The 57,671-nt window shown below is 54.5% G+C and carries 53 protein-coding genes and 3 pseudogenes (1 of these 56 running past the window's edge); 19 read left to right on the top strand and 37 right to left on the bottom strand.

Features of this window, described 5'->3' with window-relative positions:
* The 4 genes from QN359_RS10735 to QN359_RS10720 all read left to right on the top strand — a co-directional run.
* A protein-coding gene (locus QN359_RS10735) for a TonB-dependent receptor (protein ID WP_322248400.1) crosses the window boundary here: on the top strand, positions 1-972 show its 3' portion. 1,104 nt of this gene lie to the left of the window's left edge; only the last 972 of its 2,076 coding nucleotides appear in the window; its start codon lies off the left edge, out of view; its stop codon occupies positions 970-972.
* Between the two features lie 59 nt (positions 973-1,031).
* Positions 1,032-2,342 (top strand): PepSY domain-containing protein, encoded by a 1,311-nt coding sequence (locus QN359_RS10730; protein ID WP_322248399.1) that lies wholly within the window; start codon positions 1,032-1,034, stop codon positions 2,340-2,342.
* A 243-nt stretch (positions 2,343-2,585) separates the two neighbouring features.
* Positions 2,586-2,867 (top strand): DUF1778 domain-containing protein, encoded by a 282-nt coding sequence (locus QN359_RS10725; RefSeq protein ID WP_322248398.1) that lies wholly within the window; start codon positions 2,586-2,588, stop codon positions 2,865-2,867.
* On the top strand, positions 2,864-3,361 hold the full coding sequence (locus QN359_RS10720; protein ID WP_322248397.1) for a GNAT family N-acetyltransferase: 498 nt from the start codon (positions 2,864-2,866) through the stop codon (positions 3,359-3,361). The genes QN359_RS10725 and QN359_RS10720 overlap by 4 nt, the downstream gene beginning before the upstream one ends.
* Here the strand turns inward: QN359_RS10720 and QN359_RS10715 are convergent.
* From QN359_RS10715 to QN359_RS10675, 9 genes and pseudogenes are all read right to left on the bottom strand, one after another.
* Positions 3,338-3,667, bottom strand: a complete 330-nt coding sequence (locus QN359_RS10715) for a hypothetical protein (protein WP_323493267.1) — start codon at positions 3,665-3,667, stop codon at positions 3,338-3,340. The genes QN359_RS10720 and QN359_RS10715 overlap by 24 nt on opposite strands.
* A 443-nt stretch (positions 3,668-4,110) precedes the next feature.
* Complete coding sequence (locus QN359_RS10710) at positions 4,111-5,664, bottom strand: DHA2 family efflux MFS transporter permease subunit (RefSeq protein WP_322248395.1); 1,554 nt, start codon at positions 5,662-5,664, stop codon at positions 4,111-4,113.
* Positions 5,664-6,866 carry an efflux RND transporter periplasmic adaptor subunit gene (locus QN359_RS10705; protein ID WP_322248394.1) on the bottom strand — a complete coding sequence of 401 codons (1,203 nt, stop codon included), beginning with the start codon at positions 6,864-6,866 and terminating at the stop codon, positions 5,664-5,666. Before QN359_RS10705 ends, QN359_RS10710 begins: the two co-directional genes overlap by 1 nt.
* Positions 6,863-8,413, bottom strand: a complete 1,551-nt coding sequence (locus QN359_RS10700; RefSeq protein WP_322248393.1) for an efflux transporter outer membrane subunit — start codon at positions 8,411-8,413, stop codon at positions 6,863-6,865. Before QN359_RS10700 ends, QN359_RS10705 begins: the two co-directional genes overlap by 4 nt.
* Positions 8,400-8,888 (bottom strand): MarR family transcriptional regulator, encoded by a 489-nt coding sequence (locus QN359_RS10695; RefSeq protein ID WP_322248392.1) that lies wholly within the window; start codon positions 8,886-8,888, stop codon positions 8,400-8,402. The genes QN359_RS10700 and QN359_RS10695 overlap by 14 nt, the downstream gene beginning before the upstream one ends.
* Before the next feature lie 103 nt (positions 8,889-8,991).
* Positions 8,992-9,543 (bottom strand): annotated as a pseudogene (locus QN359_RS10690) (MFS transporter); the annotation flags it as partial.
* Positions 9,544-9,624: 81 nt separating this feature from the next.
* A complete protein-coding gene (locus QN359_RS10685) occupies positions 9,625-10,908 on the bottom strand; it encodes an ATP-binding cassette domain-containing protein (RefSeq protein WP_322248391.1) in 1,284 nt (427 codons plus the stop codon).
* Complete coding sequence (locus QN359_RS10680) at positions 10,856-11,194, bottom strand: ATP-binding cassette domain-containing protein (RefSeq protein WP_322248390.1); 339 nt, start codon at positions 11,192-11,194, stop codon at positions 10,856-10,858. Before QN359_RS10680 ends, QN359_RS10685 begins: the two co-directional genes overlap by 53 nt.
* A gap of 98 nt (positions 11,195-11,292) precedes the next feature.
* A complete protein-coding gene (locus tag QN359_RS10675; protein WP_322248389.1) occupies positions 11,293-11,460 on the bottom strand; it encodes a hypothetical protein in 168 nt (55 codons plus the stop codon).
* A 162-nt stretch (positions 11,461-11,622) separates the two neighbouring features.
* Here QN359_RS10675 and rhuM point away from each other — a divergent pair, with 162 nt between their 5' ends.
* The 3 genes and pseudogenes from rhuM to QN359_RS10660 all read left to right on the top strand — a co-directional run.
* Complete coding sequence (gene rhuM / locus QN359_RS10670) at positions 11,623-12,603, top strand: RhuM family protein (RefSeq protein ID WP_322248388.1); 981 nt, start codon at positions 11,623-11,625, stop codon at positions 12,601-12,603.
* A 5-nt stretch (positions 12,604-12,608) separates the two neighbouring features.
* A complete protein-coding gene (locus tag QN359_RS10665; RefSeq protein WP_322248387.1) occupies positions 12,609-13,169 on the top strand; it encodes a recombinase family protein in 561 nt (186 codons plus the stop codon).
* A gap of 3 nt (positions 13,170-13,172) precedes the next feature.
* Positions 13,173-13,943: pseudogene (locus tag QN359_RS10660) on the top strand (DUF4158 domain-containing protein); the annotation flags it as partial.
* 190 nt (positions 13,944-14,133) lie between these two features.
* Here QN359_RS10660 and QN359_RS10655 read toward each other — a convergent pair.
* Positions 14,134-15,339 carry an MFS transporter gene (locus QN359_RS10655; RefSeq protein WP_322248386.1) on the bottom strand — a complete coding sequence of 402 codons (1,206 nt, stop codon included), beginning with the start codon at positions 15,337-15,339 and terminating at the stop codon, positions 14,134-14,136.
* 104 nt (positions 15,340-15,443) lie between these two features.
* Between QN359_RS10655 and QN359_RS10650 the strand changes: the two genes are divergently transcribed.
* A complete protein-coding gene (locus tag QN359_RS10650) occupies positions 15,444-16,340 on the top strand; it encodes a LysR family transcriptional regulator (RefSeq protein ID WP_322248385.1) in 897 nt (298 codons plus the stop codon).
* A gap of 115 nt (positions 16,341-16,455) precedes the next feature.
* Here QN359_RS10650 and QN359_RS10645 read toward each other — a convergent pair whose 3' ends face one another.
* The 10 genes from QN359_RS10645 to QN359_RS10600 all read right to left on the bottom strand — a co-directional run bounded on the left by QN359_RS10645 (position 16,456) and on the right by QN359_RS10600 (position 26,420).
* Positions 16,456-18,159, bottom strand: a complete 1,704-nt coding sequence (locus QN359_RS10645; protein ID WP_322248384.1) for a PhoH family protein — start codon at positions 18,157-18,159, stop codon at positions 16,456-16,458.
* Between the two features lie 111 nt (positions 18,160-18,270).
* Positions 18,271-18,786, bottom strand: a complete 516-nt coding sequence (locus tag QN359_RS10640) for a peroxiredoxin (protein WP_322251116.1) — start codon at positions 18,784-18,786, stop codon at positions 18,271-18,273.
* Between the two features lie 36 nt (positions 18,787-18,822).
* Positions 18,823-19,758, bottom strand: coding sequence for a polysaccharide deacetylase family protein (locus tag QN359_RS10635; protein WP_322248383.1), 936 nt, complete (start codon positions 19,756-19,758; stop codon positions 18,823-18,825).
* Between the two features lie 11 nt (positions 19,759-19,769).
* Positions 19,770-20,810 (bottom strand): bifunctional UDP-4-keto-pentose/UDP-xylose synthase, encoded by a 1,041-nt coding sequence (locus QN359_RS10630; RefSeq protein WP_322248382.1) that lies wholly within the window; start codon positions 20,808-20,810, stop codon positions 19,770-19,772.
* 61 nt (positions 20,811-20,871) lie between these two features.
* On the bottom strand, positions 20,872-21,798 hold the full coding sequence (locus QN359_RS10625) for a formyltransferase (RefSeq protein ID WP_322248381.1): 927 nt from the start codon (positions 21,796-21,798) through the stop codon (positions 20,872-20,874).
* Positions 21,779-22,744 carry a glycosyltransferase gene (locus QN359_RS10620; protein WP_322248380.1) on the bottom strand — a complete coding sequence of 322 codons (966 nt, stop codon included), beginning with the start codon at positions 22,742-22,744 and terminating at the stop codon, positions 21,779-21,781. Before QN359_RS10620 ends, QN359_RS10625 begins: the two co-directional genes overlap by 20 nt.
* Before the next feature lie 17 nt (positions 22,745-22,761).
* Entirely contained in the window at positions 22,762-23,889 is a 1,128-nt protein-coding gene (locus QN359_RS10615) for a DegT/DnrJ/EryC1/StrS aminotransferase family protein (RefSeq protein ID WP_322248379.1), read from the bottom strand.
* 71 nt (positions 23,890-23,960) lie between these two features.
* Positions 23,961-24,332: an EamA family transporter gene (locus QN359_RS10610; RefSeq protein ID WP_322248378.1), complete on the bottom strand. Its 372-nt coding sequence runs from the start codon at positions 24,330-24,332 to the stop codon at positions 23,961-23,963.
* Position 24,333: 1 nt separating this feature from the next.
* The gene (locus QN359_RS10605; RefSeq protein ID WP_322248377.1) at positions 24,334-26,046 is read right to left on the bottom strand and encodes a glycosyltransferase family 39 protein; all 1,713 of its coding nucleotides are present in this window, start codon (positions 26,044-26,046) and stop codon (positions 24,334-24,336) included.
* Positions 26,043-26,420 (bottom strand): Mth938-like domain-containing protein, encoded by a 378-nt coding sequence (locus tag QN359_RS10600; protein ID WP_322248376.1) that lies wholly within the window; start codon positions 26,418-26,420, stop codon positions 26,043-26,045. The genes QN359_RS10605 and QN359_RS10600 overlap by 4 nt, the downstream gene beginning before the upstream one ends.
* Positions 26,421-26,712: 292 nt before the next feature.
* Here QN359_RS10600 and QN359_RS10595 point away from each other — a divergent pair, with 292 nt between their 5' ends.
* Both QN359_RS10595 and QN359_RS10590 read left to right on the top strand, forming a co-directional pair.
* Positions 26,713-27,942, top strand: a complete 1,230-nt coding sequence (locus QN359_RS10595; RefSeq protein WP_322248375.1) for a pyridoxal phosphate-dependent aminotransferase — start codon at positions 26,713-26,715, stop codon at positions 27,940-27,942.
* A gap of 27 nt (positions 27,943-27,969) precedes the next feature.
* A complete protein-coding gene (locus QN359_RS10590) occupies positions 27,970-29,280 on the top strand; it encodes a homoserine dehydrogenase (RefSeq protein WP_322248374.1) in 1,311 nt (436 codons plus the stop codon).
* Here the strand turns inward: QN359_RS10590 and QN359_RS10585 are convergent.
* The 9 genes from QN359_RS10585 to QN359_RS10545 form a co-directional block, all read right to left on the bottom strand.
* Positions 29,224-29,868, bottom strand: a complete 645-nt coding sequence (locus QN359_RS10585) for a 4'-phosphopantetheinyl transferase family protein (RefSeq protein ID WP_322248373.1) — start codon at positions 29,866-29,868, stop codon at positions 29,224-29,226. The genes QN359_RS10590 and QN359_RS10585 overlap by 57 nt on opposite strands.
* Positions 29,868-33,899, bottom strand: coding sequence for a Pls/PosA family non-ribosomal peptide synthetase (locus QN359_RS10580; protein ID WP_322248372.1), 4,032 nt, complete (start codon positions 33,897-33,899; stop codon positions 29,868-29,870). Before QN359_RS10580 ends, QN359_RS10585 begins: the two co-directional genes overlap by 1 nt.
* 803 nt (positions 33,900-34,702) lie before the next feature.
* Positions 34,703-34,966, bottom strand: a complete 264-nt coding sequence (locus QN359_RS10575) for a DUF3955 domain-containing protein (protein ID WP_322248371.1) — start codon at positions 34,964-34,966, stop codon at positions 34,703-34,705.
* Positions 34,967-35,043: 77 nt separating this feature from the next.
* Complete coding sequence (locus QN359_RS10570) at positions 35,044-38,190, bottom strand: CusA/CzcA family heavy metal efflux RND transporter (RefSeq protein WP_322248370.1); 3,147 nt, start codon at positions 38,188-38,190, stop codon at positions 35,044-35,046.
* An 8-nt stretch (positions 38,191-38,198) separates the two neighbouring features.
* Entirely contained in the window at positions 38,199-39,452 is a 1,254-nt protein-coding gene (locus QN359_RS10565; protein WP_322248369.1) for an efflux RND transporter periplasmic adaptor subunit, read from the bottom strand.
* On the bottom strand, positions 39,449-40,750 hold the full coding sequence (locus tag QN359_RS10560; RefSeq protein WP_322248368.1) for a TolC family protein: 1,302 nt from the start codon (positions 40,748-40,750) through the stop codon (positions 39,449-39,451). Before QN359_RS10560 ends, QN359_RS10565 begins: the two co-directional genes overlap by 4 nt.
* Positions 40,751-40,855: 105 nt before the next feature.
* On the bottom strand, positions 40,856-41,224 hold the full coding sequence (locus QN359_RS10555) for a hypothetical protein (protein ID WP_322248367.1): 369 nt from the start codon (positions 41,222-41,224) through the stop codon (positions 40,856-40,858).
* 35 nt (positions 41,225-41,259) lie between these two features.
* Complete coding sequence (gene bla, locus QN359_RS10550; protein WP_322248366.1) at positions 41,260-42,162, bottom strand: class A beta-lactamase; 903 nt, start codon at positions 42,160-42,162, stop codon at positions 41,260-41,262.
* Positions 42,163-42,220: 58 nt separating this feature from the next.
* Positions 42,221-43,339, bottom strand: coding sequence for a hypothetical protein (locus QN359_RS10545; RefSeq protein WP_322248365.1), 1,119 nt, complete (start codon positions 43,337-43,339; stop codon positions 42,221-42,223).
* Positions 43,340-44,015: 676 nt separating this feature from the next.
* Between QN359_RS10545 and QN359_RS10540 the strand changes: the two genes are divergently transcribed.
* Positions 44,016-46,037, top strand: a complete 2,022-nt coding sequence (locus QN359_RS10540) for an ATP-dependent helicase (RefSeq protein ID WP_322248364.1) — start codon at positions 44,016-44,018, stop codon at positions 46,035-46,037.
* Positions 46,038-46,049: 12 nt separating this feature from the next.
* Here the strand turns inward: QN359_RS10540 and QN359_RS10535 are convergent, their stop codons facing one another.
* Complete coding sequence (locus tag QN359_RS10535; protein ID WP_322248363.1) at positions 46,050-46,478, bottom strand: carboxymuconolactone decarboxylase family protein; 429 nt, start codon at positions 46,476-46,478, stop codon at positions 46,050-46,052.
* Positions 46,479-46,566: 88 nt separating this feature from the next.
* Between QN359_RS10535 and QN359_RS10530 the strand changes: the two genes are divergently transcribed.
* From QN359_RS10530 to arsH, 5 genes are all read left to right on the top strand, one after another.
* Positions 46,567-47,472, top strand: coding sequence for a LysR family transcriptional regulator (locus QN359_RS10530; RefSeq protein ID WP_322248362.1), 906 nt, complete (start codon positions 46,567-46,569; stop codon positions 47,470-47,472).
* Between the two features lie 61 nt (positions 47,473-47,533).
* Positions 47,534-47,893 (top strand): metalloregulator ArsR/SmtB family transcription factor, encoded by a 360-nt coding sequence (locus QN359_RS10525; protein WP_322248361.1) that lies wholly within the window; start codon positions 47,534-47,536, stop codon positions 47,891-47,893.
* The gene (locus QN359_RS10520) at positions 47,890-48,576 is read left to right on the top strand and encodes an MIP/aquaporin family protein (protein ID WP_322248360.1); all 687 of its coding nucleotides are present in this window, start codon (positions 47,890-47,892) and stop codon (positions 48,574-48,576) included. The genes QN359_RS10525 and QN359_RS10520 overlap by 4 nt, the downstream gene beginning before the upstream one ends.
* A 15-nt stretch (positions 48,577-48,591) precedes the next feature.
* Positions 48,592-49,023, top strand: coding sequence for an arsenate reductase (glutaredoxin) (gene arsC / locus QN359_RS10515; RefSeq protein ID WP_322248359.1), 432 nt, complete (start codon positions 48,592-48,594; stop codon positions 49,021-49,023).
* Entirely contained in the window at positions 49,004-49,726 is a 723-nt protein-coding gene (gene arsH / locus QN359_RS10510; RefSeq protein WP_322248358.1) for an arsenical resistance protein ArsH, read from the top strand. The genes arsC and arsH overlap by 20 nt, the downstream gene beginning before the upstream one ends.
* A 165-nt stretch (positions 49,727-49,891) precedes the next feature.
* Here arsH and QN359_RS10505 read toward each other — a convergent pair whose 3' ends face one another.
* The 7 genes and pseudogenes from QN359_RS10505 to QN359_RS10475 form a co-directional block, all read right to left on the bottom strand.
* Positions 49,892-51,253, bottom strand: coding sequence for an ATP-binding protein (locus QN359_RS10505; protein ID WP_322248357.1), 1,362 nt, complete (start codon positions 51,251-51,253; stop codon positions 49,892-49,894).
* The gene (locus QN359_RS10500) at positions 51,229-51,894 is read right to left on the bottom strand and encodes a response regulator transcription factor (protein ID WP_322248356.1); all 666 of its coding nucleotides are present in this window, start codon (positions 51,892-51,894) and stop codon (positions 51,229-51,231) included. The genes QN359_RS10505 and QN359_RS10500 overlap by 25 nt, the downstream gene beginning before the upstream one ends.
* 51 nt (positions 51,895-51,945) lie before the next feature.
* Positions 51,946-52,500: a cytochrome b gene (locus QN359_RS10495; protein WP_322248355.1), complete on the bottom strand. Its 555-nt coding sequence runs from the start codon at positions 52,498-52,500 to the stop codon at positions 51,946-51,948.
* Positions 52,501-52,547: 47 nt separating this feature from the next.
* The gene (locus QN359_RS10490) at positions 52,548-53,306 is read right to left on the bottom strand and encodes a hypothetical protein (RefSeq protein ID WP_322248354.1); all 759 of its coding nucleotides are present in this window, start codon (positions 53,304-53,306) and stop codon (positions 52,548-52,550) included.
* A gap of 19 nt (positions 53,307-53,325) precedes the next feature.
* Positions 53,326-53,778 (bottom strand): hypothetical protein, encoded by a 453-nt coding sequence (locus QN359_RS10485; protein WP_322248353.1) that lies wholly within the window; start codon positions 53,776-53,778, stop codon positions 53,326-53,328.
* A gap of 28 nt (positions 53,779-53,806) precedes the next feature.
* Positions 53,807-54,589: a hypothetical protein gene (locus QN359_RS10480; RefSeq protein ID WP_322248352.1), complete on the bottom strand. Its 783-nt coding sequence runs from the start codon at positions 54,587-54,589 to the stop codon at positions 53,807-53,809.
* 413 nt (positions 54,590-55,002) lie between these two features.
* Positions 55,003-55,233: pseudogene (locus QN359_RS10475) on the bottom strand (helix-turn-helix transcriptional regulator); the annotation flags it as partial.
* A 244-nt stretch (positions 55,234-55,477) separates the two neighbouring features.
* Here QN359_RS10475 and QN359_RS10470 point away from each other — a divergent pair.
* The 3 genes from QN359_RS10470 (at position 55,478) to QN359_RS10460 (ending at position 57,600) form a co-directional block, all read left to right on the top strand.
* Positions 55,478-56,098, top strand: coding sequence for a DUF6088 family protein (locus QN359_RS10470; protein WP_322248351.1), 621 nt, complete (start codon positions 55,478-55,480; stop codon positions 56,096-56,098).
* Positions 56,091-57,137, top strand: a complete 1,047-nt coding sequence (locus QN359_RS10465) for a nucleotidyl transferase AbiEii/AbiGii toxin family protein (RefSeq protein WP_322248350.1) — start codon at positions 56,091-56,093, stop codon at positions 57,135-57,137. Before QN359_RS10470 ends, QN359_RS10465 begins: the two co-directional genes overlap by 8 nt.
* Before the next feature lie 61 nt (positions 57,138-57,198).
* Positions 57,199-57,600: a Hachiman antiphage defense system protein HamA gene (locus QN359_RS10460; protein ID WP_322248349.1), complete on the top strand. Its 402-nt coding sequence runs from the start codon at positions 57,199-57,201 to the stop codon at positions 57,598-57,600.
* Positions 57,601-57,671: the final 71 nt, after the last annotated feature.

The raw sequence follows: 57,671 nt of genomic DNA, 5'->3' as shown, positions 1-57,671 counted from the left end.
CAAGGCGGTGTCAGTGCTGAGCACCAAAATGATTTCAGTCCACGCTATAACACTGTCAAGCAAGTCGCCGTCAGCACCACGCGTGATCATCACTTCACATTCGATACCGTTGGGACATATTTACAGGCCGTGATCAAGCCGCTAGACTCGCTGAAAATTATCCCGGGCTTTCGAGTCGACAAAATCAGTGGCAGTTTTTCTGATCCGTCAAAAGGTGTGTTTTATCCGATTCAGGATTATGGTTTGATCAAACAGCCGAAGTTCAGTATCGTCTACGCCGCTTCGCCGCTCGCCAGCCTTTATGCCAATTGGGGCCGCAGCTTCCAAGTCGGCGCTGGCGCAGCTGCGTACCAATCCACTGCCAACCCCCTCCGTCCGTCCATCAATGATGGCTGGGAGACCGGTCTCAAGCTGACGCCGGCTGAGTGGATCGATGCTCGCCTTGCAGTGTGGGAGCAGCGCGCCTCGGACGAAGTCAAGCGTCGCCTCAATGACCCCACCGGCAGTTCGGAAAACGTTGGCAAAACACTACGCCAGGGTGTCGATCTGCAAGTCAATCTGCGTCCAGATAAACGCGCCAACATCTGGTTGGCTTATTCGCTGCAACGCTCGAAAATTGTCCAACCTGATCCAAGCGCACCGGCCACGATTAACAAGGAAATCGATCATGTGCCGCATCGCGTCTTTACGGCTGGTGCCGATTTCCAAGCCACGCCAGACTTGAAACTGTCGGCCTGGGGCAATGGCCAGGACGGCTACTACCTGACTACCGCGAATACCGGCAGCAAGTTTGGCGGCTACGTATTGCTCAATGCCAGCGCAAGCTATCAAATTTCGCCTGCCGTCGCTTTGGAACTGCAACTGAAAAACCTGGCCAATCGGTATTATGAATACGTTTGGATCAATGATCAGACGCGTCACTCACCAGGTGATGGTCGCGCCGTCTACCTGTCGGCCAACGTGACATTCTAGGAATCTGCCGGAGCGGGCCTGTTCATGGTCCGCTTCTTTTATACTCAACCGGATATTTTATGAGCATAAGCGTAAGGGCACCTCGCCCGGCCGACTGGTATCGCGCCGTCTGGCGCTGGCATTTCTATGCCGGCCTGCTGGTTCTACCTTTTTTGATCCTGCTGGCCGTCACCGGCGCGATCTATCTGTTTCGCAGCGAAATCGAGCAGATTATTTATCGCGATTTGAAAAGCGTCGCGGTCAGTACGCAGGCAGCGCTACCGCACCAGCGCCTTGCGACCATTGCGCTGGCTGCGTATCCGGGCACCCTGTTCAAATACGTACCGCCTGCACTTGCCAGCAACGCCGCCGAAGCCACGATCAAAACCGTAGCTGGCGAGAATCTGGCAATCTATATCGATCCATATCGCGGCACAATACTGGGGTGCCTACCCGAAAAAGGCGGCGTGCTCTGGACCCTGCGGCACCTGCATAGCCTGGCTTATTTTGGCCCGGTGGCCAACGCGCTCATTGAAGTCGCCGCTGGCTGGAGCATCTTATTGGTACTCAGCGGAATTTTCCTCTGGTGGCCACGTGGCCGGCGTGGCGGCGTCGTGACAGTGCGCAGACGCACCCTCTGGCGCGACCTGCATGCCGTTACCGGTATCTTCGTGGCGTTCTTCATCGTCTTCCTTGCCGTCACTGGGATGCCATGGTCGCTGGTCTGGGGCAAGACGGTCAATCAATGGGCTAATGGCAACAACTTCGGTTACCCAGAGGGTGTGCGTGTCAGTGTGCCGATGTCCGATGAGCACCTCGACCACCTGGCACCTACCAGTTGGTCGCTCAAACAAGCGCAAGTGCCATTCCAGCCGCCCCATCATGTGGCTAAGGCGATGACGCTGGACCAAGCCGTCGTCCGCTTCGATGCGCTTGGCCTTAGTCGCGGTTACGCCATCAATCCGCCGCTTAGCGCATCGGCGGTCTACACCGGCTCGGTGTATCCGAATGATCTGTTGCGCCAACGCGTGATTCATCTCGACCAGTATTCCGGCAAGGCTCTGCTTGACATGCGTTATGCCGATTACGGACCTCTGGGTAAAGCGCTGGAATGGGGTATCAATGTGCATCTAGGCCAGCAATTTGGGCTTGCCAACCAGTTGGTGCTACTGGTGGCGTGCATCGCGATCGTTATTTTGTGTGTGTCGGCCGCACTGATGTGGTGGCAACGACGACCAGTCCTCGGTCCACCGCCGCTACCGCTCAACCTCGCGGCACAAGGCCTCGTCGTCGCACTGATGGCTATCGGGGGTCTCATTTTTCCGCTGACAGGATTATCGATGCTGGTGATTTGGCTGTTCGATATGCTGCTTGTCAGGAGGCGACGATAGGCTTGAGTCGCGTTATCGATGCAAGAGGGTGTAAATAATTTTGCATAAGCACGATTTAGCCAGTGAAACCGTTGCTTGAATAGGTTGTTGATGATGGAGCGCTTATTGTTCAGCTTGGGCTACTGGCTGTCCATTTTGCGCAGCCACGGCCAGTTCTCGCAGGGCGTATCACAGGCCTATGTACGGGTTGCACCTTGACGTGTACGGCAATTTGCCGTATTGTTTCATCAGGAGGACAAAACCATGCCCACAGCCATCACTACCGCCCGTCTCGAAGCCCGGATCAGTACCGATCTGCATTCGATGCTCAAGCGCGCCGCCGAGCTTCAAGGCCGCACCATGACTGATTTCGTTGTGTCTGCGGTTCAGGACGCCGCGCAGCGCGCCATCGAGCAGGCCGAAGTCATCCGCTTGTCGCTGGCCGATCAGGAGTGCTTTGCACAGGCGCTGCTATCACCGCCGCAACCGGCACCGGCTCTGCAACGCGCCTTCGCTCGGCGCAGCAAGCTCCTGCGCACTAAATGAGCGATGCACCGTTCCGTCTCGCGCCGCTCGATGCCGCACATGACCGCACTGCTTTTCGCAGTGATTCGGAGCAGCTGAATCGTTACCTGAGTGAGCAAGTCACCCAGGACATTCGCCGCCGCGTGGCCGCCTGCTTCGTTGCCGTGGCGGACGGGCAGCGCATTGCGGGCTACTACACCTTGGCGTCGGCAAGCCTGCTGCTGGCCGATCTTCCAGTCAATACCGGCAAGAAGCTGCCGCGCTATCCGACCGTGCCTGCCGTCCGCATGGGCCGTCTGGCCGTCGATCAGGCATTCAAGGGGCAAGGTCTCGGCGGTGCGCTGCTGGCCGATGCGCTTGACCGTGCTGCCAGTTCAGAGATTGCCGCCTTTGCCCTGTTGGTGGATGCCAAGGACGCGGCGGCAGCGGCGTTCTACCGGCATCACGGCTTCATCGTCTTGCCAGACTCACCGCTGACCTTGTTCTTGCCACTAGCAACGGTCCAGCGTTCTTGAAACTCGCCTTTCCTTGAACGACAGGCAATAACCTAGCCAGGACGGAAATTTCTGGGGTTCCGGCTTACACCCCCTGTTACAGACACTCAGAATTTCCTCCTGCTCATCTTGGCTAAGCTTGTTGGCCGGTACAGGACGCTCCGCCAAAGGGCGCGCATCATCAACCACAGCCCCATTCTTCTGCCAGCGATACCAATCATTGAGCGAAATTTCTGCGACCTCGCAAGCTTTAAACAAGCGCGCCCCTTGGTCGCACGCGAGCCGAATCGGCACGATCAATTCCTGCCGGTCGCTCAACGCAGTCATTCGTTCTCGCCCTCGTCCCACAGGGCGCGCAGCTTTTTTTGCAGCACCAATAACGCTGCTGCTTCTGCCAGCGCCTTATTTTTACGGTCTACTTCTCGTTGCAATTCTTTAATTTTTTTCTGATAGGAGTTGGCACAGGGCGTCCTTGCTGACTAGTTTTGTACGCCAGTTATAAAGTGTGGCTTCAGAAATACCTTCCTGCTTCGACATGCTGACAATGGAAGGGGCATCCGGGGCCAACAGCATGATTTTGGCGGGAATCCGGTGTCGCTTTCAGATAATTTCGGGTATTTTCAGTTAAGCACGAACGCCGCTGGATTCCTGCCAAAAGCGCGCAGGAATGACGTGTCTGCCGCTTGGGGTCATGGGGCATCGACAGGTCCGAAGTCCTGTCGATGCCCATCATTGTTCTCTACCTGTTCGATTCACTGCAGTCGGCCTACTCAGTGCGCTCCACCCGCATCGACAGGCATCGCCGATTTTTTCGGTTTGGTCAGCCATACCATACCGATGAGACCAAGGAACATGAAGGCGGCCATGTAAAAAATATCGGTGGCGGCCATGGTGCTGGCTTGTACGCTGATCGTGCGCTCGATCACGCCATAGGCAGCGCTGTCGGGCAGGCCGAGTTGGCCCAGATTGCGCACACTCTCGAGAAAAGCCGGGTAGGCGCTGCCGGTATGTTCGGTCATTTGTGCATGGTGCAGGGTGCTGCGACTGTCCCATAAGGTGGTCATGATCGAGGCACCCATGCCACCGCACATGATACGCACGAAGTTGGACAAGCCCGATGCGGCTGGGATTTTATCCGGGCGCAAGCCCGATAAAATGATCGAGGTCAAAGGGATGAAGAACATCGACATGGCCGCGCCTTGAATCAAGGTCGGTATCAAGAGGCTGATGGTATCGACATCGGTGGTAAAGCGCGCGCGCATGAAAAACACGACAGAAAATAATAAGAAGGCTACCGAAGCAACTTTCCGTGCATCAACTTTGGGTAACAGCTTGCCAATCACCGGCGAGAGCAAAATCGCAAAAATACCGACTGGTGCCATGACTTTACCGGCTTCGGTGGCCGTGTACGATAATTGTGTTTGCAACCACAGTGGCATGATCACCAAACTGCCGAAAAACAAGCCATAACCGATGGAAATCGCTAATACGCCAGCCGAGAAGTTACGCCCTTTGAACAGCGATAAATCGACCACCGGATGCTTGTGACCATTTTCCCAGACGATGAAATACAGCAAGCCTACCGCGGCAATCACGGTCAGTAACACGATTTCACCGGAATTGAACCAATCGAGTTCCTTGCCCTTGTCGAGCATGATCTGTAAGGCACCGACCCACACTACCAGCAAGAACAAACCGACCTTATCGATGGGGACAACTTTGATGACCGATTCGCGGGTGTGATAAATCGACCAAGTGGCCCAGGCCGTAAATAAACCAACCGGGATATTGATGTAAAAAATCCACGGCCACGAGTAATTATCGGAAATCCAGCCGCCCAATAAGGGGCCCATGATCGGCGCGACTAAGGTAGTCATCCCCCATAGTGCCAGCGCCATCGAGCTTTTTGAGGATGGGTAACTGCCTAATAACAGTGACTGCGACAGCGGTATCATCGGTCCGGCTACCGCACCTTGTAAGATGCGGGCGGCGATCAGGGTTTCGATGTTCGGTGCCATGCCGCATAGCCATGAAGAAAACACGAACAACAAAATCGAGCTCATGAACAGCTTGACCTGGCCGAACCGGCTGGTTAACCAACCGGTCAGCGGCACCGAAATCGCATTGGCCACGGCAAACGAGGTGATTACCCAAGTTCCTTGCTGCGGCGAGACACCCAGATTGCCCGAGATGGCAGGAATCGAGACATTGGCAATCGACGAGTCGAGCACGTTCATGAACGTCGCCAGCGATAAGACCAAGGTCCCGATCGCCAGTTGCGTTCCTTTCAGCGGTGCGTGGGGTGCGTGTGCAGCGGTGCTCATTATTTTGTCCGGGTGGCCGGTGCCATATTGGCAGCGATGATCGCGGCGATCTTTTGATCCGCTGCCAAGCTGCTCTGCTCAAATACTTTGGTTTCGTAGCGCGGGGCAGAATTGGCAGCAGTTACCGGCACGCCGTTTTGCTGTGAAATATCAACCTGAACTTGCATTGACACCCCTATGCGCAGCGGATGATCAGCCAATTCTTTCGGGTCCAAGGAAATACGCACTGGTACCCGCTGCACCACCTTGATCCAGTTGCCGCTGGCGTTTTGCGCTGGCAATAAAGCAAAGGCCGAACCGGTTCCGGCCGACATGCCCAACAGCTTGCCATGGAATTCCACATCGCTGCCGTATATATCGGAATGCAACAGCACATCTTGACCGATGCGCATGTGGGCTAATTGGCCTTCCTTGAAATTGGCATCCACCCAGAGCGAATTGAGCGCCACGATGGACAGCAGAGGGCTGCCGGCCGCCACGCGTTGGCCTACTTGTACCGAACGCTTGGCGATATAGCCGCTCAAGGGTGCCGGTATGGTGGCACGGCTGTAGCTGAGCAAGGTTTCGCGTACTTTAGCGGCCGCGCGCAAGACGTTAGGATGCTGGGCGACTGAAGTATTTTCTGTCAAAGCATGGTTGGAAGCCAATTGTTCACGCGTGGCGATCAAGGCTGCTTCGGCGGTTTTCAAGGCATTGCGGGCATGTTCAAGTTCTTCGGTCGAAATCGCCCCGGAACTGAGCAATTGGGCGCGCCGCGCCAGATCGGCCTTGGCACGTTCGACATCGCTGCTGCGCAAATCGATATTGGCTTGCAAAGAAGCATTGTTGGCGAACAGGACTTTGACTTCACGCACGGTTTGTGCGAGTTGTGCTTCAGCTTGGTCGAGAGCCACGCTGGCGTCGGTTTTATCGAATTCGATCAGCGGCTTGCCGGCTTGCACCATTTCAGTGTCATCGGCATGGATGGCCAGTACGGTACCGGCCACTTGCGGTGTAATTTGCACCACGTTGCCGGCGGCGTAGGCATCATCGGTATGTTCATAATGGCTGCCGACCAGCGTCCACCAAACAATATAGGCGGCAATGCCAAGCGCGACCACGGTGGTAATGGCGATGAGCAAGCCGCGTCGTTTGCTGGTGTCTGGCGTCGCCTCTACGGCTGCAGGGGTCGATGGGGTTGGATTTTGAGTTGGGGCGTTCATAACGCTGCCTTCGAGTTGTTGGATACGGAAAGAGGGGAGTGCGGCGGGGTGGCATGGTGCGCTTGACTGTCATAGCCACCGCCGAGTGCCTTGATCAGGTTGATTTGGCTTTCCGCTTGGCGGAACACCAAATCCATGGTTTGTTTTTGCTGGCTGAGTAACAGACTTTCGGCGCTCAGTACTGGCAATAAATTAGCCGTTCCAGCTTGCTGGCGTTGGCGTGCCAAGTTCAAACTGCGTTGCGCGGCATCGGTCGCCGACTGTTGCTGGGCGATTTGGGCACTGCTGCCGGCCATCATTTGAACTTGATCCGCCACTTCATGCAGGGCATCGGTGAGGCTTTGATTGTAGGTGGCGACGGCGACGTCATACGCGGCTACGCGGGTTTTCAATTGCGCGCGCAAGCGGCCGCCTTCAAACAGCGGCAGATGTATCGATGGGCCGACTCCGACGATCAAGCTGCCGCTCTTGAAAAATTGATCGACGCCGATACTCGACAAACCGGCAAAGCCAACCAAGTTCACATTCGGATAAAACTGTGTTGTTGCCGCATCGATGTCACCTTGGTTCGCCTCGACGCGCCAGCGTGCTGCCACGATGTCGGGACGGCGACTGATTAATTCCAAAGGCAAACTTGCTGGCACGCCAATGTGCTGCGCACCATCAAATTTTGGTCGTGCTATGGCACTGCCACGTTCCGGTGAAGCGCCGAGCAGGGCGGCGAGTTGATTGCGGCTCAGTGCGATGGCTTCATCCCAAGCGGAAATGTCCTTATTCAAGGCCGCCACTTGCAAGACGCCTTGTTGGATGTCGGATTGGGTATCGAGTCCGGCGTGTACACGTTGGGCAATCAGGGCATCAAATTTTTCCCGTACCAGTCTTTGCTGCAGGCTCATTTCACGCTGCGCATACTGTCTGGCCAATTGTAACCAACTGCGTGCGACGGCATTACTGAGCATCAGACGTACGCTTTGTTGCTCTGCCTCGGCGACTTGGGCTTGGGATAAAGCCGTGCGCATTTCAGCACTGTGCTTGCCCCAGAAATCGAGATCATACGTAATACTGACGGCCAACTCGTTATCTGAATAATAGTTGCCTGCCAATGGAGGCGGGATTAAGCCATGTTCGGAATACCGCTGATAGGTATTTTCGAAGGAAGCATTGACACTCGGCAACGTGGCCGAGCGGCTGATGGCGATCGCGGCACGGGCCGCATCGATACGGGCCGCGGCGGCTTGCAAGCTGGGGTTGCCGGCCAGTGCAGCGGCGATCAATTCTTGTAATTCTGCGCCGCCGATCGCGCCGGCCCAATCACTGTTGGGCCAGTTCGCTTGGGCCGTGCCGTACAGGGCGTCGCTGCGACTGTCGGGCAGGGTGTGAAGCTGAGCATGACTTTCTATGCCACTGTGGCTGACACAGCCAGCCAGCATGGCGCTGGCGGCCAAGATCAGCGCCATGCCTGAGCGGTGGCGAATAAATTGTTTGGGGTTGAGGGTCATGAGGGTAGCCATGTAAGGTAGGAAACGTGCTTTTTTATTGATTGTCATGGCAAGTATTGCTATGAGCTTCGAGTATCGGGCGGTTGGCAAGTAACTTCCTCAAAAGGAACTTCAAAAACTCGATTTCTTCTTGTTGAAAACCAGTGAAACTGATGTCGAGGACTTCGCGATAAATGGCCGGCAATTGTTGTGCGATTGCGTGGCCACTCGGGGTCAGTTGCAAGGCATATAAGCGTTTGTCATCGAGATCAGCGATGCGCTCCAATAAACCTTTGGCAACCAGTTTGTCGATTGTGCGTTTCATGGCCGCCGAATCGATGAACAGATCGCGCGATAATTCAGCCGCAGTACGACACTTGCCCATCCAGAGCATCATAAAAATACTACTCTGCGCATGGGTAATATCGAGCTCGCGCAAAGATTCATCGACCCCGCGCGAAATCATGGTGCGCGCGCGCGCCAGCAAATAGCCGACGCTGTCTTCGACTTTGGTGACGGAAAATTCAAGAGCGGGTGGATTCATGAGATGGGATAATCGTTGCCTAGGCAAGATTCTACAACAAAATAAAATCTTTTGCTGCAGATCAAAATCAAGCGATTAAGCAGTCGCTGAGAATACCCGGCGTTTAATGCAGACCAACAGCAGGCCTCGCCTTGGCAAGGAAATCCTTGCCATCTTGACGCTCCAGCCGACCTGCCAGCGTTGTCAGAGCCAGCGCAACGAGTACCACCATTGCGCCTATCCATGGGGTTGCCATCAAGCCAAGATGCTCGACAACCACACCGCCGCCCCAAGCACCGCCAGCAATACCGATATTAAAGGCGGCGATATTCAAGCCCGATGCCACATCAATGGCTTGCGGCGCATCTCGCTCTGCCCGCTGCACAACATACACTTGCAATCCCGGTACGTTGCCGAACGCTACTGCACCCCATACCAATACCGTCGCCAAAGCCAGCCATGTATTCGGCGCGGTAAAGGTGAACGCAAACAATACCAACGCCAAGCAGAGAAGCACGATCTGCAAGGCAGGAATCGGGCCTTTTTTGTCCGCCAACTTGCCGCCCCAAATATTGCCGATAGCGACCGACACGCCATACACCAACATGACCAGACTAACGCTGGAAGCGGAGAAGCCAGATACTTCCTACAAGATCGGTGCCAGGTAAGTAAAGGGGGTTGTAAGCCGGAACCGCCGAAATTTCCGTCAACTCATCTAACCCCTGCCACAAGGGCATCTAGGTCAATCACCTTGCGGTCACTCTGAAAGATTTAATTCTTTACCAATCCCAACCCCTGCAACGAAGTCGGGATCGTGAGAGACCAATAGCAGAGTGCCTGGGTAGTCCGCCAGGACCTGAGTGAGCAACTGACGCGAGGGGTGATCCAGATGATTGTCCGGTTCATCGAGCAGCAGCAGGTCGGGCAGTTGCGCCAGTACCATCAGCAGACCCAGTTTTAACCTCTCCCCCCCACTCAGACCATGACAAGGCGTCAGAGCGCGATCGCCGCGCAGGGCTATGCCCGCCAGCCGTGTTCTCGCATCACTCTCGGCCAGTGTCGGAGCCACTGTCAACAGGTTGGCAAGCGGGCTGAGATCCCGCGCAATCAGGCTGAGCCCCTGATCGAGGCAAGCCATCTTGCCATTGATGCGAAAGCTGCCCGTCTCGGGCTCCAGCACCCCGCGCAACATCTGCAGCAGACTCGATTTGCCGCAGCCATTGCGACCGCCGATCAAACAGCGCTCACCCCGTTGCAGCACCAGATCAACCCGCTGGCCATGCCAGCGCACGTGAGACGCAGCCGTAATCACCAGCGGCTGGGCAGCCCCCTTGCGCTCGATCTCCTCCGGCCACTGCATGATGAGCGGCTGCACCGCCGCCAGCGCGGCTGCCGCCTCGGTGCGGGCCTCCACTTGCGCACTGTGGCCCCGCTCGTGGCGGTCCAGCACTCTGCCAAGGGATTTGCCTGCCTGTTCCGCCTTGAAATCAAGCAGGATTTTGGCTTGGGAGCCGCGCTCACGCCGCCCCTGACTGGCTCGTCTGGCCGCCTGTTCACGCACTTTTTGCAAGCTGCGCGCCGCCGCCTTTTCGCTTCGCACCGCTTGCGCCAAACTGGTGCTGCGGGCAGCCTGTACCTCGGCCTGCTGCGCCAGAAACTCGTCAAACGAGAGGCGGGCACTCTGCAACCCCTGCTCGCTCAGCTCCAGAATCTGACTGGTTTGATTGAGCAGGCGTCGGTCGTGGCTCACCAGCAGGTAACCTCCGCGATGTCTGGCCAGTTGCTGGCTTAGCCAGTCGATGCCAGAGGCATCGAGGTGGTTGTCTGGCTCATCAAGCAACAGAAAGTGAGCCGGCCTCGCAAACAGCGCCAGCAGGCGCAAACGGGTGAGCTGGCCACCGCTTAGGGTGCTGACCGGGACATGGGGATCGAGTCTGAGGCCTGCTTCTGCCAGCAGGTCGGCAAGATCGCTGCGCAGGTTCCAGCGATCAGCCAGCAACTCGAAATCGCAGGGCGCAGCTCCCCTGCTCGATGCGCTCAAGGGCCCGTAGCGGCTCGCCCCAGCCGATAAGGTCGGCCACGCTGGCTGCGCAATCATGATCTTGAGCCGGTGCAAACTGGGACAACCAGCTGATGGGGGTCAACCACTCGATCTTGCCAGAATCCGCGCGGCGCTGGCCCGCCAGCAGTTCCAGCAGCAGGCTCTTGCCGATGCCGTTACGGCCGATCAGGGTGCAGCCCGCAGCGGGCAAAGTGAAGGTAAAGGGCACCGTACAGGCGCCGAAGGGCAGCTGCAAAGTGTTGATATGACATGCGATATGGGTCATCTGAACTCCTGTAGGCCAATGCGGAAGCCGCAGGCCAAGAGCTAAACAAATGACAGGGACACGTGTCCACAAGTGGGAAAACAGCAGAGGAATCAGCATCAACCTGTCACGGTGAGACGCACCCGCTTCTCCCTGGCGGGAGAAGAATCAAAAGTGGGGTGCGGACAGGTTAAATGCGCATCGGCGAAATACTCTTTACTGATGAAAATAAAATCATACTTCAGATAGTAAAAAATGCCAAATGTTCCGGTATCACTCACTTGCATGTTGTATCAATAAATCAAGTGTCAGTCTGGGCTATGCCCTATCCTGATGTCAGGCTATCATCCTAAAATCGTCAGAATAGGATCATATTCTATATTTATTGACATATCCAATCAAAGGTAATAGAGTTCTACCTGACATTATCGAGTGCGGAAGGCAATGTGATGGGCGAACTTGTAATTTATCAACCGGACGATGGATCTAAAGTTTCGGTAAGGCTGGAAGGAAACACCATCTGGCTTACTCAGAGGCAACTCTCAGATATGTTAGAGACCTCAACCGATAACATTGGCTTGCATCTCAAAAACATTTATGCCAGCGGCGAACTGGTGGAGACAGCAACTACCGAGGATTTCTCGGTAGTTCAACAAGAGGGGCAACGCCCTGTTTCCAGAAGGACAAAGCATTACAACCTCGACGCCATCATTTCCGTCGGGTATCGCGTGAACTCCAAACGCGGCACACAATTTCGCCAATGGGCAACAGGCGTTCTACGCGACCATTTGATGCAAGGCTGGACGCTGGATCGCGCCCGCTTCCAACATAACGCTGCCGAACTGGAAGCGGCGCTGACGCTTGTTAGGAAGACCGCACAATCGCCCGACATGATTGCTGATACCGGGCGAGGGTTGGTCGAGATCGTTAGCCGCTATACCCAAACTTTCTTACTGTTGCAACGCTACGATGAAGGATTATTGACCGAACCCAACGGAACGGAGGGCGGTGTCATGCCGTCGCTCGATGAGGCAAGACAGTCTATCGCCAGCTTGAAAGCCGATCTCATGTTCCGTGGCGAGGCCAGCAACCTTTTTGGACTTGAACGTGGCGATGCGCTCGCGGCCATTCTCGGCAATCTCGATCAATCCATCTTCGGCGAACCTGCTTATCCGACCATCGAGGGTAAGGCAGCGCATCTCTTGTATTTCATCATCAAGAACCATCCGTTTGCCGATGGTAATAAACGTAACGGCGCGTTCCGGTTCGTCGATTTCCTGAATCGCAACAACGCACTGATGCGGGACGGGCAGCCAGTTATCAACGACATTGGGCTTGCGGCATTGGCATTGCTGGTAGCGGAATCCGCACCAACGCAAAAAAGTACTATGATCCGCTTGATTGAAAACATGCTGGCCAGTGTGCGGTAATCTAAATGAATGGACAGCGCATTGGATATATCCGGGTCAGCACCTTCGATCAGAACCCTGAACGGCAACTGGAGGGCGTCCAGGTTGACCGCTCCTTCACCGACAAGGCATCAGGCAAAGATGTCAAGCGCCCGCAATTGGAAGCTTTGATGAGCTTCGCCCGCGCTGGCGACACCGTGGTGGTGCATAGCATGGATCGCCTGGCGCGCAATCTCGACGATTTACGCCGCATCGTGCAAACGCTGACTCAACGCGGTGTGCATATCGAATTCGTCAAGGAGCATCTAAGTTTCACTGGCGAAGATTCGCCGATGGCGAATCTAATGCTGTCGGTCATGGGAGCATTTGCCGAGTTCGAGCGATCGCTGATCAAAGAACGGCAGCGCGAAGGTATCGCCCTAGCGAAACAGCGTGGTGCTTATCGTGGCCGTAAGAAATCGCTTTCAGATCAGGAAATTGCCGGTCTGAGGCAACGGGTAGATGCTGGTGAAAAGAAAACTAGACTCGCCCGAGAATTTGGCATTAGCAGGGAGACGTTGTATCAATATTTGCGAGCCGCAGAGTAACGTATGCCTATCGCAAAAAGTGAACGATTAACCGTCCTATCTGGGGCCGAGCAGGAAGCAATATATGGACTTCCTGACTTCGACGATGCGCAACGGCTGGAATATCTGGCATTGACTGAATCCGAGCTAGCGATAGCGAGCAGTCGTCCCAGCCTTCATGCCCAAGTTTATTGTGTCTTGCACATCGGATACTTCAAGGCCAAGCACGCCTTTTTCCGCTTCGACTGGGAGGAAGTGGAGGAGGATGTGGCCTTCGTGCTGAGTCGGTATTTCCATGGCGAGACGTTCGAGCGAAAATCGATCACCAAGCATGAGCATTACACTCAGCGCGAGCAGCTTTCTGAGCTATTTTGCTACCAGTCATGGACAACCGACTTCCTCCCTCGGCTTAGGCGACATGTCGCGCAAATCGCGCGACGTGACGTAACACCTGGATTTGTATCGGCCGAGTTGATCGTTTGGCTCAATGAGCACAAGATTATTCGACCCGGCTACACCACATTGCAAGAATTGGTCAGTGAAACGTTGTCTGCCGAGCGTCGCCGACTGGGAAACCTTCTGGCGCAAGGATTAGATGATACGAGCAAAGCAGCACTGACCCAACTTTTGGTGCGCGATGACACGCTGTCGCAACTGGCGGCGCTCAAGCAGGATGCCAAGAATTTCGGCTGGCGTCAAATGGCGCGTGAGCGCGAGAAGCGCACCACGCTAGAACTACTGCACGGGATCGCCAAAGCGCTGCTACCTAAGCTGGACATTTCGCAGCAGAACTTGCGAAATCATGGTGCGCGCGCGCGCCAGCAAATAGCCGACGCTGTCTTCGACTTTGGTGACGGAAAATTCAAGAGCGGGTGGATTCATGAGATGGGATAATCGTTGCCTAGGCAAGATTCTGCAACAAAATAAAATCTTTTGCTGCAGATCAAAATCAAGCGATTAAGCAGTCGCTGAGAATACCCGGCGTTTAATGCAGACCAACAGCAGGCCTCGCCTTGGCAAGGAAATCCTTGCCATCTTGACGCTCCAGCCGACCTGCCAGCGTTGTCAGAGCCAGCGCAACGAGTACCACCATTGCGCCTATCCATGGGGTTGCCATCAAACCAAGATGCTCGACAACCACACCGCCGCCCCAAGCACCGCCAGCAATACCGATATTAAAGGCGGCGATATTCAAGCCCGATGCCACATCAATGGCTTGCGGCGCATCTCGCTCTGCCCGCTGCACAACATACACTTGCAATCCCGGTACGTTGCCGAACGCTACTGCACCCCATACCAATACCGTCGCCAAAGCCAGCCATGTATTCGGCGCGGTAAAGGTGAACGCAAACAATACCAACGCCAAGCAGAGAAACACGATCTGCAAGGCAGGAATCGGGCCTTTTTTGTCCGCCAACTTGCCGCCCCAAATATTGCCGATAGCGACCGACACGCCATACACCAACATGACCAGACTAACGCTGGAAGCGGAGAAGCCAGATACTTCCTGCAAGATCGGTGCCAGGTAAGTAAAGGCGACAAACGAGCCGCCATAACCGAGCGCAGTCATTGCATACACTAAAAGCAGGCGGGGCTGTTTCAGTACCGATAATTGTATCAATAGGGATGCTGGCCGGCTGCCAGGGATATTGTTCGGTATCAGAATCGCGCTACCGATAAACGCAACAATCCCCAGCACGGATACGGCCAGGAAGGTCGACTGCCAGCCAAACGTCTGGCCGATGAAGGTACCGAGTGGCACACCCGTCACCAGCGCGACGGTCAATCCGGTAAACATCAGTGCAATCGCGCTCGCAGCCTTTTCTTTTGGCACTAAGCCGGTGGCAATCGTCGAACCAACCGAGAAAAATACGCCATGCGCTAAACCAGTCAGCACGCGGGCCGCGATCAGGGATTCATAGCCCGGCGCTAGCCATGCGAGTACATTGCCGATAGTAAATAGGGCCATCAAAGCTAGCAGCAAATGCTTGCGCTTTACGCGGCCAGTCAATGCTGTCAATATCGGGGCACCAATGGCAACCCCCACAGCATACAGACTGACTAATAGTCCGGCAGAGGGAACGGAGACGCCAAGGCTGGCAGCAATAGTGGGGATGAGGCCGACAATAACGAATTCTGTCGTCCCGATAGCGAAAGCGCTGAGTGTCAGCGCCCAAAGTGCGAGGGGCATGATTTTTCTTTCTGAGTTGAGTGCTTGAGATCTGGAAGTGTGCGCGTTGCACTGGCAAAGAAAAACCATGTTGACTACAATATACTTTTGACTCGGAATCACTAATGCTCAATATTGATGCGCTGATTGCCTTCGTAGCGGTGATAGATGCCGGCTCCTTTACCGCCGCGGCCGAGCGACTCGGCCAGACACCATCGGGTATCAGTCGCGCCATCGCGCGGCTGGAATCACAGTTAAGCATGGCGCTGATCACGCGCACCACGCGCCGACTCGATCTCACCGAAGAAGGCGAATGGTTGCTGGTGCGCGCACGGAAAGTGTTATCCGATTTGCAGGATACAGAGGAGCAACTGATCGCTCGCCTTTCTCAGCCTGCTGGCTTGGTGCGTGTCAGTGCTGCAACGCCGGTATTGAACCACCTGCTGGCACCCTTGGCAGCGGCGTTTATGGATCGCTACCCGCTCGTGCGGCTCGAACTCATCAGTGGCGAAACGGTGATTGATTTGATCGAAGCCCGGATTGATCTGGCGATTCGTATCGGCCCCTTAGCCGACTCGACTCTGAACGCCAGACGATTGGGAAGCAGTCGCCTGCGTTTGCTGGCATCGCCGGATTACCTGGCGCGCCATGGAACCCCTGCAAATAGCGCTCAGTTGAGCAAGCATAGACTACTCGGCTTTAGCGCGCCTGCTTCACTCAATATATGGCCATTGCCGGATATCAATGGTGCTGGATTTCCAATCCAAACAAACATCGTCGCATCCAGCGGTGAAACTTTGCGTCATTTGAGCCTGGGTGGCGCTGGCATTGTGTGTCTGGCTGAGTTTCTAACCCGTAGCGATGTAGCAAGCGGGCGATTAGTGCCATTGCTGGAAACTGAGTTACTGCCGTGGCACCAACCGGTGTGGACGGTCTTTTACAAGCAGGGCGCACTGGCACCGCGCATTGCTGCCTTAGTTGATTTTTTAGCGCTGGGACTACGCACTGTCTTAGATGACTGAACTGGTATTGTCAGTTAAGGAAGCGCGTGCGGCCATCTCAATCGACGAAAAAAAACGCTGACTAAGCAGCGTTTTTTCATGGTTCAGGCCAATCGGACGATCAACCGGTCTGGTATTACAAAATTTCACTCGCGTGATCAGCCAGACGCGAACGTTCGCCCCGTGCCAAGGTCACGTGGCCGCTATGGGCCCAGCCTTTGAAACGATCGACCACATAGGTCAAACCACTCGATCCTTCCGTCAGATACGGGGTGTCAATCTGGGCGATATTGCCCAAACATACGATCTTCGTGCCAGGGCCGGCCCGCGTTACCAAGGTCTTGACTTGCTTAGGCGTGAGATTCTGCGCTTCGTCGATGATCAGGAATTTATTGACGAAAGTACGGCCGCGCATGAAATTGAGTGACTTGATTTTGATCTTGGAGCGTATCAAATCTTGTGTCGCGGCGCGTCCCCAATCGCCGGCATCGTTGTCGGATTTGTTGAGAACTTCCAAATTGTCATCGAAGGCACCCATCCATGGCGACATTTTTTCTTCTTCCGTGCCAGGCAAGAAACCGATATCTTCGCCGACAGGGACGGTCACACGGGTGACAATGATTTCACTGTAAGTTTTGGTTTCCAACACTTGTGCCAAGCCCGCCGCCAAGGCCAACAAGGTCTTGCCGGTACCGGCTTGACCGAGCAGGGTGACGAAATCGCAGTCCGGATCCATCAGCAAATTGAGGGCAAAATTTTGCTCGCGATTGCGCGAGGTGACGCCCCACACGCTGTGCTTGATGTGACCGTAATCGCGTAAGGTTTGCAGAACGGCAGTTTTGCCATTGATCTGGCGCACCTGACCGTAAAACGAAGCTTCGCCATTATTCGGTTCGAGATAGACAAACTGATTCACCAAGAGCGTAGGAATGACCGGACCGGTGATGCGGTAAAAAGTGGTGCTCAGGCCATTTTTATTTTCTTGCCAAGTTTCTATGCCCTTGCCATGCTTATTCCAGAAATCGGCCGGTAATTGGACGATACCGGTGTACAGCAAATCGGAATCTTCGAGCACATGATCATTGAAGTAATCTTCCGCCGGCAAGCCCATGGCGCGCGCTTTAATGCGCATATTGATATCTTTCGACACCAGTACCACCGGACGGCCCGGGAATTCTGCTTCGAGTGAGCGTACCACGCTCAGTATTTGGTTATCGGCTTTGCCTTGCGGTAAGCCCTGCGGCAATTCAGCGATTTGTAATTTGGTTTGAAAGAACAGGTGGCCGCGCGCGTCTTTGTTACCTAATTTCGATAAGGCGATGCCTTTTTCGATTGCGCCATTATCGATATCGCCCACCAAGGCATCGAGTGAGCGAGAAATCTGGCGCGCATTGCGGGCTACTTCAGACATGCCTTTTTTGTGATCATCAAGCTCTTCGAGCGTGATCATCGGCAAATAAACATCATGCTCTTCGAAACGGAATAAGGATGAAGGATCATGCATGAGCACATTGGTGTCGAGCACAAAGAGCTTGGTCACGCCCGACTTGTCAGCGGCACGACTGGCCACGGACTTGACTGGATTGGCAGCGATTTTTTGCTTGGCGATGGCGGCAATGGCCGGTGCCAGTTTCGCCCGTGGCGGCGCTTCGGCGCGCGCAGGGGCGGCGGCAATCACTGCCGGCGCTGGCGGCGGCGTAATTTTTTTAGCAACCGGCGGTTTGGCTTTCTCTGGCGCGGTGGCCTTCAGTGCCTTGGCGGGCTTGCCAGCAACTGCCTGCGGATAGTCCTTTGGCGACAGCAATGCTGCGGGTTTTGTGGGCATTTTTGGCAATGGCATGAAAACCTCAATATAAAAGTGAGTGCGAAAAAATAAAAAACCGCGCTGGCAAAATCAGCACGGGTGCTGACGCTGCCATAGCGGCTTTGGTAGTGAGGTATGCGGTCGAGTTCAATTCGTCAAAGGGGTGGAGGCGCTCACAAATTCAAGTACTTCATCAACGTGTCCGGCTACTTTCACGCCTCTCCATTCTTTCACCAATTGACCGCTTGCGTCAATGATAAACGTGCTGCGCTCTATCCCGCGAACCTGTTTTCCATACATATTTTTCATTTTCATCACATTGAAAAGATTGCACAGAATTTCTTCGGGATCGGAAATGAGTTCGAACGGCAGCGCCAGTTTGGCTTTGAAGCCTGAGTGCGAGCGCAAGCTGTCTCGGCTGATGCCGAATATAACGGTATTGCGAGCGGAAAATTGCTCGTATAAATCGCGAAAGGCGATGCTCTCGGTGGTGCACCCTGGGGTATTATCCTTGGGGTAAAAATATAAAATAACTTGTTTTCCAGCATAATCGCTGCTGGCAAACGGGTGCTCGCCGGTCATCGCGGCGGAAAACTGCGGTACTTGGCAATTCAGTGCGGAAGGCGCCACTGTGATCTCCTTGGTTAGGGGTGGAGAAATCATTGCAAACAAGCGGCGCTGTCTGTACTCAACACTACACTACAGCACAGCGACCAAGTCTCCGGAACGTCCGGGCAAACTGGCCCATGTCAGCGGCCGTATCGGTAGCTCGGCGGGAGAAATCGTCGCATAGTAGTCCGCCATGGACGCGCAACGATAGCCCTGTTCGTGCCAGCCTGTCAGCAATTGTTCTAATATGGGGGCAAGTTTTTGCCCTTCAAGCTCGGCATGCAGAGTAAACACATGATCGCGACCCTCAGCGGTCAATTTCAATATATGGGCGGCAATATTGGCAAGCGTAATCTCGACGCCATCTATGCTGCGGCCCAATAATTCGTCGAGCGTGGGCAAGGTGGTCGGCATTTGCACGCAGCTGTGCACCTGCGCGCCGACTTGCAAGCGATACGGTCCGGCTGCGGGATCCTGCAGGCTACCGTCTTCGTTGAGCATGGCACGCCCATCGGAGGCATAGGCCATGCCGCAGCGATCGAGCTCAGCAAACGCCGTGGCATTCATTTGCCAGCCAGCTGCGCCATGCGTCGCCGGTGGCTGCCCGAAAATACTGCTGAATTTGGCGTGTGCCTGTTGCATTTGCCCACGCGTCCAAGCAGCATCACGGGTGCGCACGTTGTCTTGCCACACCACATGATCCCAAGTATGGATGCCACACTCAAAACCGGCCGCTTGCACGGCCCGCATCGGCACGGTACAGGCGCCGATGTCGGGTGCCGGCAAGAATACGCCGTACATCAGGGTTTTCACCCCATAGTGTTCGAGCACAGAAGTGCGCGATACCTTCTGGAAAAAACCGGGCCGAAAGGCGCGTCGCAAGGCCCAACCGGTATGGTCTTTACCGAGCGAAAACAAGAAGGTGGCACCGGCTTGATGCTGCTGTAGTATGCGCACCAAGTTCGGTACCCCTTCACGGGTACCACGCCAGGTATCGACGTCGATCTTCAGAACCAGAACAGGCATAGGCGCGCCGCTCAGTCGACCAAGGCGCGTGCTTGCGCAACCTGCGAGCGATAGGCATCAAAAATATTGCGCATCGTATCAGGCATGGTGGTAACTGGCTTCCAACCGAGTTCTTCGCAGGTATTGGTGATTTTCGGGACGCGATTTTGCACGTCTTGATAACCCTTGCCGTAATACGCATCGGAAGTGGTTTCGATCAGAGAAACTTGCTTGGCTGTTTCGGCATATTCCGGATATTCGGCGGCCAAACTGATCATCATGTGGGCCAATTCGCGAATAGAGAAATTATTCAAAGGATTGCCGATGTTGTAAATCTTACCGCTGGCAATACCGTTTTGATTGTCGATGATACGCATGAGCGCATCGATACCATCATCGATATACGTGAACGCGCGTTTCTGCGCGCCACCATCGACCAGCGAAATATTCTCGCCGCGCACGATATGACCGAAGAATTGCGTGACGACGCGCGAGCTGCCTTCTTTTGGCGTGTGGATATTATCCAAGCCAGCACCGATCCAGTTAAATGGGCGGAACAGGGTGAAATTCAAACCTTCCATGCCATAACCCCAGATCACGCGATCCATCAACTGCTTGGCACAGGAATAAATCCAACGTGGTTTGTTGATCGGGCCGCAGATCAATTCCGACGCTTCCGGGTCGAATTCTTCATCATGGCACATACCATAGACTTCGGAAGTCGATGGGAACACCAGATGCTTGCCATATTTGGCAGCTGAACGCACGATAGGCAAATTCGCTTCGAAATCGAGTTCAAATACCCGCAACGGTTGTTTCACATAAGTCGACGGCGTGGCGATGGCCACCAGCGGCAGAATGACGTCACATTTTTTGACGTGGTATTCGACCCATTCTTTATTGATGGTGATGTCACCTTCAAAAAAGTGCATGCGCGGATGGTTGATCATGTCGCCCAAGCGCTCGGTTTGCATGTCCATCCCGTAGACTTCCCAATCGGTGGTTTCGAGTATGCGCTTGGACAAATGGTGACCGATAAAACCGTTCACGCCGAGGATCAGGACTTTTTTCATGGTGAGTTTTTCTTAAGTAAATGTTGATTGCTATCTGGTTTGGAACGGCTGGGCCAAGAACTCAATGTGCCAGTTGCTGCAATTCTGTTGCCGTGACCAGTGCGTCGTCACAGCGTAATGCAATGATTTGGATGGCATGGCCATCACCACAGATGCCGAGGATCACATTATCCACTACATGCAAGCCCATCGGCAAATCTGTTGCTGGCAAATTTGACAAACGTGCTTTTTCAATAATGAAATGCTTGCCAAATTGCTCAAAAAAGGCACCCGGATACGGTGGCGCGACGGCTCGGTGCAAGTTATACACCGCCTGAGCCGGCTGATTCCAGTCTATGCGGCCATCTTCCGGCTTACGTCCGCCGAAATAACTGCCCGCGCTTAACAGGTTAGGGTGCCGCTTAACCGTGCCGGCAATTAATTCGGGCACAGCATGCCATAATGTTTGTTCCGCCGCAACTGTCAGCTTGCCAAAAACTTCGTAGGCTGTGTCGTCGGGCAAAATCGGCACCATCGTTTGAGCAATAATGGCACCAGCATCGGGTTTGGCGGCCATCTCGTGCAGCGTCGCGCCGGTTTCTGTTTCGCCATGCAATACCGCCCAATTCACCGGTACCCGTCCACGGTATTTCGGCAGCAGCGAACCGTGCAAATTAAAGGCGCCGCGCGTAGCTAAGGCTAACAGCGCCGCTGGCAGCATGTGGCGATAGTAAAAACTGAAAATAAACTCGGGCTGCAGTGCCGCAATTTGCTCGTGCACGGCGGGTGTGCTCGGGTCGGCCGGGGCGATACAGGCAATCCCGTGTTCGGCACACAGGGCTGCGACCGAATCGAACCAGATGGTTTCGGCCGGATTATCTTCGTGCGTCACCACCAAACTGATCGTGATACCGCGCGCCAACAAGGTCTTGATACTGCGCACGCCGACATTATGGTAGGCGAACACTACGGCACGGCTTGGGACCGGATCAGATGCTTTGTGGTTCATCAATTTCCTTATCTTGCAAAATCGTTTGTATGACATACCGCGGCCGACCACGTACTTGCTGGTAAATACGGCCGACGTATTCGCCGAGCAGGCCGATGCCGAATAAAATCACGCCCATCAGGAAAAAGGCAATCGCAAACAGGGTGAACAAGCCTTCGGCTTCCGCACCGAAGATGAAACGACGCACCAGCAGCAAGGACACCAGCCCGGCCGATAACAGTGAGAGCACCATTCCCAACATGGAAAACAATTGCAAAGGCATGATGGAGAAACCGGTCATGAGATCGAAGTTCAGCCGTATCAAACTGTAAAACGAATACTTCGATTCGCCGGCCGAACGCTCTTCATGCTCCACCATGATTTCCGTCGGTTTGCGCGCAAACGTGTATGCCAGTGCCGGCACGAAGGTATTGACTTCTCTGCAGTGATTGATCAGATCGATCACATTGCGACCGTAAGCGCGCAGCATATTGCCTTGATCGGTAATCTTGATGCGGGTGATTTTTTCGCGCAAACGGTTCATCGCTTTTGAGGCGTAAGTGCGCCAAGCGCTGTCTTGCCGCTTGCGGCGTATCGAGCCGACGTAATCGTAACCTTCGCGCATTTTGTCAACCAAGGCACCGATTTCTTCCGGTGGATTCTGCAAATCGGCATCGAGCGTGACCATGATATCGCCACGGCTGGCTTCAAATCCAGCCAAGATCGCCATGTGCTGGCCGTAATTGCCGCTGAAAAGTACCACACGGGTGACGTCGGCGCGCACGCGGAATTGGTCGGCTAAAATCAACGCGGTATTGTCGCGACTGCCGTCATTAACGAAAATGACTTCATAACGGACGCCGCGGGCAGCCAGCGCATCGAGGGCCGGATAGAGTCGCGCGAAGAGCTTGGACAAGCCGGCTTCTTCGTTGTAGACGGGAACGATAACGGTGAGTTCGGGTTTCATGGCGGTGCGAGCAATTTTCAAAGAAGGCGCGATTTTACCGCAGACACGACCCGTGTGACATCTGCTTGTGTCATTGAGGGAAATAAAGGTAAGCTCACAATCTGTTTACCTATCCGTTCGGCGATCGGGAACATGCCGTCAGTAAAGCCGCGTTGGCGATACAAAGTAAACAAATGAATCGCGCGATAGTGGTAACCAAGACCGATCTTCACATCGAGCATCTGCTGCATGAATTCGGCACGATTGATACGCTCCGGCAGCACCAGATGAAACATATGCCAGTTGCTGTTGGTGAAATCGGCCACCGGTAATTCGGCAGCGCTCAAGCTTTCGAAGTCGCTGCCGAATTCGTTGAAGTATTGCTGGGCCAATTGCTTGCGTTTGGCATTGAACTCGGCCAGACGCTTCAATTGCCCCAGGCCAATGGCCGCAGCCAAGTCGGGCATATTGTATTTACCACCGAGGACGTCGACATCGATGCCATCGAGACCGCTACGGCTGACGCCTTGCAAGCGGAATTTTTCAGCCAGTTTGGCTTCTTCGGCATTATTCAGAACCAGACAGCCACCTTCGCCGGTCATGATGTTTTTATTGACTTGGAAACTGAACGAAGCAAAATCGCCGAAAGAACCGATGCGCTGACCTTTCCAGCTCGAACCGATCGCTTGGGCGGCATCTTCAATCACGCGCAGATTGTATTTTTTTGCCAAGGCATACAGCTTATCCATATCGCAGGGCAAGCCACACATGTGTACCGGAATGATGGCCTTGGTGCGGCGGGTGATCACGGCTTCGACCCGATCGAGATCGATGTTATGGGTTTTCGGATCGATATCGGCGAACACCGGAGTTGCACCGGTTTCGATGATCACGTTGGCCGTCGCAACCCAAGAATTCGGGGTAGTAATGACTTCATCGCCGACGCCAATGCCAGCGATACGCAGGGCAATTTCCATGGTACAGGTACCGGAATTAAAAGTCCGCACCGGACGGCCGCCGAAATATTCCGACAACTGCGCTTCGAGTGCCTGTACTTTCGGACCGCTGGTCAGCCAGCCCGAACGCAGTACCTCAGCCACGCTGGCGATGGTTTCTTCATCAATGCTTGGTTTGGTAAACGGCAAAAATGCCAGTTGATCGCTCATAGCTGTCCTTTCGAGGGAGCCGGCGCACAGCGCGCCAACCCGGGTTAATAGTGGGTGAGGGTGACAGCAGCTTAGCTTTTAACCAGCAAAGCCACGCCGATAATGATGATGGCAATCGCCAGCATGCGTTGCAAGGACATGATTTCGCCGAGGAAATACCACGCACCGAAGGCATTAACAATATAACCGATAGATAGTAATGGGTAGGCGATGGTGACATCGACGCGCGACAAACCGATGATCCACACCACCACCGAAATGACATAACAAGCCAAGCCACCGATAATCGGCAGCTGCGTCGCCAGTTGCACACCGGTGGCAAACCAATTTTCCGCCGTGAGGTGAATCGCCCCAACGGCATTAGTGCCCTTCTTGAGCAATAACTGGGCGCTGGCATTGAGTAAGATACCGGTCAGGATAAAACCGAAAGTATTGAAATTCATCTTATTTTTCTAAGGGTGAGGGGACAGGGTGGGGCAACGCGATGATCACGCGTTTCGGATCTTCACCGATCACGCGCATAGGCAGGTGCTGAGCTTGAAAGTCAGCATACACATCGTGCCGCAATATGGCGACGGCAGCTGCACCGCGCGCGGCGCGGGCACGCCAGAGCGTAACAAAGTCGGCGCGTCGCGGTATCCACAACTCCGGTTGCTGTTGCAGACCGAATTCCATCTCATCGGCGAATTCTACTAAAATCAAGGTCCGTTGCAAATAAAACGGCAGTGCTTGCTCGTAGCGGCCGACCGCATAGATCGGTGTCGTCGGGTCACGTAACTCGGCTTGCAAGGCGGGTAAATGCGCCGTGCCGGCAATATAGCGGCCCCACGGATCATGGCCGAGAAAAGCCACTTGACCGGCCAGAAAGCCGGACGCGGCCAAGACCACGATGGCCCAATCTTTTGCTGCGCCATCGCGCCGCGCCAGCAATGCCGCCGTCACGCCGCCGACTACAGTCAGTGCACAGGCCGCATACAACCACGGTGCATAGCCGAGATACAGCGGGATTTCATACGCGAGCGTACTGAGGTGAACGGCACGCTTCACCAACACCATTCCGACCAAGCCAAGCACAGCGAACAGCAGCGCGGCCACTTGCACGCTGCGCGCACGCGCGTGCTCGAGATGAAAGGCAATCAGCAAGGCCAGCGCCGGAAAGATAGGCAAAATATAGCCGGGCAATTTGGAACCGGAAACACTGAAAAACAAGAAGAAAAACACCGCCCAGATCAGCAGCATCAAGCGTGGGCGAAAGCCGGTTTGCGCTTCCTGTGCGCCGCGCCATAATCCCTGCAGCAACACGCCCAGCCAAGGCACAATGCCGAGCAACAGGAAGGGAAAGAAATAATACCAAGCCCCACCACGCTTATGCACCGTGCTGGTGAAGCGCTGGAAATGCTCGTGTATGAAAAAGAAATGCGGATGTTCAGGATTTTTCAGTGCGATCAAAATAAACCATGGCGCGGTGAGAGCGAAAAACAGCAGCAAGCCGGCACCGAAGTGCAGCCGCGTCCATAAGCGCCAATCACGCGTCCACAGCGTATAAATGACCAGTACGGCACCGGGCAACACGAAACCGATCAAGCCTTTCGACAGCGTCGCCAGCGCCATCCCAGCCCAGCACACCAACATGGCATTGCGTTGTTCGCGCGCGCTGGCACCGTCGCGCTGAGCCAGCAGCAAGCCGCCCATGCAAAGCGCCAGCATGCCCGACAAACCCATATCGAGTGAATTCACATGCGCCATGCCGGCCCAGTAAAAACTCGAGGCCAATACCAAGGCGGCGATGATGCCTATTCGTCGTGAAAATAATTGACTGCCGCAGTAGGCAACTACGGCCACCCCGAGCAAGCCATTGATACCAGTCCATAGCCGCGCTTGCCACTCACCCAAACCGAAGGCGGCGAAGCTCAAGGCATTCATCCAGTTTTGCAAGGGCGGTTTTTCAAAGTACTTGATGCCATTGAGGCGCAAAGTGATCCAGTCGCCGCTGGCGAGCATTTCACGCGCCATTTCGGCGTAGCGACCCTCATCAGTCGGTACCAAGGTGCGCGCGCCAAGCATGTAAAACCACACTACAGCAAAAAAAAGCGCGATCAGCCACAGCGTCGACGGCGTTTCAAACGGTGAGCGCAGCCTTGCGCGTGGCGCACTCATGCACTCTCCATAATCAAGGCCAAGGCCACCTTGCGGCCTTCTGCCATCAGAATATTGTAGGTACGGCAGGCGGCTTTATTATCCATGCATTCGACACCGATACGCTGCGCCGTCAAGGCCGCACATAGGCGCGGATGGATGAAACGTTGGACATTGCCGGTGCCGAGTATCACCACATCGGGGCGCGTGGCAACAATGAGATCGAAGGCGGCGACGTCAAGTTCAGCAAACGACGGTACCGGCCACACTACAGGCTTACTTTCAGGCAAGACGATCAAGCTATGACGAAACATCACGGCATTAATCTCAACGCTGTCGGTTTCATAGGCCGTGATGGTTTGGTATTGTTGGGTTTGAGTGGAGTGCAGCTTCATATTTCTGGCTCTGTGCGAATAGGGGAGTGTGCGGCATTGTAACTTTTTTTTCTTGATTCGAAACAGGCTTTGCATGTTTACTGATCGGCCAAGCCGCTGCAAAGCAAACGTTTTCCAGATCAAAAACCCTCTGAACTGGTAGCGCCCAGCACCCGTGTTTCCGTCAAAAAGATGCTCCCAGCGTTGAAATACAGAAAAAAATTTGATTAAACTGCATTCCTTGGGCAGAATACTCTGTTCGGCAGTGCAGCATAAGCGGCAGCAGCCATGCTATTCGACAGAGGAAAATTCAGTGCGACCCATACTCAAATCACACAAGCTGGCCGACGTCTGCTATGACATCCGCGGTCCCGTCATGGAAAAAGCGCGCCAGATGGAAGAGGAGGGGCATAAAATCATCAAGCTCAACATCGGCAACTTGGCCGTGTTCAACTTCGATCCGCCCGATGAAATCGTGCAAGACATGATACGCAATATGCACAATGCCGCCGGCTACACCGACTCCAAAGGGATGTTCGCGCCGCGCAAAGCAATCATGCATTACAGCCAAGAAAAAAAGATCACCGGTGTCGGCATAGAAGACATTTACATCGGCAACGGTGCCTCAGAGCTCATCGTCATGGGCATGAATGCCTTGCTCAACAGCGGCGATGAAGTACTGGTACCGGCCCCCGATTATCCGCTCTGGACCGCGGCCGTCAGCTTGTCTGGCGGCAAGCCCGTCCATTACATCTGCGATGAAAGCGCCGATTGGATGCCTGATATCGACGATATCAAGAGCAAAATCACCCCCAACACCAAAGCCATTGTCGTTATCAACCCGAATAACCCAACCGGGGCCTTGTATCCGGTGTCAGTGTTGCAAGAAATCGTAGAATTAGCCAGACAACATCAATTGATCGTCTTTGCTGATGAAATCTATGACAAGACCTTGTATGATGAAGCCGAACATGTCTCAATCGCTTCCTTGGCCGATGATGTGTTGTTTCTGACCTTGAATGGCTTATCCAAAAACTATCGTTCCTGCGGCTATCGGGCTGGCTGGATGATTGTTTCTGGCGAGAAACGGCATGCCAAAGATTATATCGAAGGCTTGAATATGCTTGCTTCAATGCGCCTGTGTGCCAATGCACCGGGGCAGTTTGCGATCCAAACTGCGCTCGGTGGCTATCAAAGCATACAAGATCTGGTCGGGCCGGGCGGTCGTTTGCTCAAGCAGCGCGATCTGGCGCACCGACTGCTGACGGCCATTCCGGGGGTGAGTTGCGTCAAACCTAAAGCAGCGCTGTACATGTTCCCCAAGCTCGACCCCGAGATCTACCCGATCAAGGATGACCAGGAATTCATCCACGAACTGCTGACCGAGCAGCGTGTATTGCTGGTGCAGGGAAGCGGCTTCAACTGGCCCAAGCCGGACCATTTTCGCGTGGTGTTCTTGCCTAATACCGATGACTTGACCGAGGCGTTCGGACGCATCAGTCACTTCCTCGAAGGCTATCGCAAGCGCCACGGCACCAATTAATTCATTTTACTGTTTGAAAAAATTCATATGAAACCCATCAAAGTAGGTTTGTTAGGCATCGGCACTGTCGGCAGCGGCACCTTCAATGTATTGCAACGCAATCACGCAGAAATCATGCGCCGCGCCGGCCGCTCGATTGAAATCGCCATGGTCGCTGATCTCAATGTCGAACGCGCGCGCGAACTCACTGGCGGCAGCGTGGAAGTCGTCAGCGACGCCCGCTTGGTGGTGAATCACCCCGATATCGATATCGTCATCGAACTCATAGGCGGCTACGGTATCGCCAAAGAGTTGGTCTTAAGTGCAATTGCCAACGGCAAACACGTCGTCACGGCGAATAAAGCCTTGTTGGCGACGCATGGCAACGAAATATTTGCCGCAGCACAAGAAAAAGGCGTCATGGTGGCATTTGAAGCGGCCGTGGCCGGCGGCATTCCCATTATCAAGGCTTTGCGTGAAGGCTTGACGGCGAATCGGATCGAATGGATTGCCGGCATCATCAATGGCACCACCAATTTCATCTTATCGGAAATGCGCGACCAGGGCTTGGATTTCAATACTGCGTTGGAGCAAGCGCAAGCGCTAGGCTATGCCGAAGCCGACCCGACTTTCGATATCGATGGCATTGATGCCGCGCACAAAGCCACCATCATGGCCTCGATCGCCTATGGCATCCCTATGCAATTCGATAAAGCCTATGTCGAAGGTATCACAGCACTGCAAGCGAGCGACATCCGCTACGCAGAAGAGCTCGGCTACCGCATCAAGTTACTGGGAATCAGCAAGCGCACGCCAGAGGGTGTGGAATTGCGCGTCCATCCAACACTGATTCCAAGCAAGCGCTTGATCGCCAACGTCGAAGGTGCCATGAATGCAGTCCTGGTACAGGGCGACGCCGTCGGCGCAACTTTGTACTATGGCAAGGGTGCCGGTGCTGAACCGACCGCTTCGGCCGTCATCGCCGACCTGGTCGACATCACCCGCCTGGCGACCGCCGATCCCGAACATCGGGTACCTCACTTGGCGTTCCAACCTGGTGCCATCAGCGATCTGCCGGTACTGCCGATGACAGAAATCGTCACCAGCTACTACCTGCGCATGCATGTCGAAGATCAGCCAGGGGTGTTAGCCGATGTGACGCGAATCTTGGCTGACTTGTCAATTTCCATCGACGCCATGCTGCAGAAAGAGCCGGCCGAAGGAGAAATTCGTACCGACATCATCATTCTCACGCATCAAACCAAAGAGAAAAACATTATCGCGGCGATCGAACAAATCGAATTACTCAGCACCGTTTCCGGCAAAGTGACCAAGCTGCGTCTGGAACAATTGAGTTGATTTGACCGATACGCTGCACACATAAGCCGCATCAAGTTCCACCACATGGTGCTGCAGCGTCGTCGGCCATGCGCTGTCGCGCTCACTCGCTTCAAGCAAAGGCTGGCCCAGGCATTTCAAGCCTGCTTCGAGCGTGGTCCAAGCCAGTGCGAACTGCAGCGCTCTTTGCTGTTCCGGTGCGCGCAGCAAGCGCTCGGTGTCGTCTACGCCCAAATACAAGGGTGCCAGATCTTGCCATCCCGTGCAATCGGCCAGACGCAGCACATCAATACCTATCGGGTGGTGTAAGCTCAAGGCCGCGACCGATAAGCCGGTTTCGTGGCTGATAGAAATAAATACTTCGCGCTCAGGCAGCAGGGCGCGTACCCCACGCCCCGGCAAAGAAACCAAGCGCAGGCGCGTGGCATCGCAGTCCAAGGCGGCACACAACAACTCGCACAGCGCCAAGCGCAACTGCTGGCGAGCGCTGTCGCGTTGTATCAGCGGAGGTAAAGCCAAGCTAATCACCAGCGGCAAGCCGGCCGCCAAGCGCTGCTGCGCTGGCGCGCGGTCGGCTGGCCAAGCCCAAGCCTTGAGGCGCTCGGCCATCAGCCTGCCGTCATCGCGGCCGGGCAGCCGCGCCAACTCGAATTAGCTGGAATGAATTCGCCTTTCATCACCAAGGTCAGCGCACCGAGCCTGACATCATCGCCGACCACGGCACTGTACAGCACCGAGCAGCGTGGCCCGAGATAGACGCGTGCACCGATGACGATATGATCGATTTTCATGACGCGGTCTTCGAATAAATGCGTTTGTGGACAAGCCAGAGCGTTGACTTCACTGTAGTCGCCGATGCGCACACAATCAAACTCGGTGATGTCGGTGGTGTCGAGATACACGCCGCGACCAATTTTACAACCGAGTAAATTGAAGGCCAAAGGCAGCCATGGCGTGCCACGTAAATAACGCATGAAATTCGGCACGGCGATGCCTTCGTATAAATTGGTAATTCCTTCCGAGAGCCAAACGAACGGCGTCCACATCGGCGCACTGCATTTTGTATACCGGAAAATAAACAGCCACTTTAAAATCAACACAAAGGCAAAACTACCTACGCCATACAGTAAGCCAGCCACGATCAGATATACCAAGACCTCACTCCAGCGGTCATCACCGGCCAGTGGCATCAAATCCAATACCACCGTGTAGCCAACGGCAATCACCATCGCATGCGGCGCGATGATGCGGAACGCTTCTACCAAACCACGGCCGATACGTCGAAATACCGATGGCGTGAAGGTCAAATTCTCCGGAAAGCCTTTGACTTCTTCGCGTGCCGGCAGGTGAATCGCCGGCGAACCCAACCACGTGTCGCCGGGTTGCATACTGGCATTTTCCGGTGCCGACGTATACACGCCGATGAGTACATTCTCGGGCAAGATGGTGCCGTCAGGGATGTAAGCGCCGTTACCGACAAAGCTGCGCCGCGAGATGACGGTTTCCTGCATGGTCATCCAGCCACGGTCAATTTCCTCGTCACCGAGTAACACCGCATCGGCGATGAAGCTTTCATCCCCGAGCGTGAGCATATCCGGCACCACGCCCAAGGCGGTCGAGATTTCCGCACCCTGGCCAACTTTGGCACCGAGCAGACGGTACCAAAATGGCGCATAGATCGTCGCATATACGCCATGCAGCACATGCAGACTCGACTCTTGGATTTGATTGACCAACCATTTGCCGCAATACAGATTGCCGTGTACCGGATACAAGCCGGGCTTGAGTTTTGGCAAAATCGCCCAGCGTACCGCGGCCGACAGCAAAACCGTACAAACGATCAGCACGGCCGTGGCGGGAAACGCCAAAATAAAATATTTCGTTAATTGAAAGGGAATCGAACTGCTCTGCAACCAAGGGAAGCTATCGGCATTATCAAACCAATCGATGAGCACGAAGCTAGGGAAAACCGGTAGAAAAAACAAGGCACTGATGAACAAGGCACCGAACACGAAAAACACCGCTTCGCCCCCAGCACGCCATGCCGACAAAGGCGGGCGGGCCGGTTTGCTGCTGTCATCGAACGCGCCGACATCGCGCGCCGGCGAACCCTTCCAAACGCGTCGGGCCGGCATGCGCAAGCCGTCAGCCAAGGCTGACTGACCTTCCAGATGGGCACTCTGGCCCATCGCGACATTCCCTTCCAACACCGAATAAGAGCCAACATAGCTGTCGTCTTCCAGCTTGATGTGACCAAGAATCAGCTCGCCATGTAACACCCGGGCATTTTCCAAATTCACTGCATTACCAATGCTGACGCCATCCCCAATTGTCAATAAATCCGGTGCGCGCAAAGTGATCGAGCCGATCATCACGTCTTTGCCAATTTTGGCACCGAGTGAACGCAACCACCACGTGTAGAGCGAAGAACCGCTCAGCATATAGGTTGGTGCCGTTTCTATGAGGCGGTCACTAAGCCACCAACGGAAATACGTCATACCCCAAAGCGGATAGCGGCCGGCTTTCAGTCGCCCCGATAACAGCCATTTACCGATGATCGCCACACCGAACTCGGCCAAGGTGAGCACAACGAAGGCACCCGCTGAGAGCAACACTGCGCGCACCATCGAGTCACCCGGGTCGCCAGTGAGAAAATGGTAAGCAAAGAAGGGTGCCAGCCATTGCACCATACGCATTGCGACCAGCCAGGGAATGGCAAAGGCCTGGGCCGCGCCACAGAGCCAACGCTTCCACGTCGAGGGCGGGGTCCAATTAAGCGGCGGCACGGTAGTTTCCTCTTGTGCCAGCGCCGCCAGCGCCATCGCGGCCGCGATGCTTTGCAGGCTGCGTTGTTGGTAAATATCGGCAATTTTAAAGTAAGCAAAACGGCTGTCTTTACGCAGCAGCGAGACCAAGCGCGCGGCCAACAGCGAATGACCGCCGAGATCGACAAAAAAATCGGCAGAACGACGCAGCGCTTGGCCCGGGAATAGAACTCCGAGAGCAGTAAACAAGGCTTGCTCTGCACTCGACTCGGCAGCTTCCGACTCGGCACTCGCGACCCCGCCGGTAAGGACGATTTGCTTGAGCGAGTTACGATCGATCTTACCCGAAGTCAGACGCGGTACTTCAGTGAGAAATTCAAACCGCGACGGCAGCATATAGGGTGGCAGCAACTGACTGAGCCGGCTGCGCAGCATACTACTGAGCTGCACATCACTGAGCGCGGCAGCAGCGCTGTCGCGCACGATGAAGGCCATGATTTGATCGATTTCTTGCTCGCGCCGCAGCACTACTGCTACGGTAGCGACTTCATCTTGCTGTGCCAACAGCGTTTCAATTTCACCCAGCTCGACCCGGAAGCCGCGAATTTTAACTTGATCATCGGCCCGGCCCAAGCATTGAATATTGCCGTCGCCATCGATACAAGCCAAGTCGCCGGTACGGTACAAACGCTGTTCATGGACGTTTCGCGACCACGGGTTGGTGAGAAATTTTTCGGCGCTCAACTCAGGACGGCCAAGGTAGCCGAGTGCGACGCCCGGACCGGAAATGCATAATTCACCCGTTTCACCGGGTGCGAGCAAACGCAGACCGTCTGTCGGCTCGGTACTGACGACCATCAAGGAATAATTCGGCAGCGGTTTGCCTATCGTGACCGCTGCATGCGCCTGCAATGGCGCCAAGCTGGCCGATACCGTGGCCTCAGTTGGCCCGTAAGTATTGAAAATTTTTCGGCCCGGCTGACTCCAGCGCGTCACCAGTGACTCCGGACACATTTCGCCACCGAGATTAATCAAACGCAAACTCGGAATGTCGCTGACAAACAAAGCCAACAGGGTAGGGACGGCATGCAATACCGTGATCTGCTGTGCGGCCAGCGCCAGTGGCAAGGCATCGGGGTCGGCCGTGATCTCTTTCGGGGCGATCCATAAGCTCGCACCAGCCAGATAACTGATCCAAATTTCTTCAAACGACATGTCGAAGGCCACCGAAAAACCCTGATACACACGATCAGTAGCGGTGATGCCGAGCTGGCTGTTTTCACTGCGTAAAAAATGGCAGATACTGGCTTGGCTGACCAAGATACCTTTGGGTTTGCCGGTAGAGCCCGAGGTGTAAATCACATAGGCCGGGTCGCTGCCGCGACCAGCGCTGCGGCGTAGGACGGACGCTACCGTGCTCTTGGCCAGTTGTTCGGCAGACCAAACGGATAATCGCAAGCTGGCGGTCTGAGGCGCGAACTCTTCGCAACTGAGCAAACCATATGCCGCCGCATCGGCCAGACAAACGGCGATTCGATCTATTGGCGTGTCTGCATCGAAAGGCAACCAGGCTGCGCCGGTTTTGGCGATCGCCGCTTGCATCACGAGTAAATCGATGCCGCGCGGCAGCCACAAACCAATGAAGTGCCCAGGGCGCACACCGGCATCGATCAAGGCTGCGGCAATGCGATCGGCACGTGCATTGAGTTCCGCATAGCTGAGCTGGACTGTACCGGCGATGAGTGCGATGTGAGAAGGAAACTGTTGAGCGCTGGCTTCGAGTATATCGGCGAGAGTTTCTTCGCGCATCAATTCGGGAATCGCCGGGCCATACAAAATGTGGGAAGCTAAAGACGTGCTGCTTAACAAAGACATAAAGAAATCAATAGAAAATCGTGCTCATTGTTTAAATTAATAAGCAGGGCAATCGCCAAGCATGCCAAACATGGGAAAATGTTCTTATTTTATTTGAGCATCCAAGCTATCGGCAATGCGGCTTGACCCTGACCAGACGAGGGAAAGCAGTGTTAATGAAGCTGGATTATCACATAGATTAAACGCAATAAAACACGCAATTCAGGTCGTGATCGCGATATAAACCCTTGTAAATACGGAAAGATGCTTTGCTGCATAATTTATTGTATTCGCACGGATTTTTCTCGCTGCGCCGACGGCCTATTTCTGAGATAGGCTATTTTTCACTTGCTGGGATTTTAACCGATGCGCTGGTGCTTATTACTGTTTGTTGTCGCTTGTTTCGATTTATTGCCTTCAGTTGATCAAAAATTTGACTAGGGTTTGAAACCGCGGCCTTCAGAGGCTGTCGCAAAAGTCTGACGGACGCTTTTTACATCTGAAACACCGCATACCTCATCATTCCCGCATGCCGAAGCCTTGTCATTCCCGCATGCTTTTGGCGGGAACCCAGTGTCGTTTTCAGCGCTGAAAACACGATCATCTCTGGCATTTTCAGTTAAGCACGAACGCCGCTGGGTTCCTGCCAAAAGCGCGCAGGAATGACGTGGCCACCAGTTGGGGTAATGATACCGACTCAATCCCCTTTTGCGACAGCCTCTTTTGGCCGGTGAGCGATGAAGGAGCGACGCGATGGGAGGGGATGTCAATCCCTTCCAGAGTCTTTTCCATCGTCGCTCGCGACGATCCATTAAGTTGTTGCTTCAACGTGGCTTGATGAATCGAAGTGCGAAGTCAAGAATGGCCAGCAGCAGCGCCACCGACAAGAAAAAGAAACTGGTCGGAACAAGACCAAACAGCGGCTCGTGCAGCCTGCCATTGGCATCGATCCAAGTGGTTTTCTCTGCAAAAAGACCCAGAATAGTCATGCCGATAATAAACAAGCACAAGCATGATACCCACGCCCAGCGCAAAATTTTTCGTTTACCTGAGCGCGTAGCTGAGGGCAGTTGATAAGTTTCGTTCATCATTTCACTCCGTATAAATTAAGCTTGGCAGCACACACAAGCTCGACCCGCTGCCAAGCCGGGTCGAGCTGCTTGTTTTAGTAATCCGATACCGATGGCTGTCCACGCAGTTTATGCGCCAGCTCATACAGTAAAGGCAAAACGAGTAAAGTTAGCAAGGTCGACGACAAAATTCCACCGATCACGACGGTCGCCAACGGTCGCTGCACTTCCGCACCGGTGCCGCTGGCCAGCGCCATCGGGATAAAGCCGAGTGATGCGACCAGCGCGGTCATCAAGACCGGACGCAGCCGTGTCAACGCCCCTTGTTCAATTGCCGGCAGCAAGGCCATGCCTTCTTCGCGCAAGGAGCGAATGTAAGCGATCATCACCAAGCCATTGAGCACGGCCACACCGGACAGCGCGATAAAACCTACCCCCGCTGAAATCGACAGGGGAATATCACGCAACCACAGCGCCACAATCCCGCCGGTAAGGGCAAACGGCACGCCGGTAAATACCAATAAGCCATCTTTGAGATTGCCGAACATCGCAAACAATAAAATAAACACGAGTAGCAATGCCAGTGGCACAACGATCTGCAAACGCGCTTTAGCCGATTGCAACTGCTCGAAGGTGCCGCCCCAACTGGTCCAGTAAGCGCTGGGAATTGTCACTTTCTGCGCCAGCTCTTGCTGCGCTTGCGCGACGAAGGAGCCGATGTCACGACCACGGACATTCGCCGTCACCACCACATTGCGCTTACCATTTTCTCGGCTGATTTGGTTCGGCCCCGGTACCAACTCGATACGCGCGACCTCGGCCAAGCTGATATAACTGGCAGCGCTACTGCCTTCCACTGTCGGCAAGCGCAGCGGCAGGCGGCGTATCGCTTCGATGTCGCCACGCAGGCGTTCCGGTAGCCGCACCACGATATCGAAGCCGCGATCGCCTTGGAACAAAGTGCCGGCGACGCTGCCGCCCACCGCGGTGGCGATGACTTCCTGTACATCACTCAAGGCCAAACCGTAGCGAGCCGCCGCATTGCGATCGATAGCGATATTGAGTACCGGTAAGCCGGTAGTTTGTTCGACCTTGACGTCGGCCGCACCGGCAATACCGTTCAACACCGTCGCGATCTCGGTTGCCGTGCGATTCATGACCGCCATCTCATCACCGAAAATTTTCACGGCGACATCGCTGCGCACACCGGAAATCAACTCATTGAAACGCATCTGTATCGGCTGGGTGAACTCATAATTATTACCGGGTACGGCTTCGACCGCGCGCTCTATCGCCGCCACCAGATCCTCTTTGCTGCGCCCGGGATCGGGCCAACTGGTCTGGGGTTTGAGCATGATGAAGGTATCGGCCACATTCGGCGGCATAGGATCAGTCGCGATCTCTGCCGTGCCTATTTTGGCGAACACCCGTTCGACTTCGGGGAAGCTTTTGATGGTGCGTTCAAGTTGCTGCTGCATTTGCAGAGCTTGGCTCAGACTGGTGCCGGGAATGCGCATCGCATGCAGGGCGATGTCGCCTTCATTCAGACTAGGCACGAACTCACTGCCCAACCTGGTCAGCAAACCGAAACTGAGCAGCATCACCAGCACGGCGCTGCCGAGGACGGTTTTCTTGTTCTGCAAGGCCAGTGCGAGCAGTGGTTGATACCAGCGCTTAGCGACTTGCATGAGGCGATTTTCTTTTTCACTCACATGCTTGCCGATAAACAGAGCAACGGCGGCCGGAATGAAGGTAATCGACAACAGCATCGCCGCCAGCAAGGCCGCTACCACCGTAAACGCCATAGGGTGGAACATCTTCCCTTCGACACCGGTAAGTGCAAAGATAGGCAAATACACCACCATGATAATCAGTTGACCATATAACAACGGACGGCGTGATTCCTTGGCCGCGGCAAACACTTCATGAAACCGTTCCGTGCGCGTCAGTTGGCGTCCCACCGCAGCCTGTGCATGCGCCAGTCGGCGCACACAATTTTCGACGATGACGACGGCACCATCGATGATGATACCGAAGTCCAAGGCCCCCAGACTCATCAGGTTGGCGCTGACCTTATTGTTCACCATGCCGGTAAAAGTAAACAACATCGCCAGCGGTATTACCAAGGCGGTAATCAGGGCCGCGCGCATATTACCGAGAAACAAAAACAAGATCACTACCACCAGCAAAGCACCTTCGAGCAGATTTTTTTCTACCGTCGCAATCGCTTTGTCGACCAGAGTGGTGCGGTCATACACGGTCTTGACCGTAACCCCTTGTGGCAGGGTACGGTTGATCTGATCGAGTTTGGCCACAACGGCCTGGGCTACGGTGCGACTGTTTTCACCCAGCAGCATGAATACCGTGCCGAGCACGATTTCCTGGCCATTTTCAGTCGCTGCACCGGTGCGCAATTCGCGGCCTATCCCGACTTCGGCCACATCTTTAATACGAATGGTGGCATTCTGGCGCTGGGCCAGCACGATCTCGCCGATTTCTTCCAAAGAAGCCAACTGGCCGGGCGCGCGGATCAGATATTGCTCGCCGCTTTTTTCTATGTAACCGGCACCGACGTTGGCATTATTTTTTTGCAGCGCAGTGACGATATCTTGCCATTGCAAGCCATGGGCGAGCAATTTCTCCGGCAGCGGTGCGACTTGAAATTCCTTGGCATAGCCGCCTATGGTATTGATTTCGGTAACCCCACGGACATTGCGCAACTGCGGTTTGACGATCCAATCTTGGATTTCGCGCAAATCCACCGCGGTATACGGCGCACCGGCGGCGGTCACGGCATGCGCTGTGGCTTCCACCGTCCACATCACAATTTCACCGAGCCCAGTGGAAATCGGCCCCATGGTCGGCTCTACCCCGGCCGGCAATTTGGCCTTGGCCTCTTGTATCCGTTCGTTTACCAATTGGCGGGCGAAATAGATATCGGTACCATCCTCAAAAATCACCGTCACCTGCGACAAACCGTAACGCGAGAGTGAGCGGGTTTGCTGCAGACGGGGCAGGCCGGCCATCACAGTTTCGATAGGGAAGCTCAGTCTTTGTTCGGTTTCCAGCGGTGAATAGCCAGGCGCAGCCGTATTCACCTGCACCTGGACATTCGTGATATCAGGTACAGCATCGATCGCCAAGCGTTGAAAATTATAGACGCCCAATAATGCCAAGCCCAAGGTGATCAGCATGATGGTCCAGCGCTGATCAATCGAAAAACGGATTATTTTCTCAAACATCTCAGCTCCTAGTGTTCATGTGCAGCGGAGGCTTTGCCGAGCTCTGCTTTGATCAGAAAGCTATTCTTTGTGACATAGCTTTCACCGGCTTGCAACCCGCCCAACACCTCGGTCCACTGGCCATCGCTACGGCCAGCCTTAAGCACACGGGCTACGATGTAGTCTCCTTGACGAACAAACACCTGCGGCTGATTTTCTATCTGCTGAATCGCCTCATTCTTGATCGCCAAGGGCACCTTGCTTTGTCCCGATGCCAGCGCCACCTGTACCGTCAAGCCCGGATGCCAGCGCCGCTCTGTGTTCGGCAGCACCAAGCGCGCCAAGGCTTGACGGGTTTGTTGGCCCGCCACCGGGCTGAGGAAACTCAACTTGCCAGTGGCACTGGTAGCAGACGATTGGGCGCTGACTTCGGCGCTTTGTCCCGGCCGAATTTGATCGAGATCAGCGGCAGGAATGGTCAACTCTACCCACACCGTCGCCAAATCGGCCAAGGTAAACACGGCACTGTCTTCCTTGAGTGACTGGCCGACCGCGATCTGTTTTTCGGTAATGGTGCCGCTAATAGGTGCGCGCACCTCATGCCGCGCCAGATGTTGTTCGTTACGAGGCAAACCAGCACCAATAACCGCGAGTTTTTGTTCGGCATTGCGCAAACCGATTTCCAGCTCTTGCAAGCTGATGCGGGCGGCTAAAAAGTCTTGTTCTGCCGAGATTTTTTCATCCCATAATTTCTTTTCACGCTCGAAACTGCGCTCGGCCAAGGCATAGCGTTTTTGCGCTGCCAGCAATTCACTGCGCTGGTCGGCCAAAGCCTGACTGGAAACCACCGCTAACAATTGCCCGGCTTTGACTTGGTCGCCAGCGTTGACGTGCACGCTCTCGACGATACCGGCCAAACGCGGAACGATTTGCACCACGCGATCTTGATTGAGGCGCACTTCGCCGGTCAATTTCAGGCTGGTTTTGAGATCAATCGGGCCGACCGCTGCAAATTCAACACCGTTTTGTTGTGCCGTTTGTGCATTCATCGTGATTTTTCCCACTTCTTCTTCGGCGTGTTCGGCCTGGCTAGGCGCACGTGCGGGAGCGCCGTGTTCATCGCCGGCATGGGCGGTTGCTTCACCGGCATGCGCATGCGCCGCTTCTTTACCTGCGCGAGCATGGCTGGCAGCAGGCGTGCGCCAGTAGTAAAACAGACTGCCGGCAACAAGCAACAGCAGGGCGATCAACAGGCCGATACCGGCGCGAGTAGAACGTGTCATAAGGTATCCTTGGTTTGCATAGTGGAGTACAGGCTCAGCGCCGGATCGGCCAGCAGGCTCTCGATCTCGCTGGCGGCTTGATGGGCATCGGACAAACTGCGCAGATGCTGCGCTTGTGCCAACAATAAGGAGCGCTGGGCGTCGGACACATCAATAAAGTTGAATTTGCCGTATTCAAAGCCCTTGAGCGTCATCTCAAAGGCGCGTTGCGCACCCGGTAAAATTTCTCGTTCCAGCAAGCTGTGTTCATCCAAGGCCACACTCAGGCGCTGGTGAATTTGCTGCAGTTGGCTGTAGAGCAGACTTTCGCTGACGGCCAACTGGTCACGGGCTTGATTCAAACGCGCGCTGGCTTGCTGCACATTGCCCTGATTCCGGTCTGACCAAGGTAGCGGAATCGCAATGGCGACCAAGGCTTGTTGCCGCCCGGTTTCGGCTTCGCGCTTGGCACCCAGACTGACGCTCAGATCAGGGATGCGGCGGCTGCGTTCCAATTGCAGATTGGCTTGCCCTTGCTCGACCGCCAAGCGGACACGCTGCATCGTTGCCGCTGCGCGAAGGCGCTCTGATAGCGCGACCATGCTCGGCAGCTCGGGCAAATCATCGAAGCTGCCGCTGAGTTCAAAATCATCGGCCTGACGTGCGCCCCAGTTGGCGGCCAAACGCTGACGCGCTGCGAGTAAGGCACTGTCAGCCTGACTGAGCTCGATGCGAATACCACTTTCAGCCACGCCCGCCTTGGTTTCTTCTATCGCAGAAATTTTCCCTGAAGCGACTTGTTTGGCGGTCGTCTCTCTGACCTTGCGAGCCAGATCGAAGGAGTGGCGCGCCAAGCGGCGACGTTCTTCGGCAATCAACACGTCGAAAAAACCGCGCGTCGCGGTGGCGCGAATTTCCGCTGCTTTGATCGCCAGTTCATTATTTGCGATGGCCGCCTCGCTTTGGGCCAGAGCAATCCGTGCCGGACGCTTGCCAGCCAACTCCAAAGCTTGGGTAATTTGCACCGTGGTGCTACGATTATCGGCACGACCGGCATCTTCCACCGTGATGCCGAGTTCCGGATTCGGACGCAAACCTGCTTGCAGCAAGGCCCCGGCACTGACATCGAGACCATGACGGGCCGCCGAAATCTCACGATTGGCCGCGAGCGCTCTTTGCACTGCCGCAGACAAGCTCAAGGCGCGCAGTGGGCTTGTTGCGGCTAAGGGCGATGTGGCAGAGGCGGGAGCTTCCGCCGCCACGGCGAGTGGACACACTAACAGCGCCGCTAAATGCAGCGGCAATATAAATTTTTGCATAGGATACTCCTGAAAAAAAACAAGAAAATATCCGGCAACGACCTGTCAGGTCATGGCTTCAAGCTAGCCGTAAGGCAAGTAGGGGTGACAGATGGATCGCCGGACTCAGGCGAGGGCGATCCAGTTGGGGCGATCGGGTTGCTCCGAATCGGTTTGTGCGGTTTGTGCCGGCGGCGCGGCGATTTTCATTTGCATCATCAAGCCAGCCAGATACTGCGGGTCGGGCTCGTGACTAAGCCAAGAACCATGCGGGCAGGCTGCGCAATCGGCATGCGCGGCCGAATTAGCTGGCGTCGATTGACTCAATTTACTGTCCGCATCGCCATCGGTATCGGCATCGTGATGTTGATGCGCATGATGACCGAAGTGTTGGGCACTGCGACCACTTTCATGCTGGCAATACGCGCTCACCACCGTCCAGCTTAATTGCAGCAGGATACAGAGGCTTAGCAGGAACGCGATTTTTTTTACCATGGCCGATATTATCATACCTCATTAAGTAAGCAGGATCAGCTTGGCCGCATTACGGACAAAATGATTTGAGTCGCCGCGACCAGCATCCCGTCACGCAGTGGGGCATCTTTTTTATCTTGCGTGTAGTACAAGGCAATGATGAGCGGAGACTTACCGGGCGGCCAGATTACGGCGACATCATTGGTCGAGCCGTAATCAGCGCCGCCAGTTTTGTCGCCAACCACCCAGTTTGGCGGCAACGCAGCACGGATTTTGTTCGCACCGGTGGTATTGCTGATCAACCAATGTTTCAATAATTCACGCTCTGCCTTGGGCAAGGCATCGCCGAGCACAAGCTTTTTCAGACTCGTGGCCATCGCCCTCGGGGTGGTGGTGTCACGCAAATCACCAGGCACGGCGCTGTTGAGCTCGGTTTCCCAGCGATCAAGGCGGAATTCTTGATCGCCGATTGAACGTGCGTAAGCCGTCACGGCAGCCGGACCACCGAGTAATTTCATGAGTAAATTGGCGGCGGAATTATCGCTGTAGCCGATGGCGGCGGCACATAATTCGGCAACCGTCATGCCGGTGGCCAGTTTTTTTTCGGTTTGCGGCGAGTAAGTGACGAGATCATCACGACGATAGTCTACTAATTGCTGTAATAAGCCAGCTTCGTAACGGCTGCGTTCGAGTATTGCGCCACCTAGCATTACTTTGAAGGTACTGGCCAATGGAAAGCGTTCATTGTCGCGATAAGCGAGCTCCGTGCCGTTGCCGGTATTGAGCACATACACGCCAAGGCGACCACCGACTCCACGTTCGAGTTCAGCGAATCGTTGTTGCGGTGGCATAAAGGGGGCGGGCAGTTCGCCAGTGACACAAGCACTCAGCGCCGGCAAGCTTGCCAGTGCTAACAATAAACGACGCCGCGCAGAAAACTCAGTGTAGGGAGGGTACATGCTCTATTAAAAGAAAATAGTGAATGAGGAGGTGGTGTTGAAATGGATTTTAGCGGCACTATTCGATATTGTCTGTAGGACTGGTACGAAATCTAGCTGACTGATCGTTACGGCGCGCTTCAATAATTAACTCGCCTATTTTTGATGAAACCCGCTCGCTGATATGCTCATGCTCTATTCTAGCAAGATAATCGGCAGGTGGAATCCACTCATCCGGATGGCGCGTCCTGTATTGTTCGACCGAAGCACGGTTCTGTTGATGGGCCAGTTGCACGGTCGGCAGCGCCATGATCAGCGTGGTCAGTTTTTCACGTAGCGCCATGACAGCCGGAGTGCGCGCTACCTCCACCTCTGTGCCGAAGATAAAGTCTACGTAGCCGACCGTGCCAGTCTGTATGGCGTCATCAAGCATGAGGATTTTCTTAATGAGCGCGTGCTCCATGACTCTATCGACGATCGCAGTGATCCGCGTTGCGTAAGCAGTCCGCCACACATCCAGTAAATCCGGTCTCGCAGTCACATCGGGGCTTGCCAGCGCGGCATCGAATTGCCTTCCGATGTAGGCGATGTGCGCTTCCAAGGCCAGCTCCAACTGCATCAAGCGAATGCCGTATTGGCTCATTGCTTGCGCTTGGCAGCGCTCGTCGAGTCCGTCCGAACTATAGCTCAGGCCCATGAACATGTGCTTGACAGCGGCGGTCATCACAGGGCCTACTTTTTGATAATAGATGTGTCTGGGTGTGCCTTCCGGTAAGGCTGTCAATATTTTACTGTCCAGACTGGCGCTTATTTCCTCTTTTTTAACGAGGTAGCCGGCATAGGGTGCGACTCTTGTTAGCCGTTGCGCTCCTTTCGAGGCCACGGTATTCAAGCTGTCAGTCAGGAGGGCGTGCATACCGCCCTTGAGCAAGCAGCGATTGAGCGTTTCTGCGGCCTGATACTGCAGTGAATTTGCCTGACGGGGATGAAAATTCCCCGGCGCACGCATGCCGCCTATGGCGGCAGTAAACCGGTCGCAGGAGGACTGTGCTTGTTCGGCTTTTTCTCCACACGCAGCCGGGTTCAGCGGCGCGGATGAGACCGCGCTGAGTGTGTTCAGTGGCCCCGATTCAGGCAATACCTGAGAGTGGCTGGTGGCAACAACATGAGTGGGCTTAACAGTTGCTAGATGTAGCAAGATCATTCTCCAATGTCTCGTGACGGGGCTTGCCATAAGGATGCAGAGATGCGCGAAAAGTAATGACTTAAAGGCACAGATGCTCAAAGCAGCGCGCCATTATAAAAAAAGAAAGCGCTGGTTAACATTAAAAAAACAATCATCTAAAATCTGACTATGGTTTGAAACCCCGGCCTTCAGAGGCTGTCGCAAAAGGGTAGTGAGTCGGTATCATTACCCCGACTGGTGGCCGCGTCGTTCCTGCGTGCTTTTGGCAGGAATCCAGCGACGTTCGTGGTTAACTGAAAATGCCAGAAATTGTGGCATTTTCAGTGTAAAAAACGACACTAGGTTCCCGCCAAAAGCACGCGGGAATGACGAGGTATACGGTGTTTCAGGTGTAAAAAAGCCTGATCATTACCCACAAGTTAGATCGATTACGCGCCCACCCATTCGCCCAATTCGTCATTGCCGCGTACGCGCCTTTTATATCTGTGCTGCTCCGGCGCAACAGAACGTGTTCATTTCACAGAAAAAAAAGTGCCCTTGATCGACCCTCCCACCCTGAAGGCACTAAGGTGCCACTTAGTTGTTCACGCCAGCAAGCAATAACGGATTCCATAGCCATATGCAGTCGCATCAGTAATAATGCTCGAGTATTTTTTCTTACAGTCAATTTTTACGCGAAAGAGCATCCATGCCGGTCACCCCGACGACAGAACAACAAATCATCGTCTCCAATACCAGTCGGGTCGTGCTGATTGAAGCCGTTGCCGGTGCCGGTAAAACCACCACGCTGGCACTGGTGGCGGCGCATGCGCAATTGGCACCGACAAAAATTTTGGCTTTGTGTTTCACCCAAGGTGCGAAAGGACGCTTGATCGAAAAACTGCTGCAAGAGGGCGCGGCACGCGGGATTTCGGTATTGACGATAGAGGAGTGGGCGCAAACCCAAATACAGCGCTTGGTACAATTGAATTACCTTGAGCGACCTAAAACTTACCGCAACGATGAGAGCATTCGCCACCATCTCGTTGCCGCTGCCAACGGTGTTTGGGAGCGCTGCCAACAACGCGGCGACGGCAGTGACTTCAATTTTGCTTTCGAACACGATAACAAGCGGCTGGAAGAATTGCTGCTCTTATTGACAAGACTGAAGTCAACCTTATCCTCATTGCAATTTTACGAAGAGGATTGCGGTCAAGAATGCTTGGATGCGCTGGCCGAAGAGTTTGATGTGCCAGCCGTCGCCATAGAAATCTGCCGCGCCTATGAAATGCGCAGGCAAGCCGTCGCCGGCGACTTTTTATGGCAAACCGCAGCCGATTTCGTACCCGATCTGGTGCTGATGCTGCGCATTCATAGCCAAGCTATCACCCAGATTCAAGCGTTTTCCTTAATTCTGGTGGATGAGTGGCATGACGTCAATGCGGCAGAATTCACGCTATTACAAACAGTTAAACGCTCGGCGCGACTGCTGGTGGTCGGCGATCGCGATCAAACCATCCATACCGCGCGCGGTGCCGATCTGCATTTTTCCACCACTGGCTTCGACCTCGGCTTTCCCGATGCGACCCGGCTCAGCTTGAGCCAAACCCAACGCTTCGGCCCGGCGCTTTCCCGAATGGCAAGCCGCTCCATCCATCCGCGCAGCTGCCTCTCCATTCCCGGCAGTCACACCCTGATCCGTCAGGTCAATTACTCACCGGACGACCCCAATCATTGCGCGACGCTGGTGGTGACGCAAATAAAAAAAATCTTTGAAGAAGAAGCCAAAACCAGCTATGGCGACATCGCAGTCATTGTGCGCGAGGCAGACCAAAGTTTGGCGATAGAAAATGCTTTTCTTGACAGCGGCATGGCCTACCACTGCGAAGGCTTCGACAGCTACCTGCTGCGCCCCGAAATACTCATGCTGCGTGCGCTCTTGCATTTGGTCGCCGACGATTTTACGTCCTTGCGCAATGACAGTGATGCCTGCAAGCGCATGGTTGCAGCACTCACGCTTTACCTCTCCGTACCGATTCACGATCAGCGCTGGCAAACCGATTACCACAGCGAAAATACCACCGGGCAAGCCTTCTCATGGATAGAGCAAGCAACCCAAACCATCATCCGCGACCCCGAAACCTTGGCGTTTTTTATCGATGGCGTTTTATGTAAGAAAAATGAGCACGACAGCACCACCGTTGCCGGTTGGCGGGCTCAGTTTGCCGCCGCCGTGGCAGTGCTGAGAGCCGATTTCAAACAAAGCAGTGCGCTCGAAGTGCTCAACTACATCAATACCCGGTTGCGCCTCAAAGATGCCACCAGCCGTGCCTTTATCAGTCGTGGTCGTGCGGATTCGGCGAGCCGCTCGATCCGCAGCTTCATCTCGTTTGCCGCCCGCTTCCAACAGCAAAATGCTGGCCAATTCTTGCTCGAACTCGCTGCGCGCCAAGAGAAAGCAGCCAAGTACAGGGCACGTCCCAAAGCCGAACGACAAATCACGCTGACCACGGTGGCAGCCAGCAAGGGGCAAGAATGGCCGCACGTCTTGATACCGTATATGCAAGAAAATGAATTCCCGAGACGCAATGACAAAGCCGAAGAAAAACGCTACTTCTACGTCGGCATCACGCGTGCCATGGAGAGCCTGAGCTTATTTGAACCCGACGACAAGCACGCCCATCTGCGCAGTTCGCTGCTGCATGGAGCTAGGGAAGTGCAGAGGCAATAGGACCTGTCGTCATCACGCCGGCGCTGTCGGAGTCGCATCCGCATTTGCTGCCCGCTGATGCGCAAACACTTCCTTAGCAGCAAACAGGCCGTTGAGTGCAGCCGGAAATCCCGCGTAGACGGCCATTTGCATGATAACTTCGACGATCTCTTGCTCCGAACAGCCAACGTTGCGGGCGCCGTGGATATGCACCTTAAGCTGAGGGGCAGCGTTAGCCATTGCGGTCAGCGCCGCGACCACAGCCAGTTCTCTGGTTCTGAGATCGAGTCCGGGCCTTGAATAGATGTCGCCAAAGGGAAATTCGATCAGCAAGCGTGCAAAGTCAGGAGCGATGTCGCGCAGACTTTCGATCACATTTTCACCGGCTTGACCATCGACCTCCTTGAGCTTGGCCCAACCCCGCAGATAGCGCTCGTTATCGATATTATGTGTATTTTCCATCATCATTTCCTTTGCCGTGAGTCGAACCACTACTGTAGCGCGCTCGCCAGCAGTGTATCCAATACCATTTTTGTGATACCTTTTCGGTATGAACGAAACCATCGATCTACGACAGCTACGCTATTTTCTGGCAGTGAGTGAAGAACGTCATTTTGGACGTGCAGCAGCACGTCTGCACATCTCGCAACCACCACTGAGCAGACAAATCCGACAATTGGAAAACCAATTAGGAGTAGAACTGTTTGTCAGACAGCCGACTGGCGTTTGCCTCACGCAGGCCGGCACAGCATTCCTGCCGGAAGTGCGGCGCACGCTGGCTCAGCTTGAAAAGGCGGTGGCAGCAGCGAGGGCAGAGCGCGGAACAGACGCTGGGCAATTTGTGGTCGGTTATACGACAGTGTTTGACCACAGTGCGATTCCGGACGTGCTGGATCGTCTGCGTGAGCGCTTCCCCAATTGCCATATCGTGTCGAGCGGAAAGCATTCGATCCGGCTGGTTCGTGACCTCAAAAACGCCAGCATGGACGTCGCCTTCATAGGCCTGCACACCAATACGCAGGATCTGAAAGTGGAAATCATTTTTGATGACCCCCTTGTGCTCGCCTTACCAGCCACGCATCGCCTCGCCAAACTGCGCAAAATTGACTACCACGAGCTGCGCGGCGAACCGATGTTTTGGTTCGAGCGCCGCCTCAATCCTGGCTTCTATGACTATTGCCAAGCATTTTTCGATCAAATCGACTTTCAGCCCCATGTCATCCCGGAGCCAGACTATCATCACATACTGTTAGGCTTGATTGCTGAAGGGCAGGGCGTCGCCCTGATCCCGGCGTCGCTGCGAAAAGTCAAATACCAAGGCGTCGTTTTTCGCGAGATGAAGGAACAGCACAAGAAGCTGTCCATGGGTATCGCCGTCGCCTACTTGGAGAGTAACCAGTCCCCCATGTTGCGCGCATTCCTTGATTTGCTTAAGCAAAAATATTTACCAGCCTAGACTATTTACTTCTATAATTCCATTATTATCGAAATAACGACTATTAATAAAAGAAATGCTCATGGAAAATAAACAAGCCATCGCGGCGCTGTCCGCGATGGCGCAAGAATCAAGGCTTGCCGTGTTCCGCTTGTTGGTACAAGCCGGTCCAGCAGGTGTAATCGCCAGTAAAATCAGTGCGCAATTAAGCATTCCCCCGTCTTCCTTATCCTTCCATCTCAAAGAACTGAGCCATGCCGAGCTGGTAAATGTGCGGCAAGACGGTCGCTTTATGATTTATACGGCGAATTTTGACACCATGAATGGCTTGCTGAGTTTCCTCACAGAGAACTGTTGCGGCGGCAATCCTTGTTTGCCCGCTCCGGCATCGCCTGCCTGCGCAACCGCGCTCTGTAATCCGCTTGAAGTAGGGCAGGTATGAGCCTCATAAAACGTCTGGTTTCGGAAGGCTTAGGGACCGCCTTTTTACTCGCCGTCGTGGTTGGTTCCGGGATCATGGCGGAACGCCTGGCCGGGGGCAACGTGGCGATTGCTTTGTTGGCAAATGCGATAGCGACTGGCGCTGGCTTGATTGCCCTTATTCTTATGTTTGGCGCAATTTCCGGAGCCCATTTCAATCCTATCGTGACACTCTCGCAAGCCTGGCAAAAAAACATGCCCACTGCAGAAGTGCTACCGTATATCGCGACACAAATTGTCTGTGGCTTTGCCGGTGTTGCAATAGCGCACGGAATGTTTGGCGAGCCGGTATTTTTCGCATCCGAGCATATCCGCACCGGGTGGGCGCAATGGGGGAGCGAATTTGTGGCCAGTTTTGGCCTGATCGCGGTGATCATCAGCACCTCCAGAAGTCAGCCATCGGTCACGCCATTTGCCGTGGCGGCCTATATCACCGCAGCCTATTGGTTCACCTCATCGACCTCATTTGCCAACCCAGCGGTTACCTTGGCCCGAGCCGCAAGTAATACCTTTGCCGGGATACGCCCAACTGACACCGCCGGCTTTATCGTAGCGCAAGTTTGCGGCGCAGCAGCGGCAACTGTGTTGTTCACCTGGTTATACCCTACAGCGCATCCAAGTAAGCTCACCGAAGCCGTACAATAATTGAAGGATTCAGCTATGCCTATCACGATCTATCACAATCCCAAGTGCGGGACCTCACGCAATACGCTGGCCCTGATTCGCAACACTGGCGCAGAGCCAACTGTGATCGAGTACTTGACACATCCGCCCAGCAAACAAGAACTGACAGCCTTAATCACAGCAATGGGCCTGCCTGCACGCGAACTCTTGCGCCAGAAAGGCACACCCTACGAAGAATTGGGATTAGCTGATTTGAACTGGACCGATGAGGAATTGGTCGATCAAATGCTCGCGCATCCCATCCTGATTAACCGACCCATCGTGGTGACGCCGCTCGGGGTAAGATTATGCCGGCCTTCCGAGCTGGTACTGGACATTCTGCCCTTGCCACAACTGAAACAATTCAGCAAAGAAGACGGCGAAAAAGTTATCGACAGCGAGGGCGCGCGTGTCACAAAATCTCACTGACTTACCCAATCTGCGGGCCGATTTATTCCAGCTCCCTGAAACAGAAAACTTCGCCTCTGCCACAGCCGCCACCCATGCGCCACGATTTTTATTGTTATACGGCTCCTTACGTGAGCGCTCGTACAGCAAGTTGCTGACACTGGAAGCCGCGCGTTTACTGACCGCGATGGGCGGCGAAGTAAAAGTATTTAACCCACAAGATTTACCCTTGCCAGATGCGGCTCCGGAAGACCATCCTAAGGTGCAAGAATTACGAGCCTTGACGCTCTGGGCAGAAGGCATGGTGTGGTGCTCACCAGAACGACATGGCGCGATGACCGGCATCATGAAAGCGCAAATCGATTGGATTCCACTATCGATTGGTGCGCTGCGCCCAACGCAAGGGAAAACTTTGGCGGTGATGGAAGTCTCGGGCGGTTCGCAATCATTTAATGCCGTCAACCAATTGCGCATACTAGGGCGCTGGATGCGCATGCTTACCATCCCCAATCAATCATCGGTAGCCAAAGCCTTTTTGGAGTTCGACCAAGCCGGCCGCATGAAACCCTCGGCTTACTATGATCGCGTGGTGGATGTCATGGAGGAATTGATGAAATTCACTTTACTGACTCGTAACAGCTCGCCATATTTGGTCGATCGTTACAGTGAACGTAAGGAAAGTGCGGAAGAATTGATGAAGCGGGTAAATCAACAAGCGATTTAGGAGAGGGTGGAGGAGCGCGAAAAGCAATATCATTTTACCAATTAACTCGCTTGGTGTGCAGAAAAGAAATACCGGCGGGCTCAATCTTGACCTTGCTTGCCAGTGGCCAGGCCGGATAACCCAAGGAACCACCAGGTCTTCGACGAAAGCTCGAAGGGTATTTCCTTAAAGTGCTTTAGCCAGCGGCACGAGCACACAGACACACAGGCCGGAATGCGCCACTTCGTCTGAGAATCCTAGTTTAATCTCAGCGCCAATCCGGTCTGTGACGGCCTTGACGATGGAAAGACCCAGACCTGATCCGACTTGATCGCTCCCAAGAGTGCGATAGAACGGGTCAAACACCCGCTCTCGTTCTGCGACTTGAATACCTTGCCCTGAGTCTTGGATTCGCAATATTGCACGGCCTTCCTCCATGGTGACAGAAAGATCAACCCTGCCACCATCCGGCGTGTAGCGAATGGCATTATCGACCAAGTTCTTGACTACGGCAATTACATCCAGTTCGTTCACCCAGAGTTGGACGTCTTGCTCTCCTTCGACGCCAATGTCGATGTGCTTGTCCTCGGCCAGAGGCATAAGGTCTTCCAGTACGCGTCGATAGACGTGCTGCACCGATACAGACGACTTGGGGCGGTCAAGTGCAGCCTGAGCCTTGGCCAAGGTGAGAAGTTGATCCAGCAGGTTCCGGCCACGCTCTATGCCTCGGCGCAATGTCATGAGACGTTCGCGCGCCAGGTCGGACATATCCGCCTCGGCCAGTCGCTCCGCTTGCAGTGACAAGGCGGTCAATGGGGATCGAAGCTCATGCGCCGCATCCGCGACAAACCGGCGCTGGGTTTCCATGGACTGGTCAACGCGGGCAAGCAGACGGTTGATCGCCACCACGAACGGGCGCACTTCGGCAGGGAGATGGCTTTCCTCAATGGGATGCAATTCTTGTTCGGCGCGCTGGTCGATTTCCGCCGACAAAGAAGCGATGGGCCGGAACATCTTGCGCACAAGGTCAGCCACGATCAAAAGCAGGATGGGAACCAAGATAAGAAATGGCATCAAGGTGCGCAAGGCGCTGCCGCGTGCAATTTCATCGCGAACGCCGGTTTCTTGCGCCACGGCGATCCGCTCGCCACTGGACGTAGTTTTGACCAACACACGGAACGGCTCGCCGCTGACATCAATCGTATGCAGACCATCGGGTAGGGTGATCGGTAGTGGCAGCGGTACTCCGGCATCGCCGTTCCCGGCCGCCTTGCTGCCATCTGCAAGATATTGGACGATGACGCGGGACTCTTCATCGCTGTCTTTGGCGCGGCCATCGTCTCCAAGATGGGCAAGCGGGAGGTGTTGCCGATCAAACAGCGCTGCAACTTGGCGCAGCATATCGTCTTGCAGTTCGTGAGCTTCGTCGAATGCGGATACGAAGGAAAAAATGCCCGCCACCAGCGCAATGACCAAAATGATCAGCGACAGCGAAAATGACAGCTTGAGCTGAACCGATTCGTTCAAGCGTTTTTTGAAACCATCCATCCAACCCCCCGGACATTCTTGATGACTTCGCTGCCCAGTTTGCGCCGCAGTGCATAGATCAGGAATTCGACGGCGTTGCTTTCGACTTCCTCACCCCATCCATAGATACGGTCTTCCAGATCGCTACGCGAGAGAATGGCTCCGGGGCGTACCAACAAGGCTTGCAACAAGGCGAACTCACGGTTGGAGAGTTGCACCGAGGCACTGTTGTTGACTGCCGCCTCCCGCGTCGCCGTATCGAGCGATACGACACCGTTACTGAGCACGGGCGTTGCGTTCCCCCCCTTACGTCGTAGCACCGCGCGCATGCGGGCCAGCAGTTCGGCCATCGCAAAAGGCTTGAGCAAATAATCATCGGCCCCGCCATCCAAGCCGCGCAGTCGGTCATCAAGGCCGTCGCGGGCGGTGATGATGAGCAGTGGAACCGGATTGTCTTTGGCGCGAATGCTGTTCAGTACCTCCAGCCCATCCTTGCCGGGTAGACCAAGGTCAAGCAACACCAGGTCATAGTACTGGCAAGCCAATGTTGTGAGGGCGGTTTGACCGTTCTTCACCCAATCGGCCGCATAAGAAGCATCTCTCAATGCCCCTTCGATGGCTTCGCCAATCATGGTGTCGTCTTCGACCAGCAATACTCGCACTCTGCCTCCTTCTGTTATTACTGGATGCCCGTTCAATTTGCTCTCTACCTGTCAAGGTAGCATTGAAGAAAGGACCCCATCCTTTAGTTTGAAGTGGTGATACAGGGCGGCCAAGGCATGAACTCCGGCTAACCAGATGATGGCATTGCCAAGTAGCTTGTGTACGTCCCCCCAATCTGCAAGACCTGCCAAATATGAGTCTGCGATGAATGGCAGTTCATTAATCCGAAACCCACCCAACAACGTCAAAGGATGTGCCTCACTTCCCAATGCCAATAGCGCAGTCAGCGGCAATGCAAAAAGCAATCCCCACAATGCCATGTGCATCAGTCGGGCGAGGAGATGCATCCATGAAATCATCTGAATCCTCGGGGCAGCAGGACGCACAGCAACCCATAACAAGCGCAAAAGTGTGAGCGTGAATACGGTAATGCCCAAGGACTCGTGCCATACGATGTCAATTCTTGTACCCGGGTCAATACCTTCATCCAGCAAACGCCCAAAGTCACCGGGGCCCAAAATGAATGCAATGATAACAATTATTGCGGTAACCCAATGGAAGGCTTTACTCAGTTTGTCGTATTGGGCAAAAACGTTATTTTTCATGTTTGACTGGATTTGAAGGATATTAGTAGCTATTTGTGGTCACATACTCAATGCGCGGTTCTAGCGGCACGTTGCTTGAACAGCAAGATAGCGATCAGAATGAAAGCAAAAAGCGCTGCTGATGCTGAATAGCGACTTAGGGCCAACCCGCCTGCACTGAGCGGCTTATCCAGAAAGTCCCCTACCACAGCACCGAGAGGGCGGGTCAAAATGAATGCTGCCCAAAAAAGTAGGGTTCGCGATACATTTGTCCAATAGTAAGATGCAACAAGCAAGGCCAACAATGCGCTGAACACAATGGCGCCGCCAGTGTAACCCAATCTTGCCGTATCGGCCGTCCAATCTCCCATTGCCGTTCCCAAGGTCTGAGAAAACATGATAGTGACCCAATAGAACATTTCGGCCTTCGGCGAACTGACCGTGCTGACCGAAACTGAGCCTAGCGTTCGATGCCATATAAACAAAGAACCAAACAACAAAGCTATAAGTAAGGCCGAGCCACCAGCATATCCAATACCAAGAGATCGGTCTGCAAAATCAGCCAGTGTCGTGCCGATCATGGTGGTTGCAATGATCGTTGTCCAGTAAAGGAATGGCTGAAAGGACTTGACCTTGATTTGCGCAAAGACCGCAACCAGAAATATGGCCGAGAAAATGGCCGTACCAATCAGGTAGCCCAAATTCATCGACATCGAAACGGCATCACCACCTGTTTCACCGAGCGTGGTGGCCGCAATCTTGATGATCCAGAAAACGAGAGTGACCTCTGGGACTTTGCTTAAGGATTTTTCTGCTGAAGTATTCATATTGATTCGTTTTCTCTGGTCAGAGCTTCGCTTGTAGGGAGTCGAAAGTGCTCAATAAGTCAGCCATAGCCTTTTTGCAGTCGGTTTGATTGGGGGCATCTGCACGCAGTGCGCTAAGGGCGGGGTCAATGGCTTTGTCGAGCCTGTGCCAATCAGCCGCTGCACGAGGCTTCAAGCCTGCCTCCGCCGAATCCCATGCGACCTCCAAGTCCTTGATCCGTGCCTTTGCTGCTGCTAGATCGCCCTTATCCACGATGGTGGCAACGTCTGCTGCAATGTTCCGAAATGCAGATAAGTCCCCCAATTTGGACGCGGGCTTTGCCTGCGGCGCGGAAGTGGTCTGACTTGGCGCTATTACGGCAGAGCCTGCGGTACCAGTGTCGGTGGATTTTGAGCATCCAGCCGCGAGGGCCAAGAGAGCGATAGCCGATAGTGCAGCAATAGGGCGGGTTAGCAAATTCAAATGACGCATGATTTTTCCTTGAATTATTAGGTAGAGGTTATTCGGCGGCTTGCGCATTCATGCGGCGGCCAATGCTGAACTGCGCAACGGCGACCAACATCACAATCACTGTCAGGAACAATGCGCTGGTCCACATGGCACCCATGCCAAGGCCGCCATAAGTTTTGGCCTGGGTCAGCAGGTCACCGAGCGCGGCACCGAAGGGGCGAGTCAGGATGTAGCCAATCCAAAAAGTCAGTACGGCGTTACCGCCTAGGCGGAATGCCGCATAGGTGATAGAGATCAGTGTGCCGAACGACGCCGCTCCCCATGTGAAGCCCAAGCCAAGCGCTTCCGTCGCCAAGTCACCTGCCGCAGTACCCAATGCAAATGTGCAGAGAATGGCCGACCAGTAAAACAACTCTCTACGTCGCGTGAAAATCTCATGGATAGACAAGCTGCGTTCCACCCAAAACCAAGCCGCAAAAATCTCCGCAAGCGCCACGGAAAATGCCGACGTGCTGACATACAGGCTAACGCCTAGCCCATCGGTGAGCAGGTCAGTAATCTGGGTGCCGACCACGCTGAGCAGTACGACCGTCAGCCAGTAAATCCAGGGCGTGTAGCTCCGCGTGCGCAGTTGCATGAATAGGGCAATAGCCAACAGTGCACCCATCACTGTACGAGTCATGCCTTGGCCGAAGCCTGCATTGACAGCCAGAAAGTCGGCTCCGGTTTCTCCGACCGTCGTGGACATGATCTTGATAACCCAGAACGAGAGCGTTACTTCAGGGACTTTATTGAGCCAGTTTGATGCGGAAGGCGTGGTCAGCGTATTCATGGAGTTATTTCCTGCAAAGGCGGGTTGTTCTTGCTGCAAGTCTGACCGGCCAAACTTAGGCCAGCCATAGGCTCATCATTTGCGCACCCATCCGATTTGGATGAGTTCTCCGAAAAGAACGCAGGTATTTGCGCAATGGAGAGATTACGGAATCTGACTTAGCCGGCACTGAGCAGCTCCAAAATAGCTTAGCGTGCTTTATTTTCCGTTTTCTGAGACGGCCCCTAAGAATGCTGAAAAAAACTCCTGTGTGGCAACTCAGCTTTAGTTAAATCAAACTTAATTTAACTTCTGTTCAAAGTTAATTTGTTCATGAACACATAATTGATTGAATTTAATAGAAATTGTCTTCTATATTTTTAAATTTGTTCATATTTGTTGTTCATGAACTTGCCTGGTGAAGAAGTTTAAACCTATAAGTTCACCATCTCCCCAGTGAAAGGGGTGGCGCATATACGGCCGCGCTGCTTCCTACGTCGTTGGCGCACGCCCGGGAACTCGGCGAGTTTCAGCGTGTCGGCGTTCGAGGCTTGGCGACGCGCCGCCAGCCAAGCTTTCACCTCCACAAAATCCCATACCACGCAACGCGGTGTCATATTGAAGCGTCTCGGAAATTCTCCACGGCGACCCATATCGTAGATCGTCGTATCGGCAAGCGGGACCGGTCGAGTTGACTGGAATCTTGCTTATCCACCTTTTGCTTCCCAAAGGGGCGATGCTTGATGAGTCATAGTTCGGAATTGTTCACGTAGAGCAATAATGGCTATCTGCAGTTTATGGGCAATTCGCTAAGGCATACTCGGGCAAGGCGCTGTCATGTCATTCGTCAGTCAACTTGACAAGTGTCAGAAGTTTTTACATAATTCTACCAAATAGGAGCGTTTCGTCATGCAGACCATTGCCAAACAAGTACTGGAATACGCAGCTGGGTTGTCGGAAGGCACCCCTTTGGTCGCGAAGGAGCTTCTGCATTTGGGGGGGAGGGCTGCTGTAGATCAAGTGCTCTCTCGCCTGGTGAGGCGCGGTGCCTTGTTGCGGGCTGGGCGAGGTATTTACGTCTTGCCCGTGGAGAGTCGTTTCGGGACGCATGCACCATCCACAAGCAAAATGGTCGAAGGACTGGCTAGTCAGCGTGGGGAAACGATCGTGCTCCATGGGGCAGCTGCGGCCAATGCGCTTGGCCTCACTACCCAAGTACCAATGAAGGCCATCTATCTGACATCCGGGCGCAATCGGCGTCTGAAGGTCGGCGCGCAAACGGTCGAATTCCGGCACGCGCCCATCTGGCAACTGATTTTTCCTGGCCGTCCAGCGGGAGAGGTAGTGCGGGCCCTCGCTTGGCTGGGGCCTGAGAAGGCTGGCGAAGCACTGCGCAAGCTTCGGACGAAACTGCAACCGTCTGAACTCGAAGAAGTCGCATCGGCGCGTTCGCGCCTACCGACCTGGATGGCGCAAGAAGTTAGCGCTTTGCTGGCGCAAGAAGTTAGCGCTTTGCTGGCGCATGGCTGAGTTTTTCGAACTCTCTAATGTTGAGCGCCTGGAGGCGCTCAACGCGGCTGCCAGCAGTTCCGGCCGTCTGCCTCATTTGCTTGAAAAAGATATCTGGGTAGTCTGGTCGCTGCGGCATCTGTTCGATGGCCCCCATGCTGGTCATCTGGTCTTCAAGGGTGGCACATCTTTGTCCAAGGCCTATGGTGTCATCCGCCGGTTTTCGGAGGATGTCGATCTGACCTACGACATCCGCGCGATCGCAGGTGATCTAATCGGAGACGCCGACGCACCGCTGCCAGCCAGCAAGAGCCAAGAAAAGAAATGGAGCAAAGAGATCCGGGCGCGCTTGGCAGAATGGGTTGCCAGCGAAATCGTACCGAGGCTCAAACAGGATCTAGAGCAGCAGTCTCTGCCCGCATCGGTACGCGCCGAAGATGACAAGGTCTTTATCGATTACGTTCCGTTGATCGCAGGTACTGGCTACGTTACTCCGGCTGTCATGCTGGAGTTCGGTGCCCGCTCTACTGGCGAGCCCAGTGAACCACGCCAAATTCAGTGCGATGCGGCCGCATACCTGCCGATGCTCGTGTTCCCCACTGCCACGCCGCAAGTGATGCGCGCCGAGCGTACCTTCTGGGAGAAGGCTACGGCGATTCATGTCTTCTGTGCCCAAGGTACTTTCCGTGGCGGTGAACGCTTTGCTCGTCATTGGCATGACGTGGCTCGGCTTGACACTGCGGGATTCGTTGACGCAGCCATTGCGGACACGGCGCTCGGCAAAGCAGTTGCCGATCACAAGAGAATTTTCTTTGCGGAGAAATCTCCGGACGGTGAACTGGTCGACTACCACGCGGCAGTTTCTGGCTGCCTGCAACTTGTACCTGACGACGGTGCGCTGGCAACGCTGGCTTCCGACTATCAGCACATGGTCGATGACGGCTTGTTCCTGGACGACGCTGAGCCCTTTGAGGTCCTGCTGGAACGATGCCGAATCATTCAGCAAAAGGCAAATGTGCCGTCGTCTCCGGTAGACGTTCCTTCCGACGAACCTGCGTAGACCGTACCTATGTGATTAAGCTAATACCATTTTAAGAAAACTACAACAGATCGGGGGATGAATGGCGCAGTTCGCTAAATGGTGTGCAGCCACCAAGGAGAGTGTCAACGGCCATGAGATGACGGTTCTCAATGCCGAGCCGAAGAAAATAAATGGTGCCGTCAAGGTGCTAGCAAAGCTCATCCCCTCGCAATACGCGTCAGGCGCCCGTGTCGCCCACTTAATGAAGACGTTGGGCAAGACTGCGGTGGCCGAATTCATCGAAGAGAAACTGCCCACGACCAAGCCCATTCGCTCCGGCGATCTTGGTGAGATATTGGGAACTTCCTACCTTGGCGAGTTCACAGCTTTCAAATACGGGGTTCAGCGCTTACGGTGGAAAGACCATCGCAATATGTCAATGCGCGGCGAGGATGTGCTCGCGTTTGGCGTGGACGCAGCCACAGGAGACGTGTTGGTGTAGTGGTCAAGTTATTTCGGACACATCAATAGGTTTTTTTTCTGCCATTTCTTTTTCGTAAATCATGGGCGGCA

The sequence above is a fragment of the Undibacterium sp. 5I2 genome, from assembly GCF_035019605.1.
In the GTDB taxonomy this organism is placed as follows: Bacteria; Pseudomonadota; Gammaproteobacteria; order Burkholderiales; family Burkholderiaceae_D; genus Undibacterium.
The sequence above is the reverse complement of the archived record's forward strand: the minus strand, read 5'-3'. Positions and strand labels throughout refer to the sequence as shown.

What these genes read in the sequence shown, in the direction of transcription:
- QN359_RS10525 (WP_322248361.1), top strand. Translation starts at nt 47,534, where the DNA reads ATGGAAAATAAACAAGCCATCGCGGCGCTGTCCGCGATGGCGCAAGAA.
- QN359_RS10575 (WP_322248371.1), bottom strand. Translation starts at nt 34,966, where the DNA reads ATGAACGAAACTTATCAACTGCCCTCAGCTACGCGCTCAGGTAAACGA.
- QN359_RS10535 (WP_322248363.1), bottom strand. Translation starts at nt 46,478, where the DNA reads ATGGAAAATACACATAATATCGATAACGAGCGCTATCTGCGGGGTTGG.
- QN359_RS10565 (WP_322248369.1), bottom strand. Translation starts at nt 39,452, where the DNA reads ATGACACGTTCTACTCGCGCCGGTATCGGCCTGTTGATCGCCCTGCTG.
- QN359_RS10585 (WP_322248373.1), bottom strand. Translation starts at nt 29,868, where the DNA reads ATGGCCGAGCGCCTCAAGGCTTGGGCTTGGCCAGCCGACCGCGCGCCA.
- QN359_RS10470 (WP_322248351.1), top strand. Translation starts at nt 55,478, where the DNA reads ATGCAGACCATTGCCAAACAAGTACTGGAATACGCAGCTGGGTTGTCG.
- QN359_RS10725 (WP_322248398.1), top strand. Translation starts at nt 2,586, where the DNA reads ATGCCCACAGCCATCACTACCGCCCGTCTCGAAGCCCGGATCAGTACC.
- arsC (WP_322248359.1), top strand. Translation starts at nt 48,592, where the DNA reads ATGCCTATCACGATCTATCACAATCCCAAGTGCGGGACCTCACGCAAT.
- QN359_RS10490 (WP_322248354.1), bottom strand. Translation starts at nt 53,306, where the DNA reads ATGAATACTTCAGCAGAAAAATCCTTAAGCAAAGTCCCAGAGGTCACT.
- QN359_RS10680 (WP_322248390.1), bottom strand. Translation starts at nt 11,194, where the DNA reads ATGACCCATATCGCATGTCATATCAACACTTTGCAGCTGCCCTTCGGC.
- QN359_RS10570 (WP_322248370.1), bottom strand. Translation starts at nt 38,190, where the DNA reads ATGTTTGAGAAAATAATCCGTTTTTCGATTGATCAGCGCTGGACCATC.
- QN359_RS10580 (WP_322248372.1), bottom strand. Translation starts at nt 33,899, where the DNA reads ATGTCTTTGTTAAGCAGCACGTCTTTAGCTTCCCACATTTTGTATGGC.
- QN359_RS10605 (WP_322248377.1), bottom strand. Translation starts at nt 26,046, where the DNA reads ATGAGTGCGCCACGCGCAAGGCTGCGCTCACCGTTTGAAACGCCGTCG.
- QN359_RS10505 (WP_322248357.1), bottom strand. Translation starts at nt 51,253, where the DNA reads ATGGATGGTTTCAAAAAACGCTTGAACGAATCGGTTCAGCTCAAGCTG.
- QN359_RS10695 (WP_322248392.1), bottom strand. Translation starts at nt 8,888, where the DNA reads ATGAATCCACCCGCTCTTGAATTTTCCGTCACCAAAGTCGAAGACAGC.
- QN359_RS10530 (WP_322248362.1), top strand. Translation starts at nt 46,567, where the DNA reads ATGAACGAAACCATCGATCTACGACAGCTACGCTATTTTCTGGCAGTG.
- QN359_RS10645 (WP_322248384.1), bottom strand. Translation starts at nt 18,159, where the DNA reads ATGCCATTGCCAAAAATGCCCACAAAACCCGCAGCATTGCTGTCGCCA.
- QN359_RS10610 (WP_322248378.1), bottom strand. Translation starts at nt 24,332, where the DNA reads ATGAATTTCAATACTTTCGGTTTTATCCTGACCGGTATCTTACTCAAT.
- QN359_RS10675 (WP_322248389.1), bottom strand. Translation starts at nt 11,460, where the DNA reads ATGCAAGTGAGTGATACCGGAACATTTGGCATTTTTTACTATCTGAAG.
- QN359_RS10540 (WP_322248364.1), top strand. Translation starts at nt 44,016, where the DNA reads ATGCCGGTCACCCCGACGACAGAACAACAAATCATCGTCTCCAATACC.
- QN359_RS10460 (WP_322248349.1), top strand. Translation starts at nt 57,199, where the DNA reads ATGGCGCAGTTCGCTAAATGGTGTGCAGCCACCAAGGAGAGTGTCAAC.
- QN359_RS10665 (WP_322248387.1), top strand. Translation starts at nt 12,609, where the DNA reads ATGAATGGACAGCGCATTGGATATATCCGGGTCAGCACCTTCGATCAG.
- QN359_RS10590 (WP_322248374.1), top strand. Translation starts at nt 27,970, where the DNA reads ATGAAACCCATCAAAGTAGGTTTGTTAGGCATCGGCACTGTCGGCAGC.
- QN359_RS10520 (WP_322248360.1), top strand. Translation starts at nt 47,890, where the DNA reads ATGAGCCTCATAAAACGTCTGGTTTCGGAAGGCTTAGGGACCGCCTTT.
- QN359_RS10485 (WP_322248353.1), bottom strand. Translation starts at nt 53,778, where the DNA reads ATGCGTCATTTGAATTTGCTAACCCGCCCTATTGCTGCACTATCGGCT.
- QN359_RS10635 (WP_322248383.1), bottom strand. Translation starts at nt 19,758, where the DNA reads ATGCCTGTTCTGGTTCTGAAGATCGACGTCGATACCTGGCGTGGTACC.
- bla (WP_322248366.1), bottom strand. Translation starts at nt 42,162, where the DNA reads ATGTACCCTCCCTACACTGAGTTTTCTGCGCGGCGTCGTTTATTGTTA.
- QN359_RS10630 (WP_322248382.1), bottom strand. Translation starts at nt 20,810, where the DNA reads ATGAAAAAAGTCCTGATCCTCGGCGTGAACGGTTTTATCGGTCACCAT.
- QN359_RS10705 (WP_322248394.1), bottom strand. Translation starts at nt 6,866, where the DNA reads ATGAACGCCCCAACTCAAAATCCAACCCCATCGACCCCTGCAGCCGTA.
- QN359_RS10710 (WP_322248395.1), bottom strand. Translation starts at nt 5,664, where the DNA reads ATGAGCACCGCTGCACACGCACCCCACGCACCGCTGAAAGGAACGCAA.
- rhuM (WP_322248388.1), top strand. Translation starts at nt 11,623, where the DNA reads ATGGGCGAACTTGTAATTTATCAACCGGACGATGGATCTAAAGTTTCG.
- QN359_RS10715 (WP_323493267.1), bottom strand. Translation starts at nt 3,667, where the DNA reads ATGACTGCGTTGAGCGACCGGCAGGAATTGATCGTGCCGATTCGGCTC.
- QN359_RS10620 (WP_322248380.1), bottom strand. Translation starts at nt 22,744, where the DNA reads ATGAAACCCGAACTCACCGTTATCGTTCCCGTCTACAACGAAGAAGCC.
- QN359_RS10600 (WP_322248376.1), bottom strand. Translation starts at nt 26,420, where the DNA reads ATGAAGCTGCACTCCACTCAAACCCAACAATACCAAACCATCACGGCC.
- QN359_RS10655 (WP_322248386.1), bottom strand. Translation starts at nt 15,339, where the DNA reads ATGCCCCTCGCACTTTGGGCGCTGACACTCAGCGCTTTCGCTATCGGG.
- QN359_RS10720 (WP_322248397.1), top strand. Translation starts at nt 2,864, where the DNA reads ATGAGCGATGCACCGTTCCGTCTCGCGCCGCTCGATGCCGCACATGAC.
- QN359_RS10495 (WP_322248355.1), bottom strand. Translation starts at nt 52,500, where the DNA reads ATGAAAAATAACGTTTTTGCCCAATACGACAAACTGAGTAAAGCCTTC.
- QN359_RS10700 (WP_322248393.1), bottom strand. Translation starts at nt 8,413, where the DNA reads ATGACAATCAATAAAAAAGCACGTTTCCTACCTTACATGGCTACCCTC.
- QN359_RS10730 (WP_322248399.1), top strand. Translation starts at nt 1,032, where the DNA reads ATGAGCATAAGCGTAAGGGCACCTCGCCCGGCCGACTGGTATCGCGCC.
- QN359_RS10615 (WP_322248379.1), bottom strand. Translation starts at nt 23,889, where the DNA reads ATGAGCGATCAACTGGCATTTTTGCCGTTTACCAAACCAAGCATTGAT.
- QN359_RS10480 (WP_322248352.1), bottom strand. Translation starts at nt 54,589, where the DNA reads ATGAATACGCTGACCACGCCTTCCGCATCAAACTGGCTCAATAAAGTC.
- QN359_RS10560 (WP_322248368.1), bottom strand. Translation starts at nt 40,750, where the DNA reads ATGCAAAAATTTATATTGCCGCTGCATTTAGCGGCGCTGTTAGTGTGT.
- QN359_RS10555 (WP_322248367.1), bottom strand. Translation starts at nt 41,224, where the DNA reads ATGGTAAAAAAAATCGCGTTCCTGCTAAGCCTCTGTATCCTGCTGCAA.
- QN359_RS10640 (WP_322251116.1), bottom strand. Translation starts at nt 18,786, where the DNA reads ATGATTTCTCCACCCCTAACCAAGGAGATCACAGTGGCGCCTTCCGCA.
- QN359_RS10625 (WP_322248381.1), bottom strand. Translation starts at nt 21,798, where the DNA reads ATGAACCACAAAGCATCTGATCCGGTCCCAAGCCGTGCCGTAGTGTTC.
- QN359_RS10650 (WP_322248385.1), top strand. Translation starts at nt 15,444, where the DNA reads ATGCTCAATATTGATGCGCTGATTGCCTTCGTAGCGGTGATAGATGCC.
- QN359_RS10465 (WP_322248350.1), top strand. Translation starts at nt 56,091, where the DNA reads ATGGCTGAGTTTTTCGAACTCTCTAATGTTGAGCGCCTGGAGGCGCTC.